Origin of the sequence: Escherichia sp. TC-EC600-tetX4 (assembly GCF_019356055.1) — a bacterium.
Lineage (GTDB): Bacteria > Pseudomonadota > Gammaproteobacteria > Enterobacterales > Enterobacteriaceae.
The window spans coordinates 2,472,184-2,529,854 of sequence record NZ_CP079924.1; the positions used below are offsets into that span (position 1 = coordinate 2,472,184).

Consider the following 57,671-nt stretch of genomic DNA (forward strand, 5'->3'; position numbering starts at 1 on the left):
CGCCATCGCTCAGGATTACAGCTTGTTGCTCATCGACACCGATCGTTTTAAACACATTAACGATCTCTATGGGCATTCTAAAGGTGATGAGGTGTTATGCGCCCTCGCCCGCACCCTCGAAAGTTGCGCTCGCAAAGGCGATTTGGTGTTTCGTTGGGGAGGCGAAGAGTTTGTCTTATTGCTACCAAGAACCCCACTGGATACCGCGCTTTCGCTGGCTGAAACTATCCGCGTAAGCGTGGCAAAAGTGAGTATTTCGGGCTTACCACGCTTTACCGTCAGCATTGGTGTGGCGCATCACGAAGGAAATGAAAGCATCGATGAACTGTTTAAACGCGTTGATGATGCTTTGTATCGGGCGAAAAATGATGGACGCAACCGCGTGCTGGCGGCATAAGCCGCGGATGCGTCTCGAGATCAACGACTGCGCTTAGCGTGGCGCTCCCAGTTTTCTTGCTTCGCCTGCGCCGTTTTACGTAGTGCGACGTAACACGCCCCGCTGCCGCCATGATGCGGTAGCGCGGTGCAATATGCCTGAACATCATCAAATTCGGTCAGCCAGCGCGCCACATAGCTGCGGACAATATTGGCATGCGATTTATCATCCCGCCCTTTACCATGAATAATCAGCACGTTACGCAAACCATCCGCCAGGGCTTGTTGAATAAAACTGAACACCATTTTGCGGCACTCTTCCACCGGCTGGCGCAAAAGATTCAGGCTCGCCTGTTGCGGATATTTACCACTGCGCAGCTTATCCAGCACCCCATGTTGCAACCCTTCCCGCCGAAACTCCAGCGGCTGACTTAGTGGGATGATGTCGAGAAATCCGGTGGTGAGGAAATTATCAAGCTGCAGCGTGTCGATACGCTGCGGCGCACGTTGGTTACGCGTTGGATGCCAGTGGACATCGGTAGCACGTTTCAGCGGCTGGACATCTTCCATGGCGTCAAGAAACAGCGATTTGTCGTCAAGGTTCATGTTACATCCTCCCGCAATTAAGAGCGCGATATGATAACCAGACCGGGTCGGTCCAACAACGTATTACCCAAATTTCCAGTAATAAGTTCCAAATATTGCCGATATTTTAAGCAAAATACTTATGCATGATTATTCATTCACGATATTAATAATGTAACTTATATTTTCGTGAAATCTGTCACTGAAGAAAATTGGCAACTAAAGGTTAAAACCGTTATAACACAGTCACCGGCGCAGAGGAGACAATGCCGGATTTAAGACGCGGATGCACTGCTGTGTGTACTGTAGAGTCTGGCGGATGTCGACAGACTCTATTTTTTTATGCAGTTTTAACTTTGCAGATAGCCGCATTCTCGCCGGAATTGCGTGATTAATGACGCGGTCAGTGGTGTCTGGCGACTATCACGCCGCTGAATCAAATAATAGGCCGCTTTCGGTAAAATTTCGCTAACCGGCAACATCACCAGCCCCTGTCCGTGCAAGGGATCGCAGCCCATTTCTTCAGGCAGTTTGCTGAGAAAATCGCTTTTTGCCACCAGACTGATACAGGCTGAGAACGTCTCGCAGACTACACCGACCTGTGGCGTTTGCGCCTGATCGTCAAGCAATTCACTCAACTGTTTGTAGTAGCTGCCGTGTGGCGTCGGCATTGTCCAGCTGTAATCCAGTAACTGTTTGATCGAACGGGCACCAATGGCGGGGTGTCCCGGGCGGCAAAAGATCGCGAATTGCTTTTCCAGTAATTTCTCAAAAGTAAATTCGTGGTCGTACGGTCCCTGATAATAGGTATTGATGGTGAAATCCAATTCTCCCTGACGCAATTCATTAATCATCGACACCAGTTGCCCTTCCATAATGCGTACTTTTACCTGCGGATGCTGCTGATGAAAACGAGATATGACAGCTGGCATCAGACTGCGGGAAATACTGGCCCCCATGCCGATATTAATCTGCCCTGCCAGTTGCCCTTGTCGTTGGCGAATATCCTCTTGGGCTGCGCGCAGCTCTTCAAGAATTAGACTGGCGTGCTGATAAAAACTTTCACCGGCATCAGTTAACGTCACGCCTTTACTACGGCGAAAAAAGAGTTGCGCCGCTAACCCTTCTTCTAGCTCCTGAATAGATTTACTCAGTGCCGGTTGCGACATATTCAACATTCGGCTCGCTCCGCGAATGCTGCCCTGACGAGCCACTTCAACAAAAGCCCGAATTTGATGAATTTTTACCTGAAAAGCCATGACGCCACCGATAACCGTTATTTATCAGACCAAAGAAACTGGCATCTACTTTAATGCAGATGATTGTGTCAGGGTAATTTATGAACGGTTAAAACTGTGAAAAATCAGTTAGTGATAAGTAAAAACTATCGCTACGTGAACCGGGTCACACTTTTTACTGATGACGGGAAAGGTTATGGAGTCTTTGAATCAATTTGTTAATTCGCTTGCCCCAAAATTATCGCACTGGCGACGTGATTTTCATCACTATGCAGAGTCTGGCTGGGTGGAATTCCGCACTGCCACCCTTGTTGCGGAAGAATTGCACCAGCTCGGCTATTCACTGGCGCTGGGTCGCGAAGTAGTTAATGAAAGTAGCCGGATGGGATTACCTGATGAATTCACTCTACAACGCGAATTCGAGCGCGCTCGTCAACAGGGTGCGCTAGCACAATGGATTGCGGCTTTTGAAGGTGGTTTCACTGGTATCGTCGCCACCCTGGATACCGGTCGCCCCGGTCCGGTGATGGCTTTCCGTGTCGATATGGACGCGCTGGATCTCAGTGAAGAGCAGGATGTCAGCCATCGCCCCTACCGCGACGGTTTTGCGTCATGTAACGCCGGAATGATGCATGCCTGTGGTCATGATGGACATACCGCCATTGGGCTTGGGCTGGCGCATACCCTTAAACAGTTCGAGTCCGGACTACATGGCGTCATCAAACTGATTTTTCAGCCTGCAGAGGAAGGTACGCGTGGCGCGCGGGCGATGGTCGATGCAGGTGTCGTAGATGATGTTGATTATTTTACTGCCGTGCACATTGGCACTGGCGTACCTGCGGGCACCGTGGTGTGCGGCAGTGATAATTTTATGGCAACCACCAAATTTGACGCGCACTTCACCGGTACCGCCGCTCACGCAGGCGCAAAACCAGAAGACGGTCACAATGCCTTGTTGGCGGCAGCACAAGCCACTCTTGCACTGCATGCAATCGCCCCGCACAGCGAAGGAGCTTCCAGAGTAAACGTGGGCGTTATGCAGGCAGGAAGCGGTCGTAACGTTGTTCCTGCCTCGGCGTTGCTGAAAGTGGAAACACGCGGGGCCAGCGACGTCATTAATCAATATGTTTTTGACCGTGCACAACAAGCGATTCAGGGCGCAGCAACCATGTATGGTGTCGGCGTTGAAACTCGTCTGATGGGTGCAGCTACCGCCAGTTCTCCTTCGCCGCAATGGGTCGCATGGTTGCAAAGTCAGGCGGCTCAGGTCGCGGGGGTCAATCAGGCCATTGAACGTGTTGAAGCGCCTGCGGGTTCCGAAGATGCCACATTAATGATGGCCCGCGTGCAGCAACATCAAGGGCAAGCCTCCTACGTGGTGTTTGGCACACAGCTGGCGGCAGGTCATCACAACGAAAAATTCGATTTTGACGAGCAGGTTCTCGCTATTGCCGTCGAAACGCTGGCGCGCACCGCGCTCAATTTTCCCTGGACGCGAGGTATCTGATGCAGGAAATCTATCGTTTTATCGACGATGCGATTGAAGCCGATCGCCAACGTTATACCGATATTGCCGATCAAATCTGGGATCATCCAGAAACACGTTTTGAAGAGTTCTGGTCAGCGGAGCATCTGGCTTCGGCGCTGGAATCTGCAGGCTTCACCGTTACCCGCAACGTAGGCAATATCCCAAATGCCTTTATTGCTTCGTTTGGTCAAGGCAAACCGGTTATCGCCCTGCTGGGAGAATATGACGCCCTGGCAGGTTTAAGTCAGCAAGCAGGTTGCGCGCAACCTACATCCGTGACGCCCGGTGAAAATGGTCACGGTTGCGGACACAATTTGCTGGGAACCGCCGCCTTTGCCGCTGCAATAGCCGTCAAGAAATGGCTGGAACAATATGGGCAAGGCGGCACGGTGCGCTTTTATGGTTGTCCTGGCGAAGAAGGCGGCTCGGGTAAAACGTTCATGGTTCGCGAGGGGGTATTTGATGATGTGGATGCGGCACTCACCTGGCACCCGGAAGCCTTTGCCGGTATGTTCAATACCCGCACGCTGGCAAACATTCAGGCATCATGGCGCTTTAAAGGGATCGCAGCACATGCCGCGAATTCCCCTCATTTGGGACGCAGCGCCCTTGATGCCGTAACGTTGATGACCACTGGCACCAACTTCCTCAACGAACATATTATTGAAAAAGCGCGCGTACACTATGCCATCACAAATAGCGGCGGGATCTCGCCCAACGTGGTCCAGGCGCAGGCAGAAGTGCTTTATCTTATCCGCGCCCCCGAAATGACCGACGTGCAGCATATTTATGATCGGGTCGCCAAAATCGCCGAAGGTGCGGCATTGATGACCGAAACCACGGTTGAATGCCGCTTCGACAAAGCCTGTTCCAGTTATCTCCCGAATCGCACCTTAGAAAATGCCATGTACCAGGCCCTATCCCATTTTGGTACCCCGGAATGGAACTCCGAAGAACTGGCTTTTGCGAAACAAATTCAGGCTACGCTCACCTCCAACGATCGGCAAAACAGTCTGAATAATATCGCCGCAACCGGTGGCGAAAACGGCAAGGTTTTTGCACTACGTCATCGTGAAACGGTACTGGCGAATGAAGTCGCTCCATATGCCGCCACCGATAACGTGCTTGCGGCATCGACTGATGTCGGCGACGTCAGTTGGAAACTGCCTGTTGCCCAGTGTTTCAGCCCCTGTTTTGCCGTCGGTACACCGCTACATACGTGGCAACTGGTTAGCCAGGGGCGAACATCTATTGCTCATAAAGGAATGCTGCTGGCGGCGAAAACTATGGCAGCAACCACAGTCAATCTCTTCCTTGATTCAGGGCTATTGCAAGAATGCCAACAAGAGCATCAGCAAGTAACGGACACGCAACCGTATCACTGCCCTATCCCGAAAAACGTGACACCGTCACCTTTAAAATAACAACAACAACGCAAACACAACAACCGAGGAATGCCCATGAGTATGTCATCCATACCGTCGTCCTCCCAATCCGGGAAGCTCTATGGCTGGGTCGAAAGAATTGGTAACAAGGTTCCCCATCCTTTTCTGCTCTTTATCTATTTGATTATCGTACTCATGGTGACGACGGCAATTTTGTCGGCCTTTGGCGTCAGTGCGAAAAACCCGACCGATGGTACGCCGGTCGTGGTGAAAAACCTGCTCAGTGTGGAAGGATTACACTGGTTTTTACCCAATGTTATTAAAAACTTTAGCGGTTTTGCTCCACTTGGTGCGATCCTGGCGCTGGTTTTAGGTGCCGGTCTGGCGGAGCGCGTCGGCTTACTGCCAGCACTAATGGTTAAAATGGCATCGCATGTTAATGCCCGCTACGCCAGTTATATGGTGCTGTTTATTGCTTTTTTCAGCCACATTTCTTCCGATGCGGCGTTAGTGATCATGCCACCGATGGGTGCGCTGATTTTTCTGGCGGTGGGCAGGCATCCAGTTGCAGGTTTACTGGCTGCCATTGCAGGCGTAGGTTGCGGCTTTACGGCTAATTTACTGATTGTCACAACCGACGTGTTGCTGTCGGGGATCAGCACGGAAGCGGCAGCTGCGTTCAATCCGCAAATGCACGTCAGTGTAATTGATAACTGGTATTTTATGGCCAGCTCCGTAGTCGTACTGACGATTGTTGGCGGCCTGATAACCGACAAAATCATCGAGCCACGGTTAGGTCAATGGCAGGGAAACAGCGATGAGAAACTGCAGACATTGACCGAAAGTCAGCGTTTTGGTTTACGCATAGCAGGTGTCGTATCGCTACTTTTTATTGCTGCGATTGCGCTGATGGTGATCCCGCAAAACGGGATATTGCGCGATCCGATTAATCACACCGTGATGCCATCACCCTTTATTAAAGGTATCGTGCCACTGATCATTCTTTTTTTCTTTGTTGTCTCGCTGGCTTATGGCATCGCTACCCGCACAATTCGACGTCAGGCGGATTTACCGCATTTAATGATTGAACCGATGAAAGAGATGGCGGGATTTATCGTGATGGTTTTTCCCCTCGCCCAATTTGTCGCCATGTTTAACTGGAGCAACATGGGGAAATTCATCGCCGTGGGGCTGACCGATATACTGGAAAGTTCAGGGCTTAGCGGCATCCCGGCGTTTGTCGGTCTGGCGTTGCTTTCCTCTTTCTTATGCATGTTTATTGCCAGCGGTTCCGCAATCTGGTCGATTCTCGCCCCCATTTTCGTACCAATGTTTATGCTACTTGGCTTTCACCCGGCATTTGCGCAAATCCTCTTTCGTATTGCCGACTCATCCGTATTGCCTTTAGCGCCGGTATCTCCTTTTGTTCCACTGTTTCTTGGATTCCTGCAACGCTACAAACCAGACGCGAAACTGGGTACTTACTATTCGTTAGTCTTGCCCTATCCACTTATCTTTTTGGTGGTATGGCTGCTGATGTTGCTGGCGTGGTATCTTGTCGGTCTGCCGATAGGTCCGGGTATTTACCCACGTTTGTCTTAAGAGAGAACGGATGCTGAGATTACTTGAAGAAAAAATTGCCACGCCACTGGGTCCACTGTGGGTGATTTGCGATGAGCAATTTCGCCTGCGGGCGGTTGAATGGGAAGAGTACAGCGAACGCATGGTGCAGCTGCTGGACATCCATTATCGCAAAGAAGGCTATGAGCGCATTTCTGCCACCAATCCAGGCGGTTTAAGCGACAAGCTTCGTGAATATTTTGCCGGTAATCTTAGCATTATTGATACGCTTCCCACTGCTACGGGGGGGACGCCATTTCAGCGCGAAGTCTGGAAAACACTACGCACTATCCCCTGCGGGCAGGTAATGCATTACGGCCAACTGGCTGAGCAATTGGGCCGTCCTGGCGCGGCGCGTGCCGTTGGTGCGGCAAACGGATCGAATCCCATCAGCATCGTCGTACCTTGCCATCGGGTTATTGGCCGAAACGGCACCATGACCGGATATGCAGGCGGAGTTCAGCGAAAAGAGTGGTTATTGCGCCATGAAGGTTATCTTTTGCTGTAAACATTAAACAATTTGTGCCAGCTTGTTCACACTTTTATGTAAAGTTACCCTTAACAACTTAAGGGTTTTCAAATAGATAGACATATATTTACATCTAATATCGGAATTCTCTGCTGTTAAGGTTTGCTTAGACTTACTTGCTCCCTAAAAAGATGTTAAAATTGACAAATATCAATTACGGCTTGAGCAGACCTATGATCCCGGAAAAGCGAATTATACGGCGCATTCAGTCTGGCGGTTGTGCTATCCATTGCCAGGATTGCAGCATCAGCCAGCTTTGCATCCCGTTCACACTCAACGAACATGAGCTTGATCAGCTTGATAATATCATTGAGCGGAAGAAGCCTATTCAGAAAGGCCAGACGCTGTTTAAGGCTGGTGATGAACTTAAATCGCTTTATGCCATCCGCTCCGGTACGATTAAAAGTTATACCATCACTGAGCAAGGCGACGAGCAAATCACTGGTTTCCATTTAGCAGGCGACCTGGTGGGATTTGACGCCATCGGCAGCGGCCATCACCCGAGCTTCGCGCAGGCGCTGGAAACCTCGATGGTATGTGAAATCCCGTTCGAAACGCTGGACGATTTGTCCGGTAAAATGCCGAATCTGCGTCAGCAGATGATGCGTCTGATGAGCGGTGAAATCAAAGGCGATCAGGACATGATCCTGCTGTTGTCGAAGAAAAATGCCGAGGAACGTCTGGCTGCATTCATCTACAACCTGTCCCGTCGTTTTGCCCAACGCGGCTTCTCCCCTCGTGAATTCCGCCTGACGATGACTCGTGGCGATATCGGTAACTATCTGGGCCTGACGGTAGAAACCATCAGCCGTCTGCTGGGTCGCTTCCAGAAAAGCGGCATGCTGGCAGTCAAAGGTAAATACATCACCATCGAAAATAACGATGCGCTGGCCCAGCTTGCTGGTCATACGCGTAACGTTGCCTGATTTTTCCGCATAACTCACTATCCTTCTGTCATATCATTAAATTTTTCTGATTTATTGATCTGGCAGAAGGTTCATCACTGTTTCATTCACCAGATATGGGTTAATCTTTTAATTACAAACTGCGTTGACAGTTGTTGTAAGGAGACCCTGTATGGCTATGTATCAGAACATGCTCGTTGTTATCGATCCTAACCAGGACGACCAACCAGCATTGCGGCGAGCTGTTTATTTACATCAACGGATTGGTGGCAAAATTAAAGCCTTTTTGCCGATCTATGACTTCTCATACGAAATGACCACCCTGCTCTCCCCGGACGAACGTACCGCTATGCGTCAGGGCGTCATCAGCCAGCGTACAGCCTGGATCCACGAGCAGGCAAAATATTATCTCAATGCTGGCGTTCCCATTGAAATTAAAGTGGTCTGGCATAACCGTCCTTTCGAAGCCATCATTCAGGAAGTGATCAGCGGCGGACACGATTTGGTGCTAAAAATGGCGCACCAACATGACCGTCTGGAAGCGGTGATTTTTACGCCAACGGACTGGCATCTGTTACGCAAATGCCCAAGCCCGGTGTGGATGGTGAAAGACCAGCCGTGGCCGGAAGGAGGCAAGGCGCTGGTGGCGGTGAATCTCGCCAGTGAAGAGCCGTATCATAATGCGCTCAATGAAAAACTGGTCAAAGAGACGATCGAACTGGCAGAACAAGTCAACCATACCGAAGTTCATCTGGTTGGCGCTTATCCGGTAACGCCAATTAATATCGCGATTGAACTGCCGGAATTTGACCCGAGCGTTTATAACGATGCCATTCGTGGGCAACATTTGCTGGCAATGAAAGCCCTGCGGCAGAAATTCGGCATTAATGAAAACATGACGCACGTAGAAAAAGGTCTGCCAGAAGAGGTGATTCCTGATTTGGCGGAGCACTTACAGGCGGGGATTGTGGTTCTGGGCACGGTAGGACGCACCGGTATTTCAGCAGCATTCCTCGGCAACACGGCGGAACAGGTGATTGATCATCTTCGCTGCGACCTGCTGGTCATTAAACCTGACCAGTATCAGACACCCGTTGAACTGGATGACGAAGAAGACGATTAACGACTCTTCAATAACTGACAAGGCCCGAGTTATCGGGCCTATTTTTTACTTACTGCTCTTCGCCGCCAAGGAAATAAATTCCCAACGGGATTGCCAGCAACACAGTAAAGACCAGGCTATAAACAAAAATCATCGATGACTGAATCACATACATTGATGTCGTCCACTCAGACAGCGGAATATTGTACTGTTCTATAACGCCGCCGATGGTCGCGCGAGTCACAACCGACGCCGCAATAATGAAAACCGCCAACAAACCAAAGAGAAATTTCTTCCCTTTCGCTGACTTCAGTTTCGCCATAATCATGATGTAATCCTTGTGCAGACAAATTTCTTGTTACCTAAACGTAACAATACCATGACATTTCACCGTTGTCTGCTCTGAAAACCTCACCTCTTAGCTGGATTTACAATCAACGCATTGATTAGTTAGGGAAGGTGCGAATAAGCGGGGAAATTCTTCTCGGCTGACTCAGTCATTTCATTTCTTCATGTTTGAGCCGATTTTTTCTCCCGTAAATGCCTTGAATCAGCCTATTTAGACCGTTTCTTCGCCATTTAAGGCGTTATCCCCAGTTTTTAGTGAGATCTCTCCCACTGACGTATCATTTGGTCCGCCCGAAACAGGTTGGCCAGCGTGAATAACATCGCCAGTTGGTTATCGTTTTTCAGCAACCCCTTGTATCTGGCTTTCACGAAGCCGAACTGTCGCTTGATGATGCGAAATGGGTGCTCCACCCTGGCCCGGATGCTGGCTTTCATGTATTCGATGTTGATGGCCGTTTTGTTCTTGCGTGGATGCTGTTTCAAGGTTCTTACCTTGCCGGGGCGCTCGGCGATCAGCCAGTCCACATCCACCTCGGCCAGCTCCTCGCGCTGTGGCGCCCCTTGGTAGCCGGCATCGGCTGAGACAAATTGCTCCTCTCCATGCAGCAGATTACCCAGCTGATTGAGGTCATGCTCGTTGGCCGCGGTGGTGACCAGGCTGTGGGTCAGGCCACTCTTGGCATCGACACCAATGTGGGCCTTCATGCCAAAGTGCCACTGATTGCCTTTCTTGGTCTGATGCATCTCCGGATCGCGTTGCTGCTCTTTGTTCTTGGTCGAGCTGGGTGCCTCAATGATGGTGGCATCGACCAAGGTGCCTTGAGTCATCATGACGCCTGCTTCGGCCAGCCAGCGATTGATGGTCTTGAACAATTGGCGGGCCAGTTGATGCTGCTCCAGCAGGTGGCGGAAATTCATGATGGTGGTGCGGTCCGGCAAGGCGCTATCCAGGGATAACCGGGCAAACAGACGCATGGAGGCGATTTCGTACAGAGCATCTTCCATCGCGCCATCGCTCAGGTTGTACCAATGCTGCATGCAGTGAATGCGTAGCATGGTTTCCAGCGGATAAGGTCGCCGGCCATTACCAGCCTTGGGGTAAAACGGCTCGATGACTTCCACCATGTTTTGCCATGGCAGAATCTGCTCCATGCGGGACAAGAAAATCTCTTTTCTGGTCTGACGGCGCTTACTGCTGAATTCACTGTCGGCGAAGGTAAGTTGATGACTCATGATGAACCCTGTTCTATGGCTCCAGATGACAAACATGATCTCATATCAGGGACTTGTTCGCACCTTCCTTAGCTAATGTTGCTACTTCCTTCCCTGACTATTGATGATCTGAATGAATTGTCGCGGTAAAATAGCCCCGCCAGGGGTTTCCGGCATGACGACAATTATCTGGAGGAGCCTGATAAAACAATGATCGCTGAACTGTTTACAAATAATGCGCTTAATCTGGTCATTATTTTCGGTAGCTGCGCAGCATTGATTCTGATGAGCTTTTGGTTTCGCCGTGGAAATCGTAAAAGAAAAGGATTTTTATTCCATGCGGTGCAATTTTTAATCTACACCATAATTATCAGTGCTGTTGGTAGCATTATTAATTATGTTATAGAAAACTATAAACTCAAATTTATCACCCCAGGCGTTATCGATTTTATCTGTACGTCCCTGATTGCGGTTATTCTGACGATTAAGCTATTTCTGCTGATTAATCAGTTTGAAAAACAGCAGATTAAAAAAGGTCGCGATATCACCAGTGCGCGGATTATGTCGCGTATCATCAAAATCACCATTATTGTGGTGCTTGTTCTGCTTTATGGCGAACATTTCGGCATGAGCCTTTCTGGCTTGCTGACCTTTGGTGGTATTGGTGGTCTGGCTGTCGGTATGGCCGGTAAAGATATTCTGAGTAACTTCTTTTCCGGGATTATGCTCTATTTCGACCGTCCTTTCAGTATTGGCGACTGGATCCGTTCACCGGACAGAAATATCGAAGGTACAGTAGCGGAAATTGGCTGGCGAATTACCAAAATTACGACCTTTGATAATCGTCCATTGTACGTACCGAACTCGCTGTTTTCGTCGATCAGCGTAGAAAACCCAGGACGAATGACCAACCGCCGCATTACCACGACCATTGGTTTACGTTATGAGGATGCGGCAAAAGTGGGCGTTATTGTCGAAGCTGTACGTGAGATGCTGAAAAATCACCCGGCCATCGACCAGCGACAAACCTTACTGGTTTATTTCAACCAGTTTGCTGACTCTTCATTGAATATTATGGTTTATTGCTTTACCAAAACCACGGTATGGGCTGAATGGCTTGCTGCACAGCAAGACGTTTATTTGAAGATTATCGATATTGTACAGTCACACGGCGCGGACTTTGCCTTCCCCAGCCAGACGCTGTATATGGATAACATTACACCGCCGGAACAGGGTCGCTAAATCAGACATCACTGGCGTTATGCACAAGGGTAACGCCAGTTCCCATCACATCAATGCTTCACAATATACATAGTCCGACTGTACGCCACATCTTCAGGATTATTAATGGGATAACCTTTCAGCCACGGCTTGATTAATCGTCCATTGGTATATTGATAAATTGGTGCAATCGGTGCTTGCTCCATGAGGATTTTTTCTGCCGCGTTGTAATCGGCATTACGCGCTTTAACGGTATTTTCCGTCGATGCCTGGGCCAGAACTTTGTCATATGCCGGATTGTTAAAGCGTGAAATATTTCCTGAATGCGTTGACGTTAATAATGTCAGGAAAGTGGAGGGTTCATTATAATCCCCCACCCACGAGGCGCGGATAACATCAAAATTGCCGGTGTTACGGCTATCGATATAGGTTTTCCATTCCTGATTTTGCAATTTAACATCTACGCCAAGGTTCTTTTTCCACATCGATGCTACAGCAATCGCAATTTTTTGATGGTTTTCTGAAGTGTTATACAAAAGCGTCAGCTTCAGCGGTTTTTGCGGACCATAACCAGCTGCGCTCAACAAAGTTTTTGCCTGCGCATTCAGTTCTTCCTGACTCATTTGTTCAAACGGCGAAGGTTCCGGCGTAAATCCCGCGGTAACATCTGGTGTAAAATGCCACGCTGGCTTTTCGCCCGTCCCTAATACTTTTTCGGTCATCAGGCGGCGATCTATCGTCATACTTAATGCCAGACGAACGCGCTGATCTGCCGTCGGCCCTTTTTGCGTGTTAAACGCATAATAATAGGTCCCGAGCTGCGGCGGCGTATAAACCTGCCCCGGAATATCCTTCAACAGCTTCTGATACATATTTTTCGGGAAGGATTCGGTGATATCAATATCCCCCGCGAGGTAACGCTTAGTGGCTGCGGATTCCTGATTAATTGGCAGGAAGGTCACTTTTTGCAGTACCGTTTTGGCGTTATCCCAATAATGGGTATTCGGTACCACGACCAGTTTTTCATTGACTACGCGCTCTTTAAGAACATAAGCGCCATTGCCGATCAGATTTCCGGGTTTCGTCCACTCTTTACCGCTTTCTACGTTGGCTTTTTGCACCGGGAAGAAGGCAAAGTTAGCGGTTAAATTCACAAACCACGGCAACGGTTTATCAAGCTGAATTTTCAAAGTATGGGCATCAACTGCGGTGACGCCAAGCTGGTCAGGCGTAGCTTTACCATCAATAATCGCCTGTGCGTTGTTGATTCCCGCCAGCGCGGCAAACCATGCAAATGGCGACAATGTTTTTGGGTCCACCAGACGTTGCCAGCTGTAGACAAAATCTTGCGCCGTTACCGGTGTGCCATCCGCCCATTTTGCGTTATCGCGCAGGGTAAAAGTCCAGATACGGTTGTCATTACTTTTCCACTGAGTCGCAACGCCGGGGACAATCTCCCCTTTTTCGTTCTGATTCACCAGACCTTCAAACAGATCGCGAATGACCTGAATCTCTGGCAGGCCCACGGCTTTAGCGGGATCCAGCGACGCAGGCTCATCTTTAATGTGGCGCACCAGCTCCTGCTTCTCTGCCAGTACTGTGCCGCTCGGAACTTCTGCAGCATACGAAAGAGAAATGCTGCTGACCAACAGCGCACAACACGTGACTGAAACAGAGTGCTTCATAAGTTTCCCTCTAACCGACATTAAAATTGATGCGTAATTATTTGTTTCGCCTTAAAGAAATGCAAACAACTTCCATCAAAAAAGTGACAAAGGAAGCATCAAATGTTTTAAGTATCAATATATCAAATCAGATTTAGTGTAAATAATAGTCTCCAAAATGCGGTAAAGCACATAGAACTCCGAACACTACGTTCGGGCTTCGCACGTTCAAACCCGTTTTCGGTATCATAATCAGCATCTGTCGCCATTGTACGAAGAATAAAAAATGACCAAAACGTTGAAAGGAACTGAGAATACGTTAAGAGAAGAATTAAATTAATGTATCAGCAAGTAGTGCTAAACAGCACCTTTATACTTCAGCCTATCTATAAATAATGAGAATGCCGAGCCAGCATGTCGACGGTGTGGATAGTACAGGTGATAACCGGGTAAATCTGGTGTGAATTTATCCAAAACACGTATCAGTTTTTTTTCTTTAATAGCCCGCTCAACCTGATCATAAGGTAGATACGCCAATCCATGCCCATCAATTGCAGCATCAATGATCAGGTCTATCGTATTCAGTAAAAGCTGACCTTCCATGCGAACACGAACTTCACGTCCACCGCGTATTAATCTCCAGCGATTTGCTGTACCCGATGTGGGAAGATACAAATTAATTGCCTGATGATCTATTAATTGTGACACTGACGTTGGAACACTTCGGCGAGAAAAATAATCCGGTGAGCCAACAATAGCCATTGGTATATCTGGCCCGATTCGAATGGCGATCATATCTTTATCCATCTCCCCACCCAGACGGACGCCTGCATCAAAACGTTCAGAAACGACATCGGTCAAACCATAATCAATGGTGAGCTGAATATCAATTTCAGGATGCGATTTCAGGAATGTGCGCATTGCTGGTAACAATATCGTTTTTGCTGCATGTTCTACAGTAGTAATACGTATTGTCCCGGATGGGCGGTTCTGCAGATCGCTCAGGGATGCCATGGCTGAATCTATGTCATGCAACATAGGGCCAAGAACAGACAAAAGATGCTCGCCCGCTTCAGTTGGAACAACGCTGCGCGTGGTTCGCGTCAGAAGCCGCAATCCCAATCGTTCTTCTATACGACGCACTATCTGGCTTAAAGCTGACTGCGCCATGCTCAGGCGGGCTGCTGCACGAGTGAAGCTACGCTCCTCTGCAACGACGACAAACGCCATCAGATCAGCGATTTCTTCACGCTTCATTCAGTATCTCCATGCAATCTATTAATCATTTAAATGATAGGTCTAATCATGATTTTGGGTCTAATCAACTTAATGATCAATATCTATAGTGATATCACCAACCGTTAAAACGAACCGACAACTCCATGAGGAACGGAATGATGAATAATAAAGTCAGCTTCACTAACAGCAATAATCCAACCATCTCTTTGTCTGCAGTGATCTATTTCCCTCCAAAATTTGATGAAACCCGTCAGTATCAGGCAATTGTGTTATCTCACCCAGGTGGGGGCGTTAAAGAACAAACGGCCGGAACCTATGCCAAAAAACTGGCGGAAAAGGGATTTGTCACTATTGCTTATGACGCATCTTATCAAGGTGAAAGTGGCGGCGAGCCGCGTCAGTTAGAAAACCCATACATTCGTACTGAAGACATCAGTGCCGTGATTGATTACCTGACAACGCTTTCTTATGTCGACAATACCCGAATTGGTGCGATGGGAATTTGTGCCGGTGCAGGATATACAGCCAATGCTGCAATTCAGGATCGCCGCATCAAGGCCATCGGTACCGTTAGTGCGGTCAATATTGGTTCGATATTCCGTAATGGTTGGGAAAACAATGTGAAATCTATTGATGCCCTGCCATACGTTGAAGCGGGTTCAAACGCCAGAACCAGCGATATTAGCAGCGGAGAATACGCCATTATGCCACTGGCACCAATGAAGGAGTCCGATGCGCCGAACGAAGAACTGCGTCAGGCCTGGGAGTATTACCACACCCCTCGCGCGCAGTATCCAACAGCACCGGGTTACGCTACTTTGCGCAGCCTTAACCAGATTATTACCTATGATGCTTACCATATGGCGGAAGTGTACCTGACTCAGCCGACGCAGATTGTGGCGGGCAGCCAGGCAGGGAGCAAATGGATGAGTGACGACCTGTACGATCGAGCATCAAGCCAGGATAAACGCTATCACATTGTTGAAGGCGCAAACCATATGGATCTTTATGACGGCAAAGCCTATGTGGCTGAAGCAATTTCAGTATTAGCTCCGTTCTTTGAGGAAACTCTGTAATGAAACATATTCAAATCCGCAATAGTGATATGGACTGGCATATTGCTGCCAATAATCTGGGATAATTTTCATGAAAAATGTACTGATTCTTGGTGCTGGCGGTCAGATAGCCCGCCATGTGATTAATCAACTGGCAGATAAGCAAACCATTAAACAAACTTTATTTGCCCGTCAGCCAGCAAAAATCCACAAACCCTATCCAACTAATAAAATGCAAACAACTTCCGGCAAAAAAGTGATACAAGATCGATGACATAGCGTTGAAGAAAAGGATTTGATAATCCGCAAAATTTGCACAACACTGCCTGTAATACTTCCTGAACCAGAGACGATCATGACCGTAACCCGCCCACGCGCCGAACGCGGCGCATTTCCGCCCGGAACAGAACATTACGGACGTTCATTATTGGGCGCGCCGTTAATCTGGTTTCCTGCCCCTGCAGCCAGCCGCGAAAGTGGTTTGATTCTGGCTGGCACTCACGGTGATGAAAACTCTTCGGTCGTCACGCTCTCCTGTGCTCTGCGGACGTTGACACCTTCTTTGCGCCGTCATCATGTGGTGCTGTGTGTGAATCCTGACGGCTGCCAGTTGGGGTTACGGGCCAATGCTAATGGTGTGGATTTAAACAGAAACTTTCCGGCGGCGAACTGGAAGGAAGGTGAAACCGTTTATCGCTGGAACAGCGCCGCTGAAGAACGCGATGTCGTATTACTGACAGGTGACAAACCTGGCTCCGAACCTGAAACCCAGGCGCTGTGCCAGCTTATACACCGCATTCAACCTGCCTGGGTGGTCTCATTCCACGATCCACTGGCCTGTATTGAAGATCCCAGACACAGCGAATTAGGCGAATGGCTGGCTCAGGCGTTTGAATTGCCTCTGGTAACCAGCGTCGGTTATGAAACGCCTGGCTCTTTCGGCAGTTGGTGTGCAGATCTGAACTTGCATTGCATCACCGCAGAGTTTCCGCCCATCTCCTCCGACGAAGCCAGCGAAAAATATCTCTTTGCGATGGCAAACTTGCTGCGCTGGCATCCTAAAGATGCAATTCGCCCGTCGTGAACTGAAGCGCCGGTTCCACATCTACCGCCAGCCAGGTCGGTCCGTCAAGATCGGCGAAACTGACCTGCGGCACCAGCGGTAAAGCGGCGCTAATGGCACGAGAGGTACACAACATGCAGCCCAGCATCAGACTGAAACCTTGTGCACGCGCTTCAGTCGCCAGCGCCAGCGCTTCCGTCAGACCCCCGGTTTTATCGAGCTTAATATTAACCATCTCATAGCGCCCTTTCAGCGCCTTCAAATTGCTACGAGTATGACAACTTTCATCAGCACAAATCGGCAACGGATGAATAAAATTCTCCAGCGCCGCATCGTCCTGCGCAGGAAGCGGTTGTTCAAGCATCGCAACGCCTAAATCCGCCAATAGCTGGCAACGCGCCGCCAACCCTTCTGCACGCCAGGATTCATTTGCATCAACGATCAGCGTCGCATCGGGCACAGCTGTGCGAATTGCCACCATCCGCTCACTGATAAGATGGTTATCCAGCTTCACTTTCAGTAATTTCGCGCCTGCCTGCCAGAGTGTTGATGCACTATTGGCCATCTGATCAGGCGTACCGATGACAACCGTCTGTGCAGTGATAACTGTCTCGGGAAGCGTTATGCCGATCAAATCAGCCAGCGATTGCTGCTGTCTTCGCGCGGCCAGATCCCACAATGCACAATCCAGCGCATTACGTGCTGCGCCGGCAGGGAGAATTTTTTGCAACTCCTCCCGTGTCAGCCCTTTCTCTAGTTGCGGCACGACGCTCATAATTTGCGCCATTACCGAGGCATCACTTTCCCCATAACGCGGATACGGCGTGCATTCGCCGGTGCCTTTAATACCCTCTTCTTCCAGTTCAACCACCACCACGCGCGCTTCACTGCGACTTCCCCGGGCAATCACAAACGGGGTATGTAAGGGCCAGGCTTCCTCGAATACCTTAACGGTTCTCATCTTTACTCCTTGTTGTCGCGGTGGTCTGCGGATTAAGCGCAAATAGCGTTTGCTGTGTTATTGACAGTTAGCATAAACTAGGTGTGACGTTAACTATATGTAAACAGGAAAGATAATCATGTCACAAACCGTTCATTTCCAGGGCAACCCGGTTACAGTCGCCAATTCCATCCCGCAGGCGGGTAGCAAAGCGCAGACTTTTACTCTCGTGGCAAAAGATCTGTCTGACGTCACCCTCGGTCAGTTTGCGGGTAAACGCAAAGTGCTGAACATTTTCCCGAGTATTGATACCGGTGTTTGCGCCGCATCAGTACGTAAGTTTAACCAACTGGCAACTGAGATCGACAACACCGTTGTGCTGTGTATCTCTGCCGATCTGCCGTTCGCCCAGTCTCGTTTCTGCGGCGCAGAAGGTCTGAACAACGTTATCACCCTCTCCACTTTCCGTAACGCTGAATTTCTGCAAGCTTACGGTGTGGCAATTGCTGATGGCCCACTGAAAGGTCTGGCAGCGCGTGCCGTTGTGGTTATTGACGAAAATGACAATGTGATTTTCAGCCAGCTGGTGGATGAAATCACCACCGAGCCGGATTACGAAGCAGCTCTGGCTGTACTGAAAGCATAATTTAATATGCCTGATGGTGTTGCACCATCAGGCATATTCGCGCTTACTCTTCGTTCTTCTTCTGACTCAGACCATATTCCCGCAACTTATTGGCAATCGCGGTATGTGAAACGCCGAGACGTTTTGCCAGTTTGCGCGTGCTGGGATAATTGCGATAAAGCTGGGTTAATACCGAGCGTTCAAAACGGCTGGTGATTTCGTCCAGCGAACCTTCCATCGCATCTTCGCCCACGGCTACCGTTGCGGCGTCATAATCCGGCAACAAAATATCCTGTGGACGCAGCTCATAACCGTCCAGTTGTGTCAGTGCGCGATAGATAGCGTTCTTTAACTGCCGCACATTTCCCGGCCACGCATAACGCGTAAGTACAGTATTCAGGTCAGCGGCCAGTTTCGGACGCGGCACGCCCTGCTCGTCGGCAAAGCGGGCGACGAACAGCTCAGTTAACGGCATGATGTCCTGCGGACAGTCACGTAGCGGCGGCAGATTGAGCGTCAACACGTTCAGACGATAATAGAGATCTTCACGGAACATGCCTTTTTGCACCAGTTCGACCAGATTCTTCTGCGTAGCGCAAATCACCCGCACATCGACATGCACCTCATGGTCTTCGCCAACCCGACGGAAAGTGCCATCATTAAGGAAACGCAGTAATTTCGCCTGCATCCGTGGTGACATTTCCCCTATTTCATCCAACAGCACCGAACCACCGTTCGCCTGCTCAAAGAATCCTTTCTTCCCTTCCGGAGCATGACCAAACAGTTCACTCTCGACCGCATCTTCCGGTATAGACGCACAGTTCAGCGCCAGGTAAGGTTTGCCCGCTCTGGGGCTTGCCTGATGGCAGGCGTAGGCAAAGAGATCTTTACCTGTACCTGTGTCACCCGTAATCAGCAGCGGCGCGCTTAGCATCGCCAGTTTCTGCGCCTGTTCGACAACATGCTTCATTTTCGGGCTGACGGCGACAATTTGACTGAAGGCGCTGACGTCCTGGGCGGCGACATTTTGCAACTGGCGGCCCATACGAATCGTTGATCGCAACATCACCACCGCACCGGTCAGGACGTGTTGATCATTTTCATCCTGAAGATAAACAGGCGTAATCTCCATCAGGAAATTCTGCCCATTAATAACGACATGCTCGTTATGCGAATCTTGCGGTTCGCTTTCCAGCCAACGTAAAAAATTAAAGCCGTTAATCAATTGTGCGGCGGTATGGTTGCGCAGGCGATCCAATTTTTGCCCAAAAAGCTGACAGCTCGCCGGGTTCGCCATATCCACTTTGCTTTTCATATCGACAGAGAGCACAGGTTCAGGCAACGCCTCCAGTAACGCGCTCAACGCCAGATGCTCACGTTCGGAAGGCATCCACGGGACAGTACGCACATCGGTAACACCCGCAATACGGCGTATTTCGGCCATCAGACTGCTGAAACTCTCAAACTCCAGTTCAGCAAAATTGAGGTAGATTCGCCCAATGGGATCAATCTCAATACCGCGTAAATCAATGCCTCTTAGCACGAGTAGATCGAGTAATTCGCGGGTCAGACCGAGTCGGTCTTCACAAAAGACTTCCAGACGCATGGGAACCTTCACCTGAAAAAAGAACAATTAATATGATGATATGACACTATTTGGATAGCAGGAAGGTTTCTGTCAACAATCATTGACACAAAGACGGAAAAACGGGCACTTCGGCGTAAAGATATCCGGTCAGCACCCGATATTGCATTATTTTTCGCTGGGCGTTTTGCCTTTTTGCAGCGTTTCTTTCACCTGACCGATAAGCTGACGACGGAAATCCCCGAGGCGAGGTTTGTCATCGTCAATCCACGGCAGCGGGCGGCAAAGCTCCATAGCTTTAATCCCGAGTCGTGCCGTCAGAAGTCCTGCACCAATCCCCTGAGCTGCGCGGGTAGACAAACGAGCAGCGAGATCTTGCGACATCCAGTCCATCCCCACTTCGCGCACCAGTTCGCTGGCTCCGGCAAAAGCGATATTCAGCAATACCAGCTTAAACAGACGCAAACGGCTGTAATACCCCAGTTCAATGCCATACAGCGTGGCGATGCGATTAATTAAACGCAGATTGCGCCAGGCGATAAACGCCATATCGACCAACGCCAGCGGGCTGACCGCAATCATCAACGTTGATTCCGCCGCCGAACGGCTGATTTCGCGCCGCGCCTGGGCATCTAAAACTGGCTGGACCAAATGCGCATACAGGCTGACCACTTCACGGTCGTTTTGCGTTTCATGGATTGAGGCATACCAGCGTTGCAGCGCCGGATGCGACTGATCAATACCCGCCTGCTGCGCCAGTTTTTCGCAAAATGCGCGGCCTTTGCCCGTGCCGTGGCTATGCAATAAATCACGCGCTTCGTCGCGTTCATGGGCGCGCTGTCGCAAGCGCCATAAGCGCCGCCACTCTGTTACCACAGAACCTACGCCAGCGCCGATAATCAATGCCCCAGCGGCACATCCACCCAGCGCCACCCAGTCCTGGGTTTGCCAGGCATTCATTGTCCACTGTACACCCTGCCCGACAACGCTTGCGCCAAACAGAGCCAGCCCTCCCATCACCATTTTGCGCCACAGGCTGCGTTTCGGACGTAACGCTGCGTCCATTACCGCTTCGACTTGCCCCTCTTCTTCCTGCGCTTCGTCGAGCGTGGCCGGGGCAAAATTTTGCGCCTGATTTTCGTCAAAGGTCTGCTGCGCCCTGAATTTAGGATTCTGATCGACCTCCAGAGGACCGTCGAAATCAATACGTGGTTTTAACGGTTCGGTCATCGCAATTTATCTCCTATTAAAAATTCCAGCGCAGCATCAAGACGAATATGCGGTAGTGGTTTGTCGACATCCATCACCTGCGGACGAAATGCCTCAAACTGGAAGCCTTGCTTATCCCAGAACGCCTGACCAGGCAAACGTGCGGGAACTTCGCCAGGATAAACAGTGAGCGGTGCGCCATCGCTAAGTCGATTACCACGCAGCGCCGGGATTTTCTCACCGTTAACATCAATAATGCCGCTGGTGGTCGCCTGAACTGACGCCAGCCCCAGGCAGTCCATGCTGATCCCTTCGAACGCCGCATTTTGCCAGGCATCCTGAATCAGTTGTTGCAGTAATGAAACCATATTAGCGTGCTGATCGATGGTCACATGGTCCGCTTTAGTGGCAGCAAACAATAGCTTATCGATAACCGGCGAAAACAAACGCCGGAACAGGGTACGCTGCCCGTAGTGAAAACTTTGCATCAGCTGCGTCAGTGCCAGACGCATATCATTAAATGCCTGTGGCCCACTGTTGAGAGGTTGCAGGCAATCCACCAGCACAATCTGGCGGTCAAAGCGCAGAAAATGATTCTTATAGAACCCCTTCACCACCTTCTCGCAGTAATAATTAAAGCGCTCGCGCAGCATTCCGGCATTGGTATGCTTATCGGCCTGCGCCAGTTTGGACTCGCCCCAGGTATCGACATCCGGCCACGGGAAGAATTGCAGCGCGGGCGCACCTGCCATATCTCCCGGCAAGACAAAGCGCCCAGGCTGAATAAAGTGCAGCCCCTGCTCTTTACAGTGGTGGAGATAATCGGTCCACGCGGCGGCAATGTCCGCCAGCCGGTTTTCGTCGGCAGGCGCTAGCGGGTCCAGCCCTTCGCTCATCATTCGCCATTTCGCCGACCATTCTCCGCGCTGACCATTGAGTAAGCCCGTCATCTGGCGCGACCAGCTTAAATAGTCCTGCGCCAGCATCGGCAGGTCGAGCAACCATTCGCCGGGATAATCCACAATTTCCAGATACAGCGTGGAGGTATCCTTAAAGTGGCGTAGCAGCGAATCATTCGATTTAAAACGTAGCGCCAGGCGGATTTCACTGACGCCGCGCGTTGGCGTTGGCCAGGCGGGTGGATCGCCATATAACTGCGCCAGCCCTTCGTCATAGGTGAAGCGCGGAATGCCAAAGTCACGCTGGGGAATGCGTTTCACGCCCAGCAGGCGCTCTTCACGCACCGCACTTAACAGCGGCAAACGTGCTCCGGCGTGAATATTAAGCAACTGATTAACCATCGCGGTGATAAACGCTGTTTTGCCGCTGCGGCTAAGTCCGGTTACAGCGAGGCGCAGATGTCTGTCGACACCCCGATTCACCAGCGCATTGAGTTCATTTTTAAGTCGCTTCATTGCTGTCCTGTGCTGCTCTGAAGACCAGAAAAAAAATCATTCGTAAGGATATGAATGTGGGGGCCAGGCCATTGATTATCAACTGCCCGTGTTGTCATCGACCGGCGAACTCCATAAGATGTGCAGCATTCACGTTCGGACGGAGTTCCTGACCTATGTCCCCTACTATTTATGATATTGCCAGGGTTGCAGGCGTATCAAAATCCACCGTATCACGCGTGCTGAATAAGCAAACTAATATCTCCCCGGAAGCGCGCGAAAAAGTGTTACGGGCCATTGAAGAATTACAGTATCAGCCAAACAAGCTGGCCCGCGCGCTGACCTCTTCGGGTTTTGATGCCATTATGGTGATTTCTACCCGTTCGACCAAAACTACGGCGGGTAATCCGTTTTTCTCTGAAGTTTTGCATGCCATCACCGCCAAAGCTGAAGAAGAAGGTTTCGACGTGATATTACAAACGTCGCACAATCCGGCAGAAGATCTGCAAAAATGCGAAAGCAAAATTAAGCAGAAAATGATTAAAGGCATTATTATGCTCAGTTCGCCAGCGGATGAGTCATTTTTTGCCCAACTCGATAAATATGATATTCCGGTGGTGGTGATTGGCAAAGTTGAAGGTCAATATGCCCATGTTTATTCTGTCGATACCGATAATTTTGGCGACAGCATTGCGTTGACCGATGCATTAATTGAAAGTGGGCATCAAAATATTGCCTGCCTGCATGCTCCGCTTGATGTCCATGTTTCGGTTGATCGCGTTAATGGTTATAAGCAGAGCCTGGCTGCGCATAATATTGCAGTGCGTGATGAATGGATTGTTGATGGCGGTTATACCCATGAAACTGCATTAAAAGCAGCACGGCAATTATTAAGCCAGTCACCGTTGCCTGAGGCGGTGTTTGCCACTGACAGCCTGAAATTAATGAGCATTTATCGTGCGGCAGCAGAGAAAAATATTGCTATTCCGCAGCAGTTAGCGGTGGTGGGTTATAGCAATGAAACGCTGTCATTTATTTTAACGCCTGCACCGGGCGGCATCGATGTTCCGACGCAGGAGTTAGGTCAACAAAGCTGCGAGTTATTATTCCGCTTAATTTCTGGAAAACCGTCACCACAGAATATTACCGTTGCCACGCATATGACGCTGAAATAAATACCAGCTACCTTGCCTGAATGCCAGATGCGATGCTAGCGCATCTTATCCGGCCTACATTTATAGATCGGATAAAGTACTCGCGCCGCATCCGGCAATTTAGCCCATTATCAGAACGAGTAATTTACGCCGACACCTGCATAATGGAATTTATCACTGTCGCCTTCGTCGTGATCCTGCCACTCAAACGCGTATTCCAGCGAAACGGAAAGTCCGTTCTGGAAATCATAACCGTAAAATAAACCTACACGGTTAAAATCATGGCCTTCACGTTCAATATCATCCTGCCAGTCCCAGTTACTCCAGCGATCCAGCCCAATGCGCGTATACGGCGTCACCGAGTGGTTGCCGAGCGTCAGCGGCAAATAGGCGCGAATTTCTTGCGTGGAAAACTCACCGTTATTGCGGCTGTCGTCCATATTGAAGCCGCGCTCGAGATAATAGTTCACTCGCAAGGCAACCGTTTCGTTGAAGGTATATTGCAGACCTGTTTCCGTTTCGACACGGGTATCAGCGTAACCGGTAGTGTTCAGATCGTTGGCAAATTTATACATCGACAACCAACCGTTGAAACGTAAATCGTCAGTCAGTTTCACATCCCAGTCTGGCGCGATTTTCCAGCGCTGCATATTCGCCGTGTCTTTACCCGGTTCATCAACGTAGTGATAACCATAATTACGGAAACCGCCGGTCAGGCCGAAACTGAAATCATCGTTTTCGAGGAACTGATAATGCACCTCCAGCTCCGGGCGATCAAACCACGTTCCACGTTTACCCGCGCTATAATCTACCGGCCCTTCCTGATAATAGGCCAGAGCAATTCTCCACGGCCCGTTGGCGGCATTAAAATAGACTGAAGGCTCCGCCAGCCCATCCATATCTTCGCCATAACCCTCGACGTTTTCTATTTCGTACATCGCGCCGATATTAAAGTGCCAGTCGTTCCTTTCCTCGGCCTGTGCGCAGGCCATTCCCGCACACATCACCAGTGCGGTACAGGGTAATAACTTTTTCATTATTGTTCCTTGTATTATCCTGGGGGAATGCCTTCCCCCTGTATTTAGCGAATTGCTATTTCCGTTTCTGCATCAAAGAAATGACATTTCGTCATATCAAAATGAATAGTGATATTTTCTCCTGCATGATAATCATTTAACGCACCAGCACGGACCACTAACTCGTGCCCCCAACCGTGGTGTAGAGCATAAATTCCGCACCGGTTAATTCTGCCACGCTAATTTTGGCGGAAATGTTATTTTCCTCTTGCGCGTCCGGATGAATATCTTCCGGTCGTATTCCCATCACGATGGGCTTATGCAAACTTTCCTGTGTTTTCAGAACCGCTAATTTCTCTTCGGGAATGGTTAATTTAAGCGTTTCCGTAACGAATTTATCGCCATCGATCGTGCCGCGAATAAAATTCATCGCTGGTGATCCAATAAATCCGGAAACAAACATATTCGCGGGTTGGTTATAAACGGTTTTCGGCGCACCTACTTGCTGAACAATCCCGTCTTTCATAATCACAATCCGCGTCGCCATGGTCATCGCTTCGGTCTGATCGTGGGTCACGTAGATCATGGTGGTGTTCAGTTTCTGATGCAGCTTGCTGATCTCTGCGCGCATTTGCACGCGCAGCTTGGCATCAAGGTTAGAGAGCGGTTCATCCATTAAAAACACGCCCGCTTCGCGTACAATCGCCCGCCCAAGCGCCACTCGCTGACGTTGCCCGCCGGAAAGCGCCCCCGGCTTACGTTTCAGGTACTCACGCAGGCCGAGAATTTGCGCCGCCCAGTTCACCCGCTCATCAATCACCTCTTTGGCGATTTTTTGCATCTTCAGACCAAACGCCATGTTGTCGTAAACCGTCATATGCGGATACAACGCGTAGTTCTGGAACACCATCGCTATATTGCGTGCTTTGGCTGGAACGTCATTCATTCGTTTGCCGTCGATCAACAGATCGCCGCCGCTGATCTCCTCAAGCCCGGCAATCATGCGCAGGGTGGTCGACTTACCGCAGCCCGACGGGCCGACAAACACGATGAACTCTTTATCGGCAATTTCCAGGTTGAAGTCCTTCACCACATGCACCTGGTTATCGTAGATTTTTTGAATATGTTGTAACGAAAGCTGAGCCATGTTGATTCCTTTGCTATACGTTTTGCCAGAAGGCCGATAACCGCGGCCAGGTGAGTGATTCCGTTGAAGGCAACAGTAATTGCGCCCCGGTTAAGCCCGCGCCGATCCCCACCGAGCGCATACCGCTGGCGTTAATGGCGTCAATGCCCGCCTGCGCATCTTCAATGCCGATACATGCCTGCGGCGGCACGCCCAGCCCTGCACAGGCGGCGAGAAAGATTTCCGGGTCCGGTTTCGAGTTTTTAAGTTGGGAAGCATCCGCGCAGAAGGTGAAAAACTCGCGCAGCTCCAGCGCCGCTAAAATCGTCGGCGCATTCAGGGAGACAGAAGCCAGCCCAACCGAGATCTGCTGTGCACGGAGATCTGCCAGCAAAGAGCGAATGCCGGGTAGAACAGCGTTGACCGTCAACTCGCGTAGTGAGTGGACATAGAGCAGATTTTTGCGATACGCCAGTTGCGCCCTCTCCTGCGAGTTAAAGTCGCCCTCTTTGCCCCCGTGTTGCAGAATGCGCCGCAGAGACTCATCGCGGCTGATCCCTTTTAGGGATTCGTTAAACTGCGCATCAATGCTGATGCCAATTTCAGCGGCAATCTGCTGCCACGCCTGGAAATGCAGATGCGCGGTATCGGTGATTACACCATCCAGATCGAAAATTACCCCTTGCAGTTTCATTCATCCTCCTGATGTTTGGTAGCGGTCCCATTGAAGGGCAAAATAAAATCACCCAAACAGAAAACAGATTCTTCAGCCACGGTTATAAGCTGACCGTTCAAACGCAGTGAAACGGGCGCAGAAGTTCGAATCGCAATACGCTGCGCGTCAAGAGTGACCTGTAATTCGCAGCCCTGCCAGAACAGAGGGAAAGACAACTGTTGCCACTGCTCAGGTAACGCCGGATTGAGATGCAATTCACCGTCACGCACGCTCACCCCGGCAAAACCCTGAATCGCCCCCAGCCAGATAGCGCCAGTTGCGGCAGCATGGATACCATCATCACAACTATGCGGATCAGCACCAAGATCGATTTCAGTCCCCTCGCGCCAGAACTGATAACTTTGGGTCAGCAGGCCACAGCGTGCGGCAACAATGCCGTGGATTGCTTTACTTAATGACGAGTCGTGAATAGTGCGCGGTTCATAAAATTGCAGATTGGCAAGACACGATGCCGCTGAGAACTGCTCCGGCAGCATGTAATTGAGCATCACCACATCAGCTTGTTTGAGGATCTGCATCTCGTTCACTTCTGCGCGTGAATAATCCAGCAGTATGGTTTGCTTCCCCGCCGCCGCTTTGTATTTCGCCAGATTAATCGCCGGCTTAGCCATAAACGAATCATCCTGCGGCAAAACGCCGTCGGGCTGAATTTCTGGCATCCATAGCTCTTTGAGGAACATTTCGGCGCGATGGATAAACGCATCGTCGCTACAGCCGAACTGGCGGGCAATATTCAGCGCCTGTTGAACGTTGTAGCGGGCCATATAGCTGGTGTATGCATTATTATTGACATGTTCGGTATATTCGTCTGGCCCAATAACATCATGAATTTCCAGACGATCGTTAACTCTCACCGCGCGGCTAATCCAGAACTTTGCCGTCTCCAGAAGTAGCGCCATGCCTTCATGCGCAATGAAACTTTCATCCCCCGTGGTCTGCCAGTATTGAATAACCGCCCAGGCGATATCGGCCACCAGATGATGTTCCGCCTGCGCCGAGGCCACTTTTTGCCGCAGCCCGGTGCGAATGTTAATGGCGGCAAATTCCGGCGTCTCTTCTTCGCCGCTGCGCGCGCTTTCCCACGGAAATAGCGCGCCCTGCCAGCCGTTGCGTCGCGCTTTCTCCTGCGCGCCTGGCAAGTTGTGCCAGCGATAACGCAGTAAACTTCGGGCAACCGTCGGATCGCTAAACAGATGAAACGGTAACAAAAATACTTCTGTATCCCAGAAAACGTGGCCTTTGTAGCCTTCGCCGGTTAAGCCTTTTGCCGCAATGCTGCTGCGCTCGTCGTGGGCAGGCGTCATGATGCGCAGATGATAAAGCGCATAATCTAACGCTTGCTGATCGTGCGCTTCGCCGCCATTTACCGTGATACGACGTTTCTGCCACCATTGACGCCAGTTTTCTGTTGATGCTGCAAGAAGTTGGTCGTAACTCTGCTGCGCGCACATTTCAAGCTGGCGAAGCGACGCGCTGCCCCACTCGTCTAAAGCAGCTTGCCTGTCATCCCGCCAGTCGATCCACACCAGTTTTTGCAACGTCATTGTCTCGCCTGCATGAAGCTGCGCACTGGTATGTTGCAGTAAACGGCGCTCTTTGGCGGTATAGCATTGCTGCACATCACCGCTCACCTTACAGCAACAGCTGATGGCCACATCACTGCGTCCATCCTGGGTGGTGTAGCTCCCCTGCATCAGATGCTGACCAAACACCCGCACCTGGGTTTCGTCGAGATGTTGGCGACCGTGATTGGTTTGCGTGGCGTCAATGCCTGTTGAAATCAGCACTGACGCGTCGGCGTCCAGTGGCGTAATAGTGATTTCCAGCGCAATGAGCGGCAGTTGGTCTGCCGAAACAAAGCGACGGCTGGCGATGGTGTAACCTGAGCCGTTGCTGGTACGCCAGACAACATTGCGGCGTAATTCGCCACTGGCAAAGTCAAGCTCACGCTGCCAGGCTTCGTGGGATAACGAGAAAACCTCACCATTTATGGCAATCTCCATCCCCACGACATCAGGCAGGTTCACCAGTTCGTTGATTTCACCTTTTCCCGCCCGATGATACAGCCCCGCCAGATACATCCCTCGCGTCTGGCGCGTGTAATCTTCTTCATGGCTGGCGCGAAGCCCAAGATAGCCGTTCCCCTGCGCCATCAGCGATGCATACTTGTTCAGGGTATGCTGGCTGAAATGGGGTTCTGATAACGTTACTGGCCTGGTCATAATTCCACACGCGTCCCTGTTTCTGCGGATTGATACAACGCCGCCACCAGTTGCTGGATGATGTACCCCTGCTCGGCGTCGGCTATCATCACGGGCTTGCCCTGTACGTGATTGATAAAGGCTTCCATGCTGCGCAAATGGCGGTTGTCGTCTGCTATTTCCCGTTGCATCAGCGTCATTAATTCACCGTTGTTATCGGTGTAGATATGTGCTGGAAACAGCGTCGCACCAGCTTTATCACCACAAAAGCTGACGTTCATAATCGACTGTTCGCGGATGTTGAGTGCAAATGACGTTTCCAGCCACAGAATGCCGCCGTTATGAAATTCAATGGTGCCAAACAGCGAATCTTCGACGCTGTAAGTTGCCGGATCCCACTCACCAAATTGACCACAGCTCTTTTGCGTGCCGATCTTTTGAAAGCTATGCGCATTCACGCTTTTCACCGCCGGAAAGCCCAGCACATACATCGCAGCATCCAGCATATGAATGCCGATGTCGATCAGCGGGCCACCACCCTGCAGTTCTTTATTGGTAAAGACACCCCAGCCGGGAACGCCGCAGCGACGCAGGGCGCGGGCGGTGGTAACGTAAATCTCTCCCAAAACGCCGTTGGTCACCTGTTCACGCAGCTGTTGCGTATCGAGCGCAAAACGATGGTGAAAGTCGTAGGCCAGCACCTTGCCCAGTTTGCGCGCGGTATCGCACATTTCCCGCGCCTGTTCTGGCGTCATGGCGGGCGGTTTTTCGCACATCACATGGCAGCCCGCTTCCAGTGCCATCAGGGTATGTTCGTAATGAAAACGGTTAGGTGAGCAGACGCTAACCACATCAGGTTTCACCGCCAGCAGCATGGCCTGCGGATCGTCCCACACGGATGCATTCCCGTATTTTTCTGCCAGCGCCTGCGCCTGGGAAAGGCGGCTGTCACAGACAGCCACCAGTTCCAGATCGTTGCGGGTGCAGTAGTACGAAGCATGAACCTTATCCGCCACCTGGCCTGCGCCTATTATCGCGACCCGCAGCGGAGAGCTTGTCATTGCACTTTTCACAAAGACCTCTTAGCAGGTACGCAACCAGGCCAACGAATCACGGTACGCCTGGGCAGGATCTTCCGCCCGGATACGCCCTTCGTACACTACATAGCCCTGATAGTTATCCGCGCGCAGCTGTTCAAACAGCGCGTGGAAATCCAGGGTGCCGCTGCCCGGCTGGTAGCGATGGTTATCCGCAATATGCACATGACCGAGCAGGTCGCGGTTGTCATGCAGCGCCTGCGCCAGGTTATCTTCTTCGATATTCATGTGATAGAAATCGCCGATAATCTGTACATGTTTAAGATCGTTTTCGACGATGTAACGGCGGGCATCGGCGAGGGTGTTGATCATATGATCCTGATAGCGGTTTAACGGTTCGAGATACACCACGGTTCCGGTACGCGCGGCGACCTGTTCCAGTACGCGCAGGGAATCACTCACCATTTTGCGGTCGCCGTCCAGGCTACGCGGCGAGGTCATCGGCGGTAAGCGGAAGGTAAACATGCCCCACGCAGCCGGAACGACGATGCCTTTACCGCCCACTTCTGCCAGCGCTTCGAGAATGCGCTCGATCTGCTTTAAGCCATTAAGACGACGCTCTTCGATAAAGTCGCCAATCCATCCGTCATAGCCACCGCAGGCGGTGGTCACCGGTAAACCGGTTTCTTTGATCGCCGCTTTGACTTCTTCGATGTTGTTAACCAGCAGTTTGCCGTCAATCTCAAAACCATCGAAGCCCATCTCTTTGATATAACGAAATTTCTCCAGAATGTTTTCCGGAAAGAACGCCTGATTCTGTGTGCCGATTTTCATTTTTTTCATTCCTTTGAATTAAAACGTAACGCCCATTTTGATGCTCTGTTCCGGATGCTGGTCGACATACTGCATATAGCTTTCCGGGCTATTGGCAAAGGTCACCACCGGGTCGATTAAATCTTCGCAATTGAGATAACCGTTCATCAGCAGTTCCCAACAGGTTTCTTCAATACGCTTGCGGCTCCAGCGCGGATAATCCGGGTTCGGTTCGCTGCACGCGCGAGAGAAGACAATTTTGGCGTTATTGAAATGCGCTTCGCGTCCGAGGTTAAAACCTTCGGCAAACGGCTTGGCAAACGCGACATAGGAGATGGTGCCGCCATAAGCCAGACCGCGGAGCGCCGATTGCAGCGCGTCGGCGTAGCCGCTGGTTTCGATAATCACATCGGCACCCTGCTTGCCGGTCAGCGTTTTGATCTCTTTACCTACATCAGTGCCGATGGGGTTAAGGCAGAAATCCGCGCCGTGGCGACGGGCAATATCACAGCGATGGGCGATAGGATCGACGCCAATCACCACAGAAGCGCCAGCGCGTTTAGCCAGTTGGATGGCAATTTGACCGATTGCGCCAAGCCCTACCACCACCACAAAATCCCCTACGCGCACGTTGGCATCGCGCACGCCGCTCATGGCAAACTGCGCCGGGTCGTAGCAGACGGCGTTTTTCCAGGAGCTGCCTTGCGGCATTTTGCGCAGCTTGTAGTTATTCACTGCGTTAATGATGACCGTCTCGGAGAGCGGGCCGTAGCCGCATACGCTGTCGCCCACCGCGTAGTCGGTAACGTCGCTGCCGCACTCGATAATGTCGCCAACCACCATGTTGCCAAGCTGGAATTTGCCAAACTCAATGCCGCGCGGCGCATCTGCCGGACGCGGAGTGAACATCTGCCATTCGCCGTTAAAGTCTTCATCAATAAACGGGCTGGCGGCGCGGAAGTCGACCACTTCCGTTCCGTGTTTCGGTGCGCCGAAACGCACGCGGATCTTCACTTCATTAGCTAAAATCGCCCGATCTTCATACTCAACCAGCGCAGCAACACGCGGTGCTGTGGCTACTAACTTTTTCATTTAAAACTCCTTGTAAAGAAACTGGCCGCTTTAGCCCTTCACGCCACCGGCGGTCAAACCACTCTTAATAAAACGTTCCGAAAGCGCATACATAATCACCACCGGCAATGCGGTCACCAGTGAGGCCGCCATCATCCGTCCCCAGATGTAATCTGGCGTACTGAACAGCGCGTTCAGGCCCACCGGTAAGGTGAAATTGCTGGCGCTGGAGAGGAAAATCGACGCAAACAGATAGTCGTTCCACGCCACCATAAAGCAGTAGACGAACACGGATATCAGCCCGGACATCGCCAACGGCACGGTGATGCGGAAGATAATTTGCAGACGGTTGAGGCCATCCATCATCGCCGCTTCTTCGATCTCATCGGGGATGGTGTCGAAGTAGCTTTTCAGCATAAACACGGCGGTGGGCAGAGTTTGCGTCACCATGGTGATGATCAGCGCCATCTCAGTGTCGTAAATGCCAAGCGCGGTGATGATTTTGAAAAGCGGCACCACCAGCAAAATGCCAGAGAACATATACACCGTGTAAAAGCTGGCGTTGATGGTCATCCGACCTTTAAAGCGCAGGCGGGAAAGCGCGTAAGCCCCAAGAATGCCGAGGAATACCGCCACCACGGATGAAACCACAGACACCACCAGACTGTTACGGAAGTAGTCGACAAACGGGAAAATCATCGGGTTAAAAATGTCGACGTAATGCTCCAGCGTCCACTGCTGCGGCAGCAGCGTAGGATGCAGTGAGATCGCCTCTTTCGCGCCCTTGAACGAGGTCATCAGCATCACAAAAAATGGAAACAGCGTGATGATGAGAAACAGCGCCAGCCCGCAGTAAAAACCGATGCGACTGAGTGTGCGTTTATTTGTTGCCATTGAGGTTCACCCGTTTCCTGGTCAGCAGAATGACAGCGAAAATAATGATGAAGAGCACCACCGAGATCGCCGCCGCTTTTCCTAAATCATTAAAGGCAAAGGCGGTTTTGTAGAGATATACACCGAGAATATCGACCTTGGTCGTCAGCAAATAAACATCCGCGAACATGTAGAACATCCAGATGGTGCGCAGTGTCACCACCGTCGCCAGGACCGGCATAATTGCGGGCAGCGTGACGATACGAAACCGTTGCCAGGCATTAGCGCCATCCATCTCTGCCGCTTCGTACAGCGATTTGTCGATGGTCTGCAAAATCGCCAGAAACGAGATAAAGGCATACGGGAAGTAGCGCCAGATGGCGAACAGCACCACCAGCACAAAGCTACTGCCCGGATTATCGAACCACAGCGGTGCCTGCTCATAGAGATGCAGAAGATCGACGCCGAGGTAGTTAACAATGCCGTAGCCGTTGTTGAACATGTATTTCCAGGCGAACACCAGCGAAATGGACGGCGTTACGTAGGAGAGGATCACCAGCGAACGCGCGGTTTTGCGCAGGCGGAACTCGCGGTTGAAAAACATCGCCACCGCCAGCCCGAGCACGGTGCTGCCCGCCACCACCAGCGCGGTATACCAGACCGTCATCCACAGCGAATGCCAGAAGCCGGGATCGGAGAGGATACGCACATAGTTGCTCACCCCAACAAACGTTGACTCGATGTTGGGATTGAGCGGCAGACGTAAAAAACTGATTTCGATATTCGACACCATCGGCCACGCCACCAGACCGCCCAGCAGTAATAAGCTGGGCGCGAGAAGCAGCAGCGCAAAGGGCATATCGGAACGACCTGAAAAAAGCCTGTTCATTGCGGATTCCTGTCCTGGGTTTAGTGCTGTTCGATCAGTTCATCCAGTTTTTTCTGGCTCGCTTGCAGCGTAGTAGAGAGATCGGCTTTACCCACGGTGACGTTATGCACCATTGAACTCACCACGCCAGAACCCGTCACATCACCCATGCGGGTAAAGTTTTTATCCCCTACTGCGCCAAAAACCTGAATATTTGGCAGTTCACCGATTAGCTGATTCGGTAGTTCACCCAGCGCCTTAATAACGTCGTTGTCTTTCCAGGTGGCGGTAGTCACCACCGCTTTATTCACCGGCAGCGCAGCACCTGGCGACATCATCACCCAGTCGGCAATGTTGTCTGCCTGCTCCATAAAGGTGACAAATTTTTCTGCTGCTTCCGTCTCTTCGGTCTTTTGCCCGGCGGTAATGGTCAGCGAGGTCAACATGCCGTAGACCGCAGAGTTTTTCTCGGTTGGCACCACGAAACCGACGTTTTTCGGGTCGCCTTCTTTAATCACAGCCGGAAGGATATAGGTGGAGTAAATCGCCATCGGCGCGGTGCCGTTCATAAAGGCGTCTTTCACTTCCATGATGTCGTTAGAACCCGGCATAGTGTTGGCAGTAAGGTCGCGGTAATAGGTCAGTGCCTGCATCATCTCTGGTGTATCAAGGGTGATTTTGCCTTCGGCGTTAAAGACGTTAGCCTGGTTGGATAACGCAAACTGGGAGAAGGATTGTTCCGTCAACACGCTTTCTGCTGTAGGCAGCGCAATGCCGTATTTTTTATTCGCCGGGTCATTCAGTTTCTGTGCAACGTCCAGCAGCTGTTGCCAGTTTTTCGGCTCCTCAAGCCCCGCTTTTGCCAGCACATCTTTGCGATACCAGATACCGCCAATCCAGGCGCTGACAGGAACACCGGTCCATGCGCTACCATCTTCGGTACGCACAATACGCAGTACGCCATCGTAAAACGCGCCTTCACCAACGTTGCTGATGACTGTGGCAACCGCTTTGCGATCGATAAGCTGCTCTTTGTCCATCACTTTGGCGTAGTCATGGCTGGTTTCGATCACTTCCGGCAGCGAACCGCTACGTGAAAGAGTAATGACTTTAGTGTTATAGGCATCTTCTTCCACGGGCACTTGCTTAACGGTGATGCCAGGGTTTTCTTTTTCAAAACGGGCAATCAATTTACTGATAACGGCCTGGCGCTCCTGCTCCACCGAAGAATGCATAAATTCGATGGATACATTCGTTTTATTTTCTTCTTTACAGCCTGAAATCAGGGCGCATGAAACCAGTGCTGATAACAGCACGATTTTTGATTTAATCATGAGATGTTCCTTTTTATTTAATCCACATAACCTGCCAGGGGCGCAGCGTTATTTCATTACCCAATATATCAACTTCACTAATCAGATCCCGACCATGCAGATTAGTAATATTTACATGCTGAATATTTTTACTGACATTAAACAATCCAGTCAGACAATTACCATCAGCGTTACTTCTTGGAATACGCATTACGGATGAATTAATCGTATCAATGGTAAAATTATTATCCGGATGAAACTCGTTATGGCTGCGACGAAGTGTAATTAAACGCGACAACTCATGATATACCGCATGCCTTAATGTAGCTTCATCGTTCAGTTCTCGGGTTATCTCTTTACTGTGATATTTTTTACGGTTAATCGCACGGTTATATCCGAGTTTTTCGACACCTGCGTAATCATTACGCGAGCCAAGAATACTTTGAATATATATCGCTGGCACACCGGGGAAACTTAACAAAATCGCATGGGCAAGGATAAACCTGGCGCAACGTTCTTCATCGCTACTCTCACGGCGGCTTAACGCATCCATATAGGTCACATTTATTTCATACGGACTGCGTGTACCGTCGGGATTATTTTTCCAGTTTACTAATGCACCTTCCTGCTGTAACGCCTCGACCAGCTCTAATATTTCGCTTTCAGGCAACAAGCCCCGTAGCGGGTTTAGCCCGATGCCATCGTGAGAGGCGAGGAAGTTAAACCAGGTGGTGTTGCTGGAAGGTAGTGTCAGGTTTTGCGCCCACGCACAAAGCGCCTCAACGTTCTGTTTTTGCACCGCATGCAGCACCAGTGGCGGCAGCGAGAACTGGTACACCATATGTGCTTCGTCATCGCCTGCGCCAAAGTAAGCAATGTTGTCTTTATGCGGAACATTGGTCTCGGTAATGATCACTGTACCTGGCGCAACGTTATCAATAATCGACCGTAACAGTTTGATAATCAGATGTGTTTTTTCCAGATGGATGCAGCTTGTTCCCGGCTCTTTCCACATAAAGCCAACGGCATCCAGGCGGACATACTCAGCACCTTTCGCAAGGTAACAGAGTAAAACATCCACCATCGCCAGCAACACTTCAGGGCTACGGTAATTCAGGTCAATTTGATCGTCACTAAAGGTGGTCCATAAATGGCGCGTTGAATGATCGCGCATCTGGAATGGCGTTAATAACGGTAACGCACGCGGGCGAGTGACGGCGCTGAGATCGGTTTGCGGGTCAACGGCAATAAAAAAATCTTCAAAACCTGGATGCTGTTGTAAATAGTTTTTAAACCATTCACTTTTTGCCGACATATGGTTGCAGACAAAATCAAACATTAAATGACTGCATTCACCGAGTTGCTGAATATCCTGCCACTCCCCCGCTTCACTGGCGACCTGATGATAATCAATTACCGAAAAGCCATCATCAGATGACCATGGATAAAACGGCAACAAATGAACATGTGAAAAAATGCTTTGCAGCCATTGATGGTAAAACTGATTAAATGTGGGTAATGGTTTTAAATCATTGCTGTGAAATTGATCGGCATAGGTAATTAACACGACATCACTTTCATCCCAGTGTTTTTTACGTCGCTGTGTAATTAATCGTTTCGCACTCTCAAGACGCGTTACAAGTTTCTGTAAATGAGTTGCGGTAAATGTTCCACCGTAGATTTCGTCCAGGTAATCCGTAATTTTCTGTTTCATGTTGCCTTTCCGTGGTAGCGGTCCCATGAAACGAGAGACTACTCCGCAGAAAATAAACTGTCAATTGAGCACAAGGGTTTTAGTCACGCAGGAAATCATTTTTTACCAGGGAAAAAGCGTATTTGTGAGCTGACGCAAATAATCTATGGGGATGTAAATAAGGTGTGACAGAAAAAAAAACGGCGCATAAGCGCCGCTCATGGTGAATTCTTTTAACCTTTGACCTTCGGCATTGCGATGTCTTTCAGGCCACCGGCGTTCTCAACGTGGGTATATCCCATCTCGCTAAGGATCTCTTTTGCTTGCCCTGACTGGCGTCCGGCATTGCAATACACTTTCACGGTGTCGTTTTTATCCGGAACGGCGGTGGCAATGCGCTCTTTCACTTCCTTCAGGGGAATATTGATGGCCCCCTGAACGTGCTCTTGCTGATACTGCTCTGGAACACGAACATCGATCCAGTGTTCAGCGGCGAAAACGGGCAGTGAAAACACCAGTGCCAGAGCAAGTAAGCCTTTTTTAAACATGTAAGCGTCCTTCTATGGATGAAAATTGCCATCCATTATACGCCTGAGATTTAACAATTTTTGCGAAACTCCCCTCACCTTTTATAACGCTGTGCCAGTTTATTAGCAGCCCGACTTAACAGCGGTTCCAGCGCCACAGCCAGCAACATTTTCAGCGGTCGGCGAGCAACTGATTTTATCGCCCAGCCCGCCACACCCGCCGGGCCATAGCGCAGTGCGGTAAGAAGTACCAGCTTGCCTGCTAATTTGAAACCAGGCTTTACCTTTTGCCCGGCCTGTTGCCAGCGAGTATTCATAACTTTCCTCACAGTTGACGGAAACGGCTACGTAACGTGAAAGTATCGGAAGTGACATAACGTTCCATCTCGCGTAAACGCGTTTCACTTGCCGCCAGTTCACGGTCGACTTCATCCAGCAATTCGCTGCTGGAAGGTAGCTGCTCACCAAAGGCCATGTTGTCCGGCATTGGATCAAGCGCAAATGACAAAATGATGTAAGCAACCAGGGTAAACAGCGCCAGACCGAAGAAAATCGACAGCACCACCAGGATACGCACCAGTTTTACCGGTACATCAAAATAGTTGGCAATCCCGGCGCAGACGCCGCGGACCATGCCCTGCTGTGGAATACGCCATAATTTTTTATTGAGATTAATGCCCGCCATTAGCGATCCCTCCAGTTCGGATGTTCTGCATCAAGAATAGATTCCAGCGCCTGAATACGTTCGCGCATCCGTTTTGCTTCATCAGCCAGTTGCGCTAATCGCTGCTGCTCACTTTGCGACAATTCACTGCGACCAGAACGATTGCTGTAATGCAGCCATAACCAGATCGGTAAAACAAACAGCACAAAAATGGTTAACGGAATAGCCAGAAATAGCGCGCTCATAAGTACTCCTTAGACGATGAGCGGCGGCGCGTTCGGACGCCGCCTGGATGTTATTATTGATTGTCTTGCTTCATTTTGGCTTTTAATTGTGCCAGTTGTTCGCTGATTGCATCATCGGCTTTCAGTTCGGCAAACTGATCGTCCAGCGATTTTTGTTTACCGAAGCTGTGGCTTTCTGCTTCCGCTTCCATCTGGTCAATACGACGTTCGAAAGATTCGAAACGAGCCATTGCTTCATCCAGTTTGCCACTGTCCAGCTGACGACGCACATCGCGCGACGAGTTTGCCGCCTGATGACGTAACATCAATGCCTGCTGGCGAGCGCGTGTTTCGCTCAATTTGTTTTCCAGCTCGCCAATCTCTTTCTTCATGCGTGCCAGCGTATCGTCCACCAGCGTCACTTCATGTTCCAGGGACTTAATCAGATCGGTCAGTTTCTGTTTTTCAATTAACGCTGCACGTGCCAGATCCTCTCTCTCTTTCAGCAGCGCCAGTTCGGCTTTTTCCTGCCATTCAACCTCACGCGCCGACGCTTGTTCAATACGGCGAGTCAGCTGTTTCTTTTCTGCCAACGCGCGCGCCGAAGTAGAACGTACTTCAACCAGTGTATCTTCCATCTCCTGGATCATCAGACGAACCAGTTTCTGTGGATCTTCCGCTTTCTCTAACAGAGCGTTGATGTTGGCATTCACGATGTCGGCAAAGCGAGAAAAAATACCCATAATGTTGTCCTCTTGATTTCTGCGTTCAGGATTGTCCTGCTGAACTGTTAATACAATTTGCGTGCCAATTTTTTATCTTTTTGATTTATAAAGATCTGATTGAAGAATCAACAGCAACATGCCAGGATGAGTTAGCGAATTACACTAACAAGTGGCGAATTTCATCATGGCAGAATACAAAGATAATTTACTTGGTGAGGCGAACAGCTTTCTCGAAGTGCTGGAACAGGTTTCGCATCTCGCACCGCTGGACAAACCGGTGCTCATCATCGGCGAACGCGGCACCGGTAAAGAGCTGATTGCCAGCCGCCTGCATTATCTCTCCTCCCGTTGGCAAGGGCCGTTTATTTCCCTTAACTGCGCGGCGTTAAATGAAAATCTGCTGGATTCCGAACTGTTTGGTCACGAAGCGGGGGCGTTTACCGGTGCGCAAAAACGTCATCCAGGGAGATTTGAACGTGCCGACGGCGGTACGCTATTTCTTGATGAACTCGCTACGGCACCGATGATGGTGCAGGAGAAATTATTGCGCGTGATTGAGTACGGTGAACTGGAGCGCGTTGGCGGCAGCCAACCATTGCAGGTGAATGTGCGGTTGGTATGCGCGACGAATGCCGATCTCCCGGCGATGGTCAATGAAGGCACTTTTCGCGCTGACCTGCTCGACCGACTGGCTTTTGATGTTGTACAACTGCCACCACTGCGCGAGCGCGAAAGCGACATAATGTTGATGGCAGAATACTTTGCCATCCAGATGTGTCGGGAAATCAAGCTGCCTCTGTTCCCGGGGTTTACGGAGCGCGCCAGAGAAACATTGCTGAATTATCGTTGGCCGGGAAATATTCGTGAATTGAAAAACGTGGTGGAACGTTCAGTGTATCGCCACGGCACCAGCGATTATCCGCTTGATGACATCATTATTGATCCCTTTAAACGGCGTCCGCCTGAAGACGCTATCGCCGTTTCAGAAACCACCTCGCTTCCAACACTGCCGCTGGATTTACGTGAGTTTCAGATGCAGCAGGAAAAAGAGTTGCTGCAACTCAGTTTGCAACAAGGGAAATATAACCAGAAGCGCGCGGCTGAATTACTGGGGTTAACTTATCATCAGTTCCGCGCGTTGTTGAAAAAGCACCAGATTTAGCGAAGTTGAGCAATACAACTTGCCGGATGCGGCGTGAATGCTTTATTCGGCATACATAATCAATACGTCGTTTGCAGGCCTGATAAGCGCAGCGCATCAGACATTATTGCGTTGGGCTATTAATCGCTCAGCGCATCCTGCAAAATTTTCATTGCCGCATCGAATTGCGCATCCGGGATGGTCAGCGGATACAGGAAGCGAATCACGTTGCCGTATGCGCCACAGGTCAGCAGGAGCAGCCCCTGCGCCAGCGCGCGTTGCTGGATTTTCTGTGCAATCGCCGCTGACGGCTCGCCCGTTTGCGGATCGTTAAACTCTACCGCAATCATCGACCCCAGGCCGCGTACCGCAGCAATGGCCGGAACGCTTTCTTTGGCATCAATCAACGTGTTTTTGAGACGCTGGCCCAGTTGATTCGCGCGTTCGCAGAGTGATTCTTTGTCGATAATGTTGAGCACCGCGTGCGCGGCAGCCACCGCCAGCGGGTTACCGGCGTAGGTGCCGCCAAGCCCGCCCGGCGCGGGTGCGTCCATAATATTCGCGTTACCGACCACGCCCGAAAGCGGCATCCCGCCCGCGAGGCTTTTCGCCATCGTCATTAAATCCGGCTTATCGGCGTAATGATCCATGGCAAACAGCTTACCGGTACGCGCAAAGCCGCTTTGCACTTCATCAGCAATCATCACAATACCGTGCTCGTCGCACAGGCGGCGAATAGCGGCAACCAGCTCTTTTGGCGCAACGTTGAAACCGCCCTCGCCCTGCACCGGTTCGAAAATAATCGCCGCCACCTGCTTCGCTTCGATGTCTGATTTAAACAAGCGTTCGATGGCGTCGAGGGAGTCCTGTGTTGAAATGCCGTGTAAATCTGACGGATAAGGTACGTGATACACCGAACCAGGGAACGGGCCGAAGCCGATTTTGTACGGCGCAACTTTTCCGGTCAGCGCCATGGTCATATACGTACGACCGTGAAAGCCGCCGCTAAACGCAATCACGCCAGGGCGTCCGGTATGGGCGCGAGCAATTTTCACCGCGTTTTCCACCGCTTCCGCACCGGTGGTGAAGAACGCGGTTTTGGCCTGCCCGCTCACCGGGGCAAGGGCGTTGATTTTCTCCGCCAGGGTGACGTAGCTTTCATACGGCACAATCTGATACGCGGTGTGGGTAAACTGTTGCAGTTGCTGCTCCACCGCCGCGACCAGATCAGGGTGGCGATGTCCGGTATTCAGCACCGCAATGCCTGCGGCGAAATCGATGTACTCGTTGCCCTCAACATCCTTCAGCGTGGCGTTTTCAGCCGACTGGGCGAAGAAGTTACACATCACGCCAACCCCGCGCGGAGTGGCAGAAAGACGACGCTGATGGAATTCATTGTTGCTCATGTTTCACACCTTTTGACTCTTCACGGTTAATCGGAAATTAAACGCCCAGACGATCGCGCAGGCTGTAATACGCCGCGCCCATCGCGGTAAACGGCACACGCAGCGTGCGCCCGCCGGGGAACGGGTAATGCGGCAGATTGGCGAAGGCATCGAAACGTTCGGCGTCGCCGCGCAGCAGTTCGGCAATCAAACGTCCGGCTAGATGAGTACAGGTCACGCCGTGGCCGCTGTAGCCCTGCATGTAATAGATGTTGGTATCGAGGCGACCAAACTGCGGCATACGCGACAGGGTCAGCAGGAAGTTGCCCGTCCAGCGGTAATCAATTTTCACGCCCTTCAGCTGCGGGAAGGTTTTCAGCAGTTTCGGCACCACAAGGCGCTCAACGTCATCCGGGTCGCGCGCGCCGTAGACCACGCCGCCGCCGTACAGCAGGCGGTTGTCGGCGGTAAGACGGTAGTAATCAAGCAGATAGTTACAGTCTTCCACACAGTAGTTTTTCGGGATCAGCGAACGGGCTAAATCTTCCGACAGCCGTTCGGTGGTGATCACCTGCGTGCCGCACGGCATGCTGCGTTTCGCCAGTTCCGGCTCTACTTTATCGCCCAGATACGCATTCCCGGCGACAATCACATACTTCGCCGTCACCTGACCTTTGGCAGTTCGCACAACGGCTGGCGTGGTGTGCTGGATCTGCGTCACGGCAGAAAGTTCATACACGCGCCCGCCGTTGAGGCGGATGGCGTCCGCTTCGCCAATGGCAAGGTTTAGCGGATGAATATGCCCACCGCTGTGATCCAGCAGCGCACCGGTATAGCGATCGCTGGCTACTTCACGGCGAATGGCGTTGGCGTCCAGCAATTCCAGCTGTTTATTGCCGTAGCGTTCCCAGTTCTCTTTCTGCTCTTCAAGTGTGGCGAGCTGTTTATCATTCATCGCCACAAACAGGCCGCCGGGGCGGTAGTCGCAGTCAATCTGATAACGTTTGATACGTTCGCGGATGATCTCACCACCTTCGAACATCATGCTGCCGAGCATACGGGCGGTGTCCATGCCGTAGCTTTTTTCGATCACGTCGATGTCGCGGCTGTAGGAGTTCACAAGCTGTCCGCCATTGCGCCCGCTTGCGCCAAAGCCGATGCGTGAGGCTTCGAGAACCACTACGTCAAAGCCCGCTTCCGCCAGATGCAGCGCGGAGGAGAGCCCGGTATAGCCGCCGCCAACCACGCAAACGTCGCAGGTGATTGACTCATTCAGCGTGTCGAATGGTGCATATTTATTCGCACTGGCGGCGTAGTAACTGCTGGTATGTTCGGTCATTTCAGGCCTCCAGGCTTATCCAGATGGTTTTCAGTTCAGTGAATTTTTCAAGGGCATGCAGGGATTTGTCGCGACCGTTGCCGCTCTGCTTATAGCCGCCAAACGGCACGGTCATATCGCCGTCGTTGTAGTTATTGACGAAGACGGAACCGGCTTTCAGGCGTCGGCTCATGCGGTGCGCGCGGGAGAGGTCGCGCGTCCATACCGCCGCGCCAAGGCCGTACTGGCTGTCGTTGGCAAGCTGTAGCGCCTGTTCTTCTGATGTGAAACGCGTGACCACCAGCACCGGACCGAAAATCTCTTCGCGACTTAAGGACGCATTCGGGTCCACATCCACAAAGATGGTCGGGCCGATGGCGGCAGCCAGCCCGGCGTTACGGCCATCCAACAACAGTTGCCCTTTGCTTTCGCCTTCCCGAATAAAGCTATGGACCGAGTCGGCGTGGGCGCAGTCGATTAAGGTGCCCATGGTGGTTGCGGGATCAAGTGGATGGCCCGGCTGCCAGTTTTGCGCCTGCTGTTTTAACAGGGCTAAGAATTCATCGGCGATGCTCTCTTCCAGCAACAGGCGCGTTCCGGCGATGCACACCTGTCCCTGGTTGTAGAAAATGCCTGCTGCGGTGGCGCTTGCCGCCTGTTGCAAATCCGGGCAGTCAGCGAAAACGATGTTGGCGCTTTTGCCGCCCGCTTCCAGCCAGACGCGTTTCATGTTGCTGTCGCCCGCATCTTTCAGCAGCTGTTTCCCGGTACGGGTTGAACCGGTAAAGGCAATGGCGTCGATATCGTTATGACGCGACAGCGCCTGCCCGGCTTCATGACCAAAACCCGTCACCACGTTCAACACACCATCCGGCAAGCCTGCTTCTTTCGCCAGCCCCGCGAGACGAATCGCACTGAGCGGTGATTTTTCAGACGGTTTTAGAATCACGCTGTTTCCCGCCGCCAGCGCCGGGCCGAGTTTCCAGCAAGTCAGCAACAGCGGGAAGTTCCACGGCACGATGGCGGCAATCACGCCGACCGGTTCACGCACGATCATCGCCAGCTCATGGCTACTGGTGGTCGCCACTTCGCCATACACTTTGTCGATCGCTTCGGCGTACCAGCGAATGGCGCGCGCCGCGCCGGGAATATCATCACGCAGACTGTGACGAATCGGTTTGCCGGTGTCGAGAGTTTCCAGCAGTGCCAGCTCTTCGGCGTGGGCTTCCATTAAATCGGCGAGTTTATTCAGTACCGCTTTACGTTTAGCCGGAGAAGAGAGTGACCAGTCGCCGCGTTCAAATACGCCGCGTGCTGCGCTCATCGCACGGTCGATATCGACGCTCTTGCCGCGGGCAATTTTCGCCAGCGGTGCCTGGGTGACCGGATCAACGGTTTCAAAGGTTTCATTTTCCGCCGCAGCAGTATATTCACCGTTAATAAATAAGCGGTTTTCAATGGCGAGACTTAACGCTTTATCCTGCCAGTAAGCCAGATGATGAAAATTCATTATGACTCCTGTTTCACGTCTATCAGATATATGCAGTTTGTGAACGTCAGGGCGCAGAGATCCCCGGGCCGTATGCCCGTTTATTTCTGGCGACATTCTTTATATACACTTCATCCTTCAAGCCGCCTCTGCCTTGGCTGCGTTCGCTCCCCCGAATCACTTACCTGAGTAAGCTCATCGGGATTCGCTCACTTGCCGCCTTGATGCAACTTGAATGATTTTGTGTATAGATTGCCGGGCGCATTGCGCTTACCCGGCTTACAGAACAAAAAGATTAAAACGTGGTGGGCGTATGGGCGCTGATAATTCGGCAAATACCTGCCGACGTATTACTGAAACTGTGCGGGATGCCGGTATTAATGGCATAACTTTGCCCCGCGACGAGGTGGTAATCCTGACCATTAATCGTCAGAACAATTTCACCTTCCAGTACAGTGCCTATTTCCTCACCCTGATGCTTAATTCTTTCCCCAGTGGTTGTGCCCGGCTGGTACGTTTCAAAGATCATCGCCAGCGTGCGATTCGGGTTACCGTTATGAACCAGCTTCATTGACACACCCTGACTACCCATCTCAATTAAGTCGTCCTGATTAATGACGACCTGCGGCTCATCAGGTTTTTCCGGCTCGGAAAAGAATTCCGAGAGTGACAGACCATACACCTTCAGCAGCTTTTGCAGCGTACTGATGGCAGGGCTGACTTTATCTTGTTCTATCGTACTGATAGCACTGTGAGTCAGCCCGGAGAGTTCGGCGGCACGACGTTGTGAAAGCCCCTGCTGCTGGCGGATTTCCGACAAGCGTTTTCCTGGCGCCAGTCCCTCATCACTCATATTTGCATTTCCTTAAACTGTAGTGGTCAGAGTCGCTGTTTTTCAGCGATATGGTGCTGACAAGCGGTGATAAAGCCCTCGAACAATATACGCGAAAGCGCGTACTCGCTACTGTTCCATTCCGGGTGCCACTGTACGCCCAGCGCAAAAGGATGATTGATGACGCTAACCGCCTCAACTAAGCCATCCGGCGAGCGAGCTTCAACACGCAACCGTGGGCTAACGACCTTCGCCCCTTGTCCATGTAGAGAGTTTACCCAAAAGTTGCTACATTCAGGTAACAACGCAGACAGTAATCCCCCCTCTTCAACCTGAACTTCATGCGACGGTGCATATTGCTGTTCCACCGGCAGTTCGGGATCTTCCCGATGTTCCAGCAATTCAGGCTGTTCGCACAGCTTGCGATGCAACGAACCACCGGTTGCCACCACCAGTTCTTGTAAACCCCGGCAGATGGCGAAAATGGGGATGCGCCTTTCGAGTGCGGCATTAATTATCGCCATGCTCAGAAGATCACGCCCGGGATCGGCGTCAGGCTCATCGCCGTTTTCACCATATAGGTGCGGCTGCACATTGCTGGGACTACCAGGAAGATAAATGCCATCGAGTTTCGGCAAAAGTTGTTCAAGTAATGACGGTTCCGCCAGCGCATGTGGTAGCGCAATAGGCAAGCCGCCTGCATGGATGATGGCATTCAGGTACTTTTCTTGCAGAGTCTGGGTCGCATGACCCTTAAGCCTGTTCCTGCACATTACGACACCGATAACCGGATTGTTCATTATATTTTCCATGCTCAATCTCACAAAGTGGACTAAATTATCGCCATTACTGCGCTTTAAATGACCTTTATGTTCAATATTTTTTCAATCTAGCAGTGGGTTTTCATTTTTGCAAACTCAATTTAACATTTGACAAACATTTAGTTTGCATACAGATTCGAATGGTGGTCATTATATTTTACGCTTTGATAACGAGCGGAAAACAAACCAAAGGCGAAGAATCATGGAAACCAATATCGTTGAAGTAGAGAACTTTGTTCAGCAGTCAGAAGAGAGGCGGGGTAGCGCCTTTACGCAGGAAGTGAAACGCTACCTGGAGCGCTACCCGAATACGCAATATGTTGATGTTTTACTTACCGATTTAAATGGTTGCTTCCGTGGAAAGCGTATTCCTGTTTCAAGCCTGAAGAAGCTCGAGAAAGGGTGTTATTTCCCGGCCTCGGTATTTGCAATGGATATTCTGGGCAACGTAGTAGAAGAAGCAGGTCTGGGTCAGGAAATGGGCGAGCCGGATCGTACCTGTGTTCCTGTTCTCGGTTCCTTAACTCCTTCTGCCGCCGATCCAGAGTTTATCGGTCAGATGCTCCTGACCATGGTCGATGAAGATGGCGCTCCCTTTGACGTTGAGCCGCGGAACGTTCTTAACCGCCTGTGGCAGCAGCTGCGCCAGCGCGGATTGTTCCCGGTCGTAGCGGTAGAGCTGGAGTTCTATTTACTGGATCGCCAGCGCGACGCTGAAGGGTATCTGCAACCGCCCTGCGCGCCTGGCACCGATGACCGCAATACACAAAGCCAGGTTTACTCCGTTGATAACCTCAACCACTTCGCCGACGTGCTCAATGATATTGATGAACTGGCGCAGTTACAGCTGATTCCGGCAGATGGCGCGGTCGCTGAGGCCTCGCCGGGTCAGTTTGAAATCAACCTTTACCATACTGATAACGTGCTGGAAGCCTGCGATGATGCGCTGGCACTAAAACGCCTGGTGCGTCTGATGGCAGAAAAGCATAAGATGCACGCCACTTTTATGGCGAAGCCGTATGAAGAGCACGCGGGCAGCGGAATGCATATCCATATCAGTATGCAAAATAATCGTGGCGAGAACGTGCTTTCTGACGCGGAAGGCGAAGATTCGCCGCTGCTGAAAAAGATGCTCGCCGGGATGATTGACCTGATGCCGTCGTCGATGGCGTTGCTGGCACCAAACGTGAACTCGTATCGCCGCTTCCAGCCGGGAATGTATGTGCCGACGCAGGCGTCGTGGGGCCATAACAACCGCACCGTCGCCCTGCGTATTCCGTGCGGCGACCGTCATAATCACCGCGTGGAATATCGCGTGGCGGGTGCCGATGCCAACCCATATCTGGTGATGGCAGCGATTTTTGCCGGTATTTTGCATGGCCTTGATAACGAGCTGCCGTTGCAGGAAGAAGTCGAAGGCAACGGGCTGGAACAGGAAGGCTTACCCTTTCCGATTCGCCAGAGCGATGCCCTGGGTGAGTTTATCGAGAATGATCACCTGCGCCGCTATTTAGGCGAACGCTTCTGCCATGTCTATCACGCCTGTAAAAATGATGAGCTGTTGCAGTTTGAGCGCCTCATCACAGAAACAGAAATTGAGTGGATGTTGAAAAACGCGTAATACCCCTTGCGGGGTTGTTTCATCGGCCTGAGCGGAGCCAGGCCTGACATTTGCTGGTAATCCAGACATTTCCCGGATGTCGCGTTATGGAGCGCGGGCGGCAACGGGCTTCCGTTAACGATTAAGACTGTGACGAGGAAATGAGATGATGCCGATGATTAAATCCCCGCATGGCGAGGGAGGCTGCGTATGCGCCCCTCCTGCTACTGACTGGACTCCGCCCCCTTTGCTTCCCTTGCTAAACAGGTTTGATTTCAGGTCGACACGACCGCAAACCTTATTACGCAGGGGAGGCAGCAATTATGGCTATTAATTCACCACTGAATATTGCTGCGCAACCCGGCAAAACCCGTCTGCGAAAATCACTGAAATTGTGGCAGGTGGTGATGATGGGTCTGGCCTATCTCACGCCGATGACCGTATTTGATACTTTTGGTATTGTCTCCGGCATTAGCGACGGTCACGTTCCGGCGTCCTATTTGCTGGCGCTGGCGGGTGTGCTGTTTACCGCTATCAGCTACGGCAAACTGGTTCGCCAGTTTCCGGAGGCCGGTTCGGCCTATACCTACGCGCAAAAGTCGATTAACCCGCACGTCGGATTTATGGTCGGCTGGTCATCGCTGCTGGATTGTCTCTTTTTGCCGATGATTAACGTCTTGTTGGCGAAAATCTATCTCTCCGCCCTCTTCCCGGAAGTGCCGCCGTGGGTGTGGGTGGTAACCTTCGTCGCCATTTTAACCGCCGCGAATCTGAAGAGCGTCAACCTGGTCGCTAACTTCAATACCCTGTTTGTACTGGTGCAAATCTCCATCATGGTGGTGTTTATCTTCCTGGTAGTTCAGGGACTGCATAAAGGAGAAGGCGTTGGCACCGTCTGGTCACTTCAGCCGTTTATCAGCGAGAACGCGCACCTGATCCCGATTATTACCGGGGCGACGATTGTCTGTTTCTCCTTCCTCGGTTTCGATGCGGTGACCACGCTTTCGGAAGAGACGCCGGACGCCGCACGCGTGATCCCGAAAGCCATCTTCCTGACGGCGGTCTACGGTGGCGTTATCTTTATCGCGGCGTCGTTCTTTATGCAGCTGTTCTTTCCCGATATCAGCCGCTTTAAAGATCCGGATGCCGCACTGCCTGAAATTGCGCTGTACGTCGGCGGCAAGCTCTTCCAGTCGATTTTCCTCTGCACCACGTTTGTGAACACGTTAGCCTCTGGCCTGGCTTCACATGCCAGCGTGTCGCGTCTGCTGTATGTGATGGGGCGTGACAATGTGTTTCCGGAGCGCGTGTTTGGCTATGTGCACCCAAAATGGCGGACTCCGGCACTCAACGTCATTATGGTCGGGATTGTCGCGTTGTCGGCGCTGTTCTTCGATTTAGTTACCGCCACAGCGTTAATTAACTTCGGTGCTCTGGTGGCGTTTACCTTCGTGAATCTGTCGGTGTTTAATCATTTCTGGCGGCGTAAAGGAATGAATAAAAGCTGGAAGGATCACTTCCACTATTTGCTGATGCCGCTGGTTGGCGCGCTGACGGTGGGTGTGCTGTGGGTTAACCTCGAGTCAACGTCACTGACACTCGGTCTGGTATGGGCTTCGTTAGGCGGCGCATATTTATGGTATCTGATCCGCCGCTATCGCAAAGTGCCGTTGTATGATGGTGACAGAACGCCGGTGAGTGAAACGTAATAGTCGGATGCGCGGCGCATTATCCTGCCTGAGGGTAACGCGCCGCGCCATTAACTATAAAAAGATGTATGACCCGGATCACGAGTGCTATCATCCGCCCTTATGCTTAGCGCATTAACCCCAGGGGCAAATAATGAACCACGATATCCCGCTAAAATATTTTGATATTGCCGATGAGTACGCGACCGAATGCGCAGAGCCTGTCGCAGAGGCTGAACGCACACCGCTGGCCCACTACTTCCAGTTACTGCTCACCCGTTTGATGAACAATGAAGAGATCAGCGAAGAAGCCCAACATGAAATGGCTGCTGAAGCGGGGATTAATCCCGTACGCATTGATGAGATCGCAGAGTTTTTGAATCAATGGGGTAATGAGTAATGATTTAATTGCAGACGATCGGTCAGTATCGTTGTCCGGATAAAGCGTTCACGCCGCATCTGGCTAACAATGACACGCACTGCAGCGTGCTTTAATGGGTTTCTCACGATCGTACCGCTCTGCTCCTCGCTAAGTTGTTCTGTGAGTTATAGTTATAGAGAAATCACGGGTACGAATGTTGAACAGATGGCGACGTCACCTGTTCAACGACCAACCACACGGCCCTCATTACGACCCCTGAACACAAACGGTAATGGCAAATGTCATTAAATATTAGTAAGATAGCCTCTTTACATAAAATCCCTTAATATTATGCGCCAGGTATTATCGTCTCTTTTGGTGATTGCTGGACTTGTGAGTGGTCAGGCAATCGCCGCGCCTGAATCTCCCCCGCATGCTGATATCCGCGACAGCGGTTTTGTCTATTGCGTCAGCGGGCAAGTCAACACCTTTAACCCATCCAAAGCGAGCAGTGGGTTAATTGTCGATACCCTTGCCGCCCAGTTTTATGATCGACTGCTGGATGTCGATCCCTATACCTATCGCCTGATGCCGGAACTTGCCGAAAGCTGGGAAGTACTCGACAACGGCGCGACCTATCGCTTCCACCTGCGTCGCGATGTTCCGTTTCAAAAAACCGACTGGTTTACTCCCACTCGTAAAATGAATGCCGACGATGTGGTGTTTACCTTCCAGCGAATTTTTGACCGCAACAACCCGTGGCATAACGTCAACGGCAGCAACTTCCCCTACTTCGACAGCCTGCAATTTGCCGATAACGTGAAAAGCGTCCGCAAACTGGATAATCATACCGTTGAGTTCCGACTCGCCCAGCCGGATGCTTCTTTTTTGTGGCACCTCGCAACCCATTATGCTTCGGTCATGTCGGCAGAATATGCCCGGAAGTTAGAGAAAGAAGATCGCCAGGAGCAACTCGACCGTCAACCGGTCGGCACCGGTCCGTATCAGTTGTCGGAATACCGCGCCGGGCAATTTATTCGCCTACAACGTCATGATGACTTCTGGCGCGGTAAACCGTTAATGCCGCAGGTAGTGGTGGATTTAGGCTCCGGCGGCACCGGACGTCTGTCGAAACTCCTGACCGGGGAATGCGACGTTCTGGCCTGGCCTGCTGCCAGCCAGCTATCCATTTTGCGTGACGACCCGCGCTTGCGTTTAACGCTGCGTCCTGGGATGAACGTCGCCTATCTGGCATTTAACACCGCCAAACCGCCGCTAAATAATCCCGCTGTCCGCCATGCGCTGGCACTGGCGATTAATAACCAGCGCCTGATGCAATCCATCTATTATGGTACGGCTGAAACGGCGGCCTCTATTTTACCGCGCGCCTCGTGGGCCTATGACAACGAGGCTAAAATTACTGAATACAATCCGGCGAAATCGCGCGAACAGTTGAAGTCGTTGGGGCTGGAAAATTTAACGCTGAAACTGTGGGTGCCCACACGTTCGCAGGCGTGGAACCCCAGTCCACTGAAAACTGCCGAACTGATTCAGGCGGATATGGCGCAGGTTGGCGTAAAAGTGGTGATTGTGCCGGTAGAAGGTCGCTTTCAGGAGGCGCGGTTGATGGATATGAGCCATGATCTGACGTTATCCGGTTGGGCGACGGACAGTAACGACCCGGACAGTTTCTTCCGTCCGTTACTGAGCTGCGCGGCAATTCATTCGCAGACCAACCTCGCCCACTGGTGCGATCCGAAATTCGACAGCGTATTGCGTAAGGCGCTCTCTTCGCAGCAGCTGGCGGCGCGTATTGAAGCCTATGACGAAGCGCAGAGTATTCTGGCGCAGGAATTGCCCATTTTGCCGCTGGCGTCGTCATTGCGTTTGCAGGCCTATCGGTACGATATCAAAGGTCTGGTACTTAGCCCGTTTGGTAACGCCTCCTTTGCTGGGGTGTATCGCGAGAAACAGGATGAGGTGAAAAAACCATGATTATCTTCACCTTACGCCGCATTTTGTTATTGATTGTCACCTTGTTCCTGCTGACCTTCGTTGGCTTCAGCTTGAGCTATTTCACCCCTCATGCGCCGTTACAAGGCGCGTCACTGTGGAATGCCTGGGTGTTCTGGTTTAACGGCCTGATCCACTGGGATTTTGGTGTTTCCAGCATTAACGGTCAACCGATTGCCGAACAGTTAAAAGAGGTCTTCCCGGCGACGATGGAACTGTGCATCCTCGCCTTCGGTTTTGCGCTGATTGTTGGCATCCCCGTGGGGATGATTGCCGGGATTACGCGCCATAAGTGGCAGGATAACTTGATCAACGCCATCGCCTTACTGGGCTTTTCAATCCCGGTGTTCTGGCTGGCGCTTCTGTTGACGCTGTTTTGTTCACTCACGCTAGGTTGGTTGCCCGTTTCAGGGCGTTTCGATCTGCTCTACGAAGTGAAACCGATTACCGGTTTTGCGTTGATTGATGCCTGGCTTTCGGACTCACCATGGCGGGATGAAATGATCATGAGCGCAATCCGCCATATGATATTGCCCGTGATCACCCTGTCGGTTGCGCCAACAACTGAAGTGATCCGCCTGATGCGTATCAGCACTATCGAAGTGTATGACCAGAACTATGTAAAAGCGGCGGCGACCCGCGGTTTGTCGCGCTTTACTATTTTGCGTCGCCACGTTCTGCATAACGCGTTACCGCCGGTTATTCCTCGCCTGGGCTTACAGTTTTCCACCATGCTGACGCTGGCGATGATCACCGAAATGGTTTTTAGCTGGCCGGGTTTAGGGCGCTGGTTAATTAACGCCATCCGCCAGCAGGATTACGCAGCCATTTCCGCCGGAGTGATGGTGTGTGGCTCACTGGTCATTATTGTTAACGTGATTTCTGATATTTTGGGTGCCATGGCTAACCCTCTGAAACATAAGGAATGGTATGCCTTACGATAGCGTATACAGCGAAAAGCGCCCGCCGGGCACGCTGCGTACCGCCTGGCGCAAATTTTATAGTGACGCCTCTGCGATGGTCGGCCTGTACGGCTGCGCGGGGCTGGCTGTACTGTGTATTTTTGGCGGCTGGTTTGCGCCTTACGGCATCGACCAGCAATTTCTCGGTTATCAATTATTGCCGCCGTCATGGTCGCGCTATGGCGAAGTTTCTTTCTTCCTGGGGACTGACGACCTCGGACGCGATGTTTTAAGCCGTTTACTGAGCGGAGCTGCGCCAACCGTGGGTGGCGCATTTGTGGTGACGCTTGCCGCGACGATCTGTGGCCTGGTACTGGGCACCTTCGCCGGGGCGACACACGGCCTCCGCTCAGCGGTGCTTAACCATATTCTGGATACCTTACTGGCGATCCCTTCGCTGCTGTTGGCAATTATCGTTGTAGCGTTTGCCGGACCGAGTTTGTCCCACGCTATGTTTGCTGTCTGGCTGGCATTGCTGCCGCGTATGGTACGTTCGATTTACAGCATGGTGCATGACGAACTGGAAAAAGAGTACGTTATCGCCGCCCGTCTGGATGGCGCATCAACGCTGAATATTCTCTGGTTTGCTGTGATGCCAAACATCACCGCCGGGCTGGTCACCGAGATCACCCGCGCACTGTCGATGGCAATTCTCGATATCGCCGCGCTGGGCTTTCTCGATCTCGGCGCACAACTCCCCTCGCCTGAATGGGGAGCGATGCTCGGTGATGCGCTGGAACTGATTTATGTCGCCCCGTGGACTGTCATGCTGCCAGGTGCGGCAATTATGATTAGCGTGTTGTTGGTTAACCTCCTTGGCGATGGCGTTCGTCGTGCGATTATTGCGGGGGTGGAATAATGCCATTACTCGATATTCGTAACCTGACCATTGAATTTAAAACCGGTGATGAGTGGGTTAAAGCCGTCGACCGGGTAAGTATGACCTTAACCGAAGGTGAAATCCGCGGTCTTGTTGGTGAATCCGGTTCCGGCAAGAGTTTGATTGCGAAAGCGATTTGTGGGGTGAATAAAGATAACTGGCGTGTTACTGCTGACCGTATGCGTTTTGATGATATCGATTTGCTGCGTCTCTCCGCACGCGAACGGCGCAAACTGGTTGGCCATAACGTGTCGATGATTTTCCAGGAACCGCAGTCGTGTCTTGACCCTTCAGAACGTGTGGGCCGCCAGTTGATGCAAAACATCCCAGCCTGGACCTATAAAGGCCGTTGGTGGCAGCGTTTTGGCTGGCGCAAACGCCGTGCCATTGAACTGCTGCACCGCGTGGGGATTAAAGATCACAAAGATGCGATGCGCAGTTTTCCCTATGAGTTGACCGAAGGTGAATGTCAGAAAGTGATGATAGCCATTGCACTGGCGAATCAACCGCGTCTGCTGATTGCTGACGAACCGACCAACTCAATGGAGCCAACAACCCAGGCGCAAATCTTTCGCCTGCTGACGCGTCTCAACCAAAACAGCAATACCACTATTTTGCTTATCAGCCATGACTTACAAATGCTTAGCCAATGGGCGGATAAAATTAACGTGCTTTACTGCGGTCAAACAGTGGAAACCGCGCCGAGTAAGGAGTTGGTGACGATGCCACATCATCCTTATACCCAGGCGCTGATCCGCGCGATACCAGACTTCGGCAGCGCGATGCCGCATAAAAGTCGCCTCAATACGCTGCCCGGCGCTATCCCACTGCTGGAACAGTTACCGATTGGTTGTCGTCTGGGGCCACGTTGCCCGTATGCACAACGAGAATGCATTGTGACGCCACGTTTGACGGGGGCGAAAAATCATCTCTATGCCTGTCATTTCCCGCTGAACATGGAGAAAGAGTGAGATGATCGAAACGCTGCTTGAAGTGCGTAATTTAAGTAAAACGTTCCGCTACCGGACCGGCTGGTTTCGTCGTCAGACCGTAGAAGCGGTAAAACCCTTGAGCTTTACGCTACGTGAAGGCCAGACACTGGCGATTATTGGCGAGAATGGTTCGGGTAAATCCACGCTGGCAAAAATGCTGGCGGGAATGATAGAGCCTACCAGCGGCGAGTTATTGATTGACGATCATCCACTGCATTTTGGCGATTATTCCTTCCGCAGTCAGCGTATTCGCATGATTTTTCAGGATCCTTCGACCTCGTTGAATCCCCGTCAACGTATCTCGCAAATTCTGGATTTTCCACTGCGCCTGAACACCGACCTGGAACCGGAACAGCGTCGCAAACAGATTATTGAAACGATGCGTATGGTTGGGCTGCTACCGGATCACGTCAGTTACTATCCGCATATGTTGGCACCCGGACAAAAACAGCGTCTGGGTCTGGCGCGCGCGCTGATATTGCGCCCAAAAGTCATTATTGCCGATGAAGCCCTCGCTTCACTGGATATGTCGATGCGTTCGCAGTTGATTAATCTGATGCTGGAATTACAGGAAAAACAGGGCATTTCGTATATTTATGTTACCCAGCATATCGGAATGATGAAGCACATTAGCGACCAGGTGCTGGTGATGCATCAGGGCGAGGTTGTCGAGCGAGGCAGCACCGCGGATGTGCTGGCATCGCCGCTGCATGAACTCACCAAACGGCTGATTGCCGGTCATTTTGGCGAGGCATTGACGGCGGATGCGTGGCGTAAAGATCGCTAATTTTCTGAATCCTCCTTCCAGATTATTCACCTCATTCTGACAAAAGATTAAATCTTGTCAGAATGAGGTGATAGATAAAATTAAATCAAATGCGCGTGATTTAAGACGCAATCTCACTTTGCAGGAACGAAAGCTCTGGCGATATCTTCGCAGCCGACGTTTTAGTGATTTCAAATTTCGCCGTCAACATCCAGTGGGGAGCTACATTCTCGATTTTGCTTGCTGCTCGGCGCGTGTAGTCGTTGAGCTGGATGGTGGGCAGCATGATTTAGCAGTTGCCTATGATTCCAGGCGCACTAGCTGGCTTGAGTCGCAGGGCTGGACCGTGCTGCGTTTCTGGAATAACGAGATTGATTGTAATGAGGAGACGGTGCTGGAGAATATTCTGCAGGAACTGAACCGCCGGTCACCCTCTCCCTGAAAGAGCGAGGGGGCAGACCGAGCCGAATAGCTGTTGTGGTGAAAACATGGAGACGGTGCTGGAGAATATTCGGCAAGGTCTGAACCGTCCCAGCCATCGCCATGAAAGGGTTAGGGGCTGTATGAGCCTGTTTGTTGCTGGGGTAACAATATTTGCACAATACGGTCCCCTCGCCCCTCTGGGGAGAGGGTTAGGGTGAGGGGAAAAGCGCCCCCCCTGCCGCAGCCTGCTCCGGTCGGACCTGGCAACTATAGCTACTCACAGCCAGGTTGATTATAATAACCGTTTATCTGTTCGTACTGTTTACTAAAACGACGAATCGCCTGATTTTCAGGCACAACAAGCATCAACAATAAGGATTAAAGCTATGGGTTTTCTTTCCGGTAAGCGCATTCTGGTAACCGGTGTTGCCAGCAAACTATCCATCGCCTACGGTATCGCTCAGGCGATGCACCGCGAAGGAGCTGAACTGGCATTCACCTACCAGAACGACAAACTGAAAGGCCGCGTAGAAGAATTTGCCGCTCAATTGGGTTCTGACATCGTTCTGCAGTGCGATGTTGCAGAAGATGCCAGCATCGACACCATGTTCGCTGAACTGGGGAAAGTTTGGCCGAAATTTGACGGTTTCGTACACTCTATTGGTTTTGCACCTGGCGATCAGCTGGATGGTGACTATGTTAACGCCGTTACCCGTGAAGGCTTCAAAATTGCCCACGACATCAGCTCCTACAGCTTCGTTGCAATGGCAAAAGCTTGCCGCTCCATGCTGAATCCGGGTTCTGCCCTGCTGACCCTTTCCTACCTTGGCGCTGAGCGCGCTATCCCGAACTACAACGTTATGGGTCTGGCAAAAGCGTCTCTGGAAGCGAACGTGCGCTATATGGCGAACGCGATGGGTCCGGAAGGTGTGCGTGTTAACGCCATCTCTGCTGGTCCGATCCGTACTCTGGCGGCCTCCGGTATCAAAGACTTCCGCAAAATGCTGGCTCATTGCGAAGCCGTTACCCCGATTCGCCGTACCGTTACTATTGAAGATGTGGGTAACTCTGCGGCATTCCTGTGCTCCGATCTCTCTGCCGGTATCTCCGGTGAAGTGGTCCACGTTGACGGCGGTTTCAGCATTGCTGCAATGAACGAACTCGAACTGAAATAATCGTTCTGTTGGTAAAGATGGGCGGCGTTCTGCCGCCCGTTATCTCTGTTATACCTTTCTGATATTTGTTATCGCCGATCCGTCTTTCTCCCCTTCCCGCCTTGCGTCAGGATAACGATTTCCTTTACGACCAAGGAGCGCCCATGGAACAACGCCACATCACCGGCAAAAGCCACTGGTATCATGAAACGCAATCCAGTACTACGGAGTATGACGTTCTGCCTCTGGTCCCGGAAGCCGCAAAGGTCAGCGATCCCTTTCTACTCGACGTGATCCTTGAAAAAGAAACGCTGGCCCCCTTCCTTTCATGGCTGGACCCTGCGCGTGTTCTTGCAGTGGATTTGTTCCCTGACCAGCTTACCGTGACCCGTTCACAGACCTTCACCGCTTATGAACGCTTGTCGACGGCCCTGACGGTTGCTCAGGTTTGCGGCGTCCAGCGGTTATGTAACTACTATTCGGCGCGACTTACGCCGCTCCCCGGGCCTGATTCCACCAGGGAAAGTAATCATCGGTTGGCACAAATCACGCAATATGCCCGCCAACTGGCTAGCTCGCCTTCTATTATCGACAACCGATCGCGCCAGCATCTGAATGACGTCGGTCTTACTGCCTGGGACTGTGTGATCATTAGCCAAATCATTGGTTTTATTGGCTTTCAGGCGCGGACAATTGCGACATTTCAGGCTTATCTCGGGCATCCGGTACGCTGGTTACCCGGGCTGGAGATACAAAACTACGCCGACGCGTCACTGTTTGCTGATGAATCATTACGCTGGCGAAGCAGCTATGAGGTGGAAAAACTACCTGAAGAGCACACAAAAAGTTCAACTGCAGAACTTTGCCAACTGGCCGAAATACTCTCTCTCCACCCTATTTCACTTTCCCTTCTCGAAAAGTTGTTAAACAGCACACGGGGCAATACACAGCCGGATAATCAGCTTGCGGCGTTGTTATGCGCG

The 57,671-nt window shown here is 51.3% G+C and carries 55 protein-coding genes and 2 pseudogenes (2 of these 57 only partly in view); 26 read left to right on the plus strand and 31 right to left on the minus strand.

Features of this window, described 5'->3' with window-relative positions:
* On the plus strand, positions 1–397 hold the final stretch of the coding sequence (gene dgcM / locus KXD89_RS11945) for a diguanylate cyclase DgcM (RefSeq protein WP_000628058.1). It extends 836 nt beyond the left edge of the window; the window shows 397 of its 1,233 coding nt (coding positions 837–1,233); its start codon lies off the left edge, out of view; the stop codon is at positions 395–397.
* A 20-nt stretch (positions 398–417) separates the two neighbouring features.
* On the opposite strand, the gene smrA is transcribed toward dgcM, so the two are convergent.
* Together smrA and KXD89_RS11955 are read right to left on the minus strand one after the other, a co-directional pair.
* Positions 418–981, minus strand: coding sequence for a DNA endonuclease SmrA (gene smrA, locus KXD89_RS11950; protein WP_001046829.1), 564 nt, complete (start codon positions 979–981; stop codon positions 418–420).
* A 329-nt stretch (positions 982–1,310) separates the two neighbouring features.
* Complete coding sequence (locus tag KXD89_RS11955) at positions 1,311–2,219, minus strand: LysR family transcriptional regulator (protein ID WP_000885458.1); 909 nt, start codon at positions 2,217–2,219, stop codon at positions 1,311–1,313.
* A 175-nt stretch (positions 2,220–2,394) separates the two neighbouring features.
* On the opposite strand from KXD89_RS11955, the gene abgA reads away from it, so the two are divergent.
* The 6 genes from abgA to uspE all read left to right on the plus strand — a co-directional run bounded on the left by abgA (position 2,395) and on the right by uspE (position 9,288).
* The gene (abgA, locus tag KXD89_RS11960; protein WP_000444929.1) at positions 2,395–3,705 is read left to right on the plus strand and encodes a p-aminobenzoyl-glutamate hydrolase subunit AbgA; all 1,311 of its coding nucleotides are present in this window, start codon (positions 2,395–2,397) and stop codon (positions 3,703–3,705) included.
* On the plus strand, positions 3,705–5,150 hold the full coding sequence (gene abgB / locus KXD89_RS11965; protein ID WP_001156451.1) for a p-aminobenzoyl-glutamate hydrolase subunit AbgB: 1,446 nt from the start codon (positions 3,705–3,707) through the stop codon (positions 5,148–5,150). The genes abgA and abgB overlap by 1 nt, the downstream gene beginning before the upstream one ends.
* A gap of 36 nt (positions 5,151–5,186) precedes the next feature.
* The gene (gene abgT / locus KXD89_RS11970) at positions 5,187–6,713 is read left to right on the plus strand and encodes a p-aminobenzoyl-glutamate transporter (RefSeq protein ID WP_000062973.1); all 1,527 of its coding nucleotides are present in this window, start codon (positions 5,187–5,189) and stop codon (positions 6,711–6,713) included.
* 10 nt (positions 6,714–6,723) lie between these two features.
* A complete protein-coding gene (gene ogt / locus KXD89_RS11975; protein ID WP_000945011.1) occupies positions 6,724–7,239 on the plus strand; it encodes a methylated-DNA--[protein]-cysteine S-methyltransferase in 516 nt (171 codons plus the stop codon).
* A gap of 194 nt (positions 7,240–7,433) precedes the next feature.
* Positions 7,434–8,186, plus strand: coding sequence for a fumarate/nitrate reduction transcriptional regulator Fnr (gene fnr, locus KXD89_RS11980; protein ID WP_000611911.1), 753 nt, complete (start codon positions 7,434–7,436; stop codon positions 8,184–8,186).
* A 151-nt stretch (positions 8,187–8,337) separates the two neighbouring features.
* Positions 8,338–9,288, plus strand: coding sequence for a universal stress protein UspE (gene uspE, locus KXD89_RS11985; RefSeq protein WP_001262123.1), 951 nt, complete (start codon positions 8,338–8,340; stop codon positions 9,286–9,288).
* Positions 9,289–9,337: 49 nt separating this feature from the next.
* Here the strand turns inward: uspE and KXD89_RS11990 are convergent, their stop codons facing one another.
* Both KXD89_RS11990 and KXD89_RS11995 read right to left on the minus strand, forming a co-directional pair.
* Positions 9,338–9,595 carry a DUF2534 family protein gene (locus KXD89_RS11990; protein ID WP_000605090.1) on the minus strand — a complete coding sequence of 86 codons (258 nt, stop codon included), beginning with the start codon at positions 9,593–9,595 and terminating at the stop codon, positions 9,338–9,340.
* A gap of 272 nt (positions 9,596–9,867) precedes the next feature.
* A complete protein-coding gene (locus KXD89_RS11995; RefSeq protein WP_000019403.1) occupies positions 9,868–10,848 on the minus strand; it encodes an IS5-like element IS5 family transposase in 981 nt (326 codons plus the stop codon).
* Positions 10,849–11,037: 189 nt separating this feature from the next.
* Here KXD89_RS11995 and ynaI point away from each other — a divergent pair, with 189 nt between their 5' ends.
* Positions 11,038–12,069, plus strand: a complete 1,032-nt coding sequence (gene ynaI / locus KXD89_RS12000; RefSeq protein WP_000559900.1) for a low conductance mechanosensitive channel YnaI — start codon at positions 11,038–11,040, stop codon at positions 12,067–12,069.
* A gap of 50 nt (positions 12,070–12,119) precedes the next feature.
* Here ynaI and mppA read toward each other — a convergent pair whose 3' ends face one another.
* Positions 12,120–13,733: a murein tripeptide ABC transporter substrate-binding protein MppA gene (gene mppA / locus KXD89_RS12005; RefSeq protein ID WP_000683020.1), complete on the minus strand. Its 1,614-nt coding sequence runs from the start codon at positions 13,731–13,733 to the stop codon at positions 12,120–12,122.
* Positions 13,734–14,069: 336 nt separating this feature from the next.
* The gene (gene pgrR / locus KXD89_RS12010; protein ID WP_000817708.1) at positions 14,070–14,969 is read right to left on the minus strand and encodes a DNA-binding transcriptional regulator PgrR; all 900 of its coding nucleotides are present in this window, start codon (positions 14,967–14,969) and stop codon (positions 14,070–14,072) included.
* 137 nt (positions 14,970–15,106) lie between these two features.
* On the opposite strand from pgrR, the gene KXD89_RS12015 reads away from it, so the two are divergent.
* The 3 genes and pseudogenes from KXD89_RS12015 (at position 15,107) to mpaA (ending at position 17,090) form a co-directional block, all read left to right on the plus strand.
* Entirely contained in the window at positions 15,107–16,027 is a 921-nt protein-coding gene (locus KXD89_RS12015; RefSeq protein WP_001300523.1) for an alpha/beta hydrolase, read from the plus strand.
* A gap of 70 nt (positions 16,028–16,097) precedes the next feature.
* A pseudogene (locus KXD89_RS12020) lies at positions 16,098–16,235 on the plus strand (NAD-dependent dehydratase); the annotation flags it as partial.
* Between the two features lie 126 nt (positions 16,236–16,361).
* A complete protein-coding gene (gene mpaA, locus KXD89_RS12025; protein WP_000219122.1) occupies positions 16,362–17,090 on the plus strand; it encodes a murein tripeptide amidase MpaA in 729 nt (242 codons plus the stop codon).
* Here mpaA and ycjG read toward each other — a convergent pair.
* Entirely contained in the window at positions 17,065–18,030 is a 966-nt protein-coding gene (gene ycjG, locus KXD89_RS12030; RefSeq protein ID WP_001261211.1) for an L-Ala-D/L-Glu epimerase, read from the minus strand. The two genes, mpaA and ycjG, sit on opposite strands and share 26 nt — an antisense overlap.
* Before the next feature lie 118 nt (positions 18,031–18,148).
* Here ycjG and tpx point away from each other — a divergent pair, with 118 nt between their 5' ends.
* Positions 18,149–18,655 (plus strand): thiol peroxidase, encoded by a 507-nt coding sequence (gene tpx, locus KXD89_RS12035; RefSeq protein ID WP_000084387.1) that lies wholly within the window; start codon positions 18,149–18,151, stop codon positions 18,653–18,655.
* A 43-nt stretch (positions 18,656–18,698) separates the two neighbouring features.
* On the opposite strand, the gene tyrR is transcribed toward tpx, so the two are convergent.
* The 3 genes from tyrR to KXD89_RS12050 all read right to left on the minus strand — a co-directional run bounded on the left by tyrR (position 18,699) and on the right by KXD89_RS12050 (position 22,843).
* Positions 18,699–20,240, minus strand: coding sequence for a transcriptional regulator TyrR (tyrR, locus tag KXD89_RS12040; RefSeq protein WP_001300658.1), 1,542 nt, complete (start codon positions 20,238–20,240; stop codon positions 18,699–18,701).
* Between the two features lie 147 nt (positions 20,241–20,387).
* The gene (locus tag KXD89_RS12045; protein WP_000138728.1) at positions 20,388–21,449 is read right to left on the minus strand and encodes a YcjF family protein; all 1,062 of its coding nucleotides are present in this window, start codon (positions 21,447–21,449) and stop codon (positions 20,388–20,390) included.
* Entirely contained in the window at positions 21,446–22,843 is a 1,398-nt protein-coding gene (locus KXD89_RS12050) for a YcjX family protein (RefSeq protein ID WP_000825775.1), read from the minus strand. Before KXD89_RS12050 ends, KXD89_RS12045 begins: the two co-directional genes overlap by 4 nt.
* 155 nt (positions 22,844–22,998) lie before the next feature.
* Here KXD89_RS12050 and KXD89_RS12055 point away from each other — a divergent pair, with 155 nt between their 5' ends.
* Complete coding sequence (locus KXD89_RS12055; protein ID WP_000075375.1) at positions 22,999–23,997, plus strand: LacI family DNA-binding transcriptional regulator; 999 nt, start codon at positions 22,999–23,001, stop codon at positions 23,995–23,997.
* 110 nt (positions 23,998–24,107) lie between these two features.
* Here KXD89_RS12055 and ompG read toward each other — a convergent pair whose 3' ends face one another.
* The 16 genes and pseudogenes from ompG to pspA all read right to left on the minus strand — a co-directional run bounded on the left by ompG (position 24,108) and on the right by pspA (position 38,881).
* The gene (gene ompG / locus KXD89_RS12060; protein ID WP_000735257.1) at positions 24,108–25,013 is read right to left on the minus strand and encodes a monomeric porin OmpG; all 906 of its coding nucleotides are present in this window, start codon (positions 25,011–25,013) and stop codon (positions 24,108–24,110) included.
* 44 nt (positions 25,014–25,057) lie between these two features.
* Positions 25,058–26,139, minus strand: a pseudogene (locus KXD89_RS12065) (ABC transporter ATP-binding protein).
* Between the two features lie 13 nt (positions 26,140–26,152).
* A complete protein-coding gene (gene pgmB, locus KXD89_RS12070) occupies positions 26,153–26,812 on the minus strand; it encodes a beta-phosphoglucomutase (RefSeq protein WP_000775794.1) in 660 nt (219 codons plus the stop codon).
* Positions 26,809–29,076, minus strand: a complete 2,268-nt coding sequence (gene ycjT, locus KXD89_RS12075) for a kojibiose phosphorylase (protein ID WP_000198036.1) — start codon at positions 29,074–29,076, stop codon at positions 26,809–26,811. Before ycjT ends, pgmB begins: the two co-directional genes overlap by 4 nt.
* Positions 29,073–30,128: a Gfo/Idh/MocA family protein gene (locus KXD89_RS12080; protein ID WP_001395397.1), complete on the minus strand. Its 1,056-nt coding sequence runs from the start codon at positions 30,126–30,128 to the stop codon at positions 29,073–29,075. The genes ycjT and KXD89_RS12080 overlap by 4 nt, the downstream gene beginning before the upstream one ends.
* Before the next feature lie 9 nt (positions 30,129–30,137).
* A complete protein-coding gene (locus KXD89_RS12085) occupies positions 30,138–30,926 on the minus strand; it encodes a sugar phosphate isomerase/epimerase (protein WP_000690229.1) in 789 nt (262 codons plus the stop codon).
* 18 nt (positions 30,927–30,944) lie between these two features.
* The gene (locus tag KXD89_RS12090) at positions 30,945–31,997 is read right to left on the minus strand and encodes a zinc-binding alcohol dehydrogenase (RefSeq protein ID WP_000737347.1); all 1,053 of its coding nucleotides are present in this window, start codon (positions 31,995–31,997) and stop codon (positions 30,945–30,947) included.
* 30 nt (positions 31,998–32,027) lie between these two features.
* Entirely contained in the window at positions 32,028–32,870 is an 843-nt protein-coding gene (locus KXD89_RS12095) for a carbohydrate ABC transporter permease (protein ID WP_000224659.1), read from the minus strand.
* Positions 32,857–33,738, minus strand: coding sequence for a carbohydrate ABC transporter permease (locus KXD89_RS12100; RefSeq protein WP_001080790.1), 882 nt, complete (start codon positions 33,736–33,738; stop codon positions 32,857–32,859). The genes KXD89_RS12095 and KXD89_RS12100 overlap by 14 nt, the downstream gene beginning before the upstream one ends.
* 20 nt (positions 33,739–33,758) lie before the next feature.
* Complete coding sequence (locus KXD89_RS12105; RefSeq protein ID WP_000597466.1) at positions 33,759–35,051, minus strand: ABC transporter substrate-binding protein; 1,293 nt, start codon at positions 35,049–35,051, stop codon at positions 33,759–33,761.
* 13 nt (positions 35,052–35,064) lie between these two features.
* Complete coding sequence (gene ycjM, locus KXD89_RS12110; RefSeq protein WP_000810499.1) at positions 35,065–36,744, minus strand: glucosylglycerate phosphorylase; 1,680 nt, start codon at positions 36,742–36,744, stop codon at positions 35,065–35,067.
* Between the two features lie 212 nt (positions 36,745–36,956).
* The gene (gene pspE, locus KXD89_RS12115; protein ID WP_000473109.1) at positions 36,957–37,271 is read right to left on the minus strand and encodes a thiosulfate sulfurtransferase PspE; all 315 of its coding nucleotides are present in this window, start codon (positions 37,269–37,271) and stop codon (positions 36,957–36,959) included.
* A 74-nt stretch (positions 37,272–37,345) separates the two neighbouring features.
* Positions 37,346–37,567 (minus strand): phage shock protein PspD, encoded by a 222-nt coding sequence (pspD, locus tag KXD89_RS12120; protein WP_001295585.1) that lies wholly within the window; start codon positions 37,565–37,567, stop codon positions 37,346–37,348.
* Between the two features lie 8 nt (positions 37,568–37,575).
* On the minus strand, positions 37,576–37,935 hold the full coding sequence (pspC, locus tag KXD89_RS12125; RefSeq protein WP_000907387.1) for an envelope stress response membrane protein PspC: 360 nt from the start codon (positions 37,933–37,935) through the stop codon (positions 37,576–37,578).
* Complete coding sequence (gene pspB / locus KXD89_RS12130; RefSeq protein WP_001274963.1) at positions 37,935–38,159, minus strand: envelope stress response membrane protein PspB; 225 nt, start codon at positions 38,157–38,159, stop codon at positions 37,935–37,937. The genes pspC and pspB overlap by 1 nt, the downstream gene beginning before the upstream one ends.
* 53 nt (positions 38,160–38,212) lie before the next feature.
* Entirely contained in the window at positions 38,213–38,881 is a 669-nt protein-coding gene (pspA, locus tag KXD89_RS12135; protein WP_000511025.1) for a phage shock protein PspA, read from the minus strand.
* A 166-nt stretch (positions 38,882–39,047) separates the two neighbouring features.
* Here pspA and pspF point away from each other — a divergent pair, with 166 nt between their 5' ends.
* Positions 39,048–40,025: a phage shock protein operon transcriptional activator gene (gene pspF, locus KXD89_RS12140; protein WP_001301108.1), complete on the plus strand. Its 978-nt coding sequence runs from the start codon at positions 39,048–39,050 to the stop codon at positions 40,023–40,025.
* Between the two features lie 119 nt (positions 40,026–40,144).
* On the opposite strand, the gene puuE is transcribed toward pspF, so the two are convergent.
* The 5 genes from puuE to puuD all read right to left on the minus strand — a co-directional run bounded on the left by puuE (position 40,145) and on the right by puuD (position 45,840).
* A complete protein-coding gene (puuE, locus tag KXD89_RS12145; protein ID WP_000069229.1) occupies positions 40,145–41,410 on the minus strand; it encodes a 4-aminobutyrate transaminase in 1,266 nt (421 codons plus the stop codon).
* A gap of 37 nt (positions 41,411–41,447) precedes the next feature.
* A complete protein-coding gene (puuB, locus tag KXD89_RS12150) occupies positions 41,448–42,728 on the minus strand; it encodes a gamma-glutamylputrescine oxidase (RefSeq protein WP_000134870.1) in 1,281 nt (426 codons plus the stop codon).
* 1 nt (position 42,729) lies between these two features.
* The gene (gene puuC, locus KXD89_RS12155; protein ID WP_001009090.1) at positions 42,730–44,217 is read right to left on the minus strand and encodes an aldehyde dehydrogenase PuuC; all 1,488 of its coding nucleotides are present in this window, start codon (positions 44,215–44,217) and stop codon (positions 42,730–42,732) included.
* A 274-nt stretch (positions 44,218–44,491) separates the two neighbouring features.
* Entirely contained in the window at positions 44,492–45,049 is a 558-nt protein-coding gene (gene puuR / locus KXD89_RS12160) for an HTH-type transcriptional regulator PuuR (RefSeq protein WP_001278727.1), read from the minus strand.
* Positions 45,050–45,075: 26 nt separating this feature from the next.
* Positions 45,076–45,840, minus strand: a complete 765-nt coding sequence (puuD, locus tag KXD89_RS12165) for a gamma-glutamyl-gamma-aminobutyrate hydrolase (protein ID WP_001300506.1) — start codon at positions 45,838–45,840, stop codon at positions 45,076–45,078.
* A 211-nt stretch (positions 45,841–46,051) separates the two neighbouring features.
* Here puuD and puuA point away from each other — a divergent pair, with 211 nt between their 5' ends.
* From puuA to KXD89_RS12225, 12 genes are all read left to right on the plus strand, one after another.
* Positions 46,052–47,470 carry a glutamate-putrescine ligase gene (gene puuA, locus KXD89_RS12170; RefSeq protein ID WP_001296746.1) on the plus strand — a complete coding sequence of 473 codons (1,419 nt, stop codon included), beginning with the start codon at positions 46,052–46,054 and terminating at the stop codon, positions 47,468–47,470.
* Positions 47,471–47,618: 148 nt separating this feature from the next.
* Positions 47,619–47,783: a protein YmjE gene (locus KXD89_RS12175; RefSeq protein WP_120795382.1), complete on the plus strand. Its 165-nt coding sequence runs from the start codon at positions 47,619–47,621 to the stop codon at positions 47,781–47,783.
* Positions 47,773–49,158 (plus strand): putrescine/proton symporter PuuP, encoded by a 1,386-nt coding sequence (gene puuP / locus KXD89_RS12180; RefSeq protein ID WP_001395398.1) that lies wholly within the window; start codon positions 47,773–47,775, stop codon positions 49,156–49,158. Before KXD89_RS12175 ends, puuP begins: the two co-directional genes overlap by 11 nt.
* 133 nt (positions 49,159–49,291) lie before the next feature.
* Positions 49,292–49,537, plus strand: coding sequence for a YmjA family protein (locus tag KXD89_RS12185; protein WP_001015110.1), 246 nt, complete (start codon positions 49,292–49,294; stop codon positions 49,535–49,537).
* A 312-nt stretch (positions 49,538–49,849) separates the two neighbouring features.
* Complete coding sequence (gene sapA / locus KXD89_RS12190; protein ID WP_001250216.1) at positions 49,850–51,493, plus strand: ABC transporter substrate-binding protein SapA; 1,644 nt, start codon at positions 49,850–49,852, stop codon at positions 51,491–51,493.
* Positions 51,490–52,455: a putrescine export ABC transporter permease SapB gene (gene sapB / locus KXD89_RS12195; protein ID WP_000583277.1), complete on the plus strand. Its 966-nt coding sequence runs from the start codon at positions 51,490–51,492 to the stop codon at positions 52,453–52,455. Before sapA ends, sapB begins: the two co-directional genes overlap by 4 nt.
* Positions 52,442–53,332: a peptide ABC transporter permease SapC gene (sapC, locus tag KXD89_RS12200; protein ID WP_001146163.1), complete on the plus strand. Its 891-nt coding sequence runs from the start codon at positions 52,442–52,444 to the stop codon at positions 53,330–53,332. Before sapB ends, sapC begins: the two co-directional genes overlap by 14 nt.
* Positions 53,332–54,324, plus strand: a complete 993-nt coding sequence (gene sapD / locus KXD89_RS12205; protein WP_001128858.1) for a peptide ABC transporter ATP-binding protein SapD — start codon at positions 53,332–53,334, stop codon at positions 54,322–54,324. The genes sapC and sapD overlap by 1 nt, the downstream gene beginning before the upstream one ends.
* 1 nt (position 54,325) lies before the next feature.
* A complete protein-coding gene (gene sapF, locus KXD89_RS12210) occupies positions 54,326–55,132 on the plus strand; it encodes a peptide ABC transporter ATP-binding protein SapF (RefSeq protein WP_000573407.1) in 807 nt (268 codons plus the stop codon).
* A 67-nt stretch (positions 55,133–55,199) separates the two neighbouring features.
* A complete protein-coding gene (locus KXD89_RS12215; RefSeq protein WP_000565727.1) occupies positions 55,200–55,553 on the plus strand; it encodes a DUF559 domain-containing protein in 354 nt (117 codons plus the stop codon).
* Between the two features lie 367 nt (positions 55,554–55,920).
* The gene (gene fabI, locus KXD89_RS12220; RefSeq protein ID WP_000506490.1) at positions 55,921–56,709 is read left to right on the plus strand and encodes an enoyl-ACP reductase FabI; all 789 of its coding nucleotides are present in this window, start codon (positions 55,921–55,923) and stop codon (positions 56,707–56,709) included.
* Between the two features lie 143 nt (positions 56,710–56,852).
* Positions 56,853–57,671: the 5' portion of a CMD domain-containing protein gene (locus KXD89_RS12225; protein ID WP_001335988.1), read on the plus strand. It continues 309 nt past the right edge of the window; 819 of the gene's 1,128 nt are visible here — the first part of the coding sequence; its start codon is at positions 56,853–56,855; its stop codon lies beyond the right edge, outside the window.

What these genes read in the sequence shown, in the direction of transcription:
- puuR (WP_001278727.1), bottom strand. Translation starts at nt 45,049, where the DNA reads ATGAGTGATGAGGGACTGGCGCCAGGAAAACGCTTGTCGGAAATCCGC.
- pspE (WP_000473109.1), bottom strand. Translation starts at nt 37,271, where the DNA reads ATGTTTAAAAAAGGCTTACTTGCTCTGGCACTGGTGTTTTCACTGCCC.
- mppA (WP_000683020.1), bottom strand. Translation starts at nt 13,733, where the DNA reads ATGAAGCACTCTGTTTCAGTCACGTGTTGTGCGCTGTTGGTCAGCAGC.
- mpaA (WP_000219122.1), top strand. Translation starts at nt 16,362, where the DNA reads ATGACCGTAACCCGCCCACGCGCCGAACGCGGCGCATTTCCGCCCGGA.
- puuB (WP_000134870.1), bottom strand. Translation starts at nt 42,728, where the DNA reads ATGACCGAACATACCAGCAGTTACTACGCCGCCAGTGCGAATAAATAT.
- sapC (WP_001146163.1), top strand. Translation starts at nt 52,442, where the DNA reads ATGCCTTACGATAGCGTATACAGCGAAAAGCGCCCGCCGGGCACGCTG.
- fabI (WP_000506490.1), top strand. Translation starts at nt 55,921, where the DNA reads ATGGGTTTTCTTTCCGGTAAGCGCATTCTGGTAACCGGTGTTGCCAGC.
- pspF (WP_001301108.1), top strand. Translation starts at nt 39,048, where the DNA reads ATGGCAGAATACAAAGATAATTTACTTGGTGAGGCGAACAGCTTTCTC.
- puuA (WP_001296746.1), top strand. Translation starts at nt 46,052, where the DNA reads ATGGAAACCAATATCGTTGAAGTAGAGAACTTTGTTCAGCAGTCAGAA.
- KXD89_RS11990 (WP_000605090.1), bottom strand. Translation starts at nt 9,595, where the DNA reads ATGATTATGGCGAAACTGAAGTCAGCGAAAGGGAAGAAATTTCTCTTT.
- abgA (WP_000444929.1), top strand. Translation starts at nt 2,395, where the DNA reads ATGGAGTCTTTGAATCAATTTGTTAATTCGCTTGCCCCAAAATTATCG.
- pgmB (WP_000775794.1), bottom strand. Translation starts at nt 26,812, where the DNA reads ATGAAACTGCAAGGGGTAATTTTCGATCTGGATGGTGTAATCACCGAT.
- tyrR (WP_001300658.1), bottom strand. Translation starts at nt 20,240, where the DNA reads ATGCGTCTGGAAGTCTTTTGTGAAGACCGACTCGGTCTGACCCGCGAA.
- KXD89_RS12185 (WP_001015110.1), top strand. Translation starts at nt 49,292, where the DNA reads ATGAACCACGATATCCCGCTAAAATATTTTGATATTGCCGATGAGTAC.
- pspD (WP_001295585.1), bottom strand. Translation starts at nt 37,567, where the DNA reads ATGAATACTCGCTGGCAACAGGCCGGGCAAAAGGTAAAGCCTGGTTTC.
- KXD89_RS12045 (WP_000138728.1), bottom strand. Translation starts at nt 21,449, where the DNA reads ATGACCGAACCGTTAAAACCACGTATTGATTTCGACGGTCCTCTGGAG.
- pspB (WP_001274963.1), bottom strand. Translation starts at nt 38,159, where the DNA reads ATGAGCGCGCTATTTCTGGCTATTCCGTTAACCATTTTTGTGCTGTTT.
- abgT (WP_000062973.1), top strand. Translation starts at nt 5,187, where the DNA reads ATGAGTATGTCATCCATACCGTCGTCCTCCCAATCCGGGAAGCTCTAT.
- ycjM (WP_000810499.1), bottom strand. Translation starts at nt 36,744, where the DNA reads ATGAAACAGAAAATTACGGATTACCTGGACGAAATCTACGGTGGAACA.
- smrA (WP_001046829.1), bottom strand. Translation starts at nt 981, where the DNA reads ATGAACCTTGACGACAAATCGCTGTTTCTTGACGCCATGGAAGATGTC.
- puuE (WP_000069229.1), bottom strand. Translation starts at nt 41,410, where the DNA reads ATGAGCAACAATGAATTCCATCAGCGTCGTCTTTCTGCCACTCCGCGC.
- uspE (WP_001262123.1), top strand. Translation starts at nt 8,338, where the DNA reads ATGGCTATGTATCAGAACATGCTCGTTGTTATCGATCCTAACCAGGAC.
- puuD (WP_001300506.1), bottom strand. Translation starts at nt 45,840, where the DNA reads ATGGAAAATATAATGAACAATCCGGTTATCGGTGTCGTAATGTGCAGG.
- sapB (WP_000583277.1), top strand. Translation starts at nt 51,490, where the DNA reads ATGATTATCTTCACCTTACGCCGCATTTTGTTATTGATTGTCACCTTG.
- KXD89_RS11955 (WP_000885458.1), bottom strand. Translation starts at nt 2,219, where the DNA reads ATGGCTTTTCAGGTAAAAATTCATCAAATTCGGGCTTTTGTTGAAGTG.
- KXD89_RS12095 (WP_000224659.1), bottom strand. Translation starts at nt 32,870, where the DNA reads ATGGCAACAAATAAACGCACACTCAGTCGCATCGGTTTTTACTGCGGG.
- KXD89_RS12055 (WP_000075375.1), top strand. Translation starts at nt 22,999, where the DNA reads ATGTCCCCTACTATTTATGATATTGCCAGGGTTGCAGGCGTATCAAAA.
- pspC (WP_000907387.1), bottom strand. Translation starts at nt 37,935, where the DNA reads ATGGCGGGCATTAATCTCAATAAAAAATTATGGCGTATTCCACAGCAG.
- KXD89_RS12105 (WP_000597466.1), bottom strand. Translation starts at nt 35,051, where the DNA reads ATGATTAAATCAAAAATCGTGCTGTTATCAGCACTGGTTTCATGCGCC.
- puuP (WP_001395398.1), top strand. Translation starts at nt 47,773, where the DNA reads ATGGCTATTAATTCACCACTGAATATTGCTGCGCAACCCGGCAAAACC.
- pspA (WP_000511025.1), bottom strand. Translation starts at nt 38,881, where the DNA reads ATGGGTATTTTTTCTCGCTTTGCCGACATCGTGAATGCCAACATCAAC.
- KXD89_RS12100 (WP_001080790.1), bottom strand. Translation starts at nt 33,738, where the DNA reads ATGAACAGGCTTTTTTCAGGTCGTTCCGATATGCCCTTTGCGCTGCTG.
- pgrR (WP_000817708.1), bottom strand. Translation starts at nt 14,969, where the DNA reads ATGAAGCGTGAAGAAATCGCTGATCTGATGGCGTTTGTCGTCGTTGCA.
- KXD89_RS12175 (WP_120795382.1), top strand. Translation starts at nt 47,619, where the DNA reads ATGCCGATGATTAAATCCCCGCATGGCGAGGGAGGCTGCGTATGCGCC.
- ycjT (WP_000198036.1), bottom strand. Translation starts at nt 29,076, where the DNA reads ATGACCAGGCCAGTAACGTTATCAGAACCCCATTTCAGCCAGCATACC.
- KXD89_RS11995 (WP_000019403.1), bottom strand. Translation starts at nt 10,848, where the DNA reads ATGAGTCATCAACTTACCTTCGCCGACAGTGAATTCAGCAGTAAGCGC.
- KXD89_RS12050 (WP_000825775.1), bottom strand. Translation starts at nt 22,843, where the DNA reads ATGAAGCGACTTAAAAATGAACTCAATGCGCTGGTGAATCGGGGTGTC.
- tpx (WP_000084387.1), top strand. Translation starts at nt 18,149, where the DNA reads ATGTCACAAACCGTTCATTTCCAGGGCAACCCGGTTACAGTCGCCAAT.
- sapA (WP_001250216.1), top strand. Translation starts at nt 49,850, where the DNA reads ATGCGCCAGGTATTATCGTCTCTTTTGGTGATTGCTGGACTTGTGAGT.
- KXD89_RS12015 (WP_001300523.1), top strand. Translation starts at nt 15,107, where the DNA reads ATGATGAATAATAAAGTCAGCTTCACTAACAGCAATAATCCAACCATC.
- abgB (WP_001156451.1), top strand. Translation starts at nt 3,705, where the DNA reads ATGCAGGAAATCTATCGTTTTATCGACGATGCGATTGAAGCCGATCGC.
- sapD (WP_001128858.1), top strand. Translation starts at nt 53,332, where the DNA reads ATGCCATTACTCGATATTCGTAACCTGACCATTGAATTTAAAACCGGT.
- KXD89_RS12085 (WP_000690229.1), bottom strand. Translation starts at nt 30,926, where the DNA reads ATGAAAATCGGCACACAGAATCAGGCGTTCTTTCCGGAAAACATTCTG.
- KXD89_RS12090 (WP_000737347.1), bottom strand. Translation starts at nt 31,997, where the DNA reads ATGAAAAAGTTAGTAGCCACAGCACCGCGTGTTGCTGCGCTGGTTGAG.
- ycjG (WP_001261211.1), bottom strand. Translation starts at nt 18,030, where the DNA reads ATGAGAACCGTTAAGGTATTCGAGGAAGCCTGGCCCTTACATACCCCG.
- sapF (WP_000573407.1), top strand. Translation starts at nt 54,326, where the DNA reads ATGATCGAAACGCTGCTTGAAGTGCGTAATTTAAGTAAAACGTTCCGC.
- fnr (WP_000611911.1), top strand. Translation starts at nt 7,434, where the DNA reads ATGATCCCGGAAAAGCGAATTATACGGCGCATTCAGTCTGGCGGTTGT.
- ompG (WP_000735257.1), bottom strand. Translation starts at nt 25,013, where the DNA reads ATGAAAAAGTTATTACCCTGTACCGCACTGGTGATGTGTGCGGGAATG.
- ogt (WP_000945011.1), top strand. Translation starts at nt 6,724, where the DNA reads ATGCTGAGATTACTTGAAGAAAAAATTGCCACGCCACTGGGTCCACTG.
- ynaI (WP_000559900.1), top strand. Translation starts at nt 11,038, where the DNA reads ATGATCGCTGAACTGTTTACAAATAATGCGCTTAATCTGGTCATTATT.
- puuC (WP_001009090.1), bottom strand. Translation starts at nt 44,217, where the DNA reads ATGAATTTTCATCATCTGGCTTACTGGCAGGATAAAGCGTTAAGTCTC.